Origin of the sequence: Streptomyces sp. NPDC002886 (assembly GCF_042888445.1) — a bacterium.
In the GTDB taxonomy this organism is placed as follows: domain Bacteria; phylum Actinomycetota; class Actinomycetes; order Streptomycetales; family Streptomycetaceae; genus Streptomyces.
This window is the reverse complement of record NZ_JBIAPV010000006.1, coordinates 169,362-226,749: the sequence shown is the minus strand read 5'-3', so window position 1 is coordinate 226,749 and position 57,388 is coordinate 169,362. Positions and strand designations below refer to the sequence as shown.

The window sequence follows — 57,388 nt, the reverse complement described above, 5'->3', positions numbered from 1 at the left end:
CGACGAGGACCCGGTCCCGCGAGGGATCCGCCGTGTCCGTGTGCGCCGGATCCCACCACGGGGTCTCCGGTCTGAACACGTCCTCTTCGTCGCGGAGTTCCGGGACCATGGACGGTTTGTCCGGGCCGGTGATCTCGCGCAGGGCGCGCACGGCGCCGTGCAGCCGCTCCAGTACCTCGGGGGGCATCGACTCGGCCAGCTCGATCACGGCGGCGGCCCTGGAGTCCGTGCCGCGCGCCTCCCGTTTCTCCTGGTCGGTGAGGGCGGCGGTGCGCAGCGCGAGGATCTCGTCGATCTCGGTGGCGTCGTACATCGTTCCGATGCTCTCGGGCGCGATGGCGGGATGGTCCTCCAGGATGATCGGCGAGGACAGCACCACGTCCGCGCGGCCCGGCTCCCCGGCGAGCACGGGCCAGGTGTGCCGGTTGACGCACGAGGCGACGGCGCTCCTGGCCCATTCCGGTGGATCGGTCATCGAAAGGAAGGAGCCGCCGCTCAGCCCCAGCAGGAGATGGGCGGCCACGAGCGAGTGCGGCAGCGCCGCCTCACGGTCCTCGCCGTCGGTGGCGGGGGACCAGGGGCTGGTGTTCTCCACCACCGCCGTCAGCTTCAGCACCCGGTAGGGGCCTTCGAGTTCGACGGCGCGCAGCCGTACGCTCCCCTCGATCCGCTCCGTACGCCGCACCAGGCGGCCGGCGCACTGCCCGTCGGCGCCGCTGACGGGCTCGGTGTCCTCCCGGGCTTCCCGCGAGAACGGGATCCGCGTTCCCTCGCCCGCGAGTTGGGCCAGGGTGACGCTCGCCTCGACCCGCTCCTCGGCCCCCTCGTCCCAGGGGACCAAGACCCGGTCGTCCAGGTGCAGCTCGGTGACCTCGGCGAAACCACCGCCGGGCAGGACCTGTTGGACGGTGCGCCGGCGCGCGTGCAGGAACCTCAGCTCGACGGTCAGCGCCGCGTCGCCCCTGGGCTCCATCAGGATTTCCGTCTGCTGGAAGGAGTGCTCCTCGTGCGCCGGGCCCCAGGCGGGCGGCACGAGCACGCCGAACTGCCAGCGCAGCCGGTTCTTGGCGGCCGAGGCCCGGTAGGGGTACAGCACGTACCCCTCGAAGAGCACCGCGTCGGCCACTTGCCGGGCGCTCGCGAACCGGGACTCCAGTGCGGTGGCCGTCGTCACGGCGCCGTCCTCTCGGTGACACGCGGCAGGGCGGTACCCAGCCGGAAGGGGAGTACGGGATCGGGCCGGCGGGCGGCCGCCGCGTCCAGAAGGGTCCGTACGGTCGCCTCCCAGGAGGCCAGGGCGTGCTGCGAACGGAAGGCGAGCAGCTCGTCCATGACGTCCCGGGGGAGTCTCAGCCAGCCGCAGCCGGGGAAGTGCTGCTCGACCATCTCGTGCCAGACCGCCACGGACATCCGGTACGAGGCCTCCCGGTCCCACGGCACCGGCTCGACGCGGAATCCGCCGGCCCCGGTGAAGGCGGTGCCCGAGAACAGCATCAGCAGCGGGGCCTCCCCGTCCTCCAGGGCGCTGAAGTAGCGGCTCGCGGCGATGTCCATGTCGTACGTGCACGGCACGGCCAGGTCGATCTCGGTCTCCCCGGTGAAACTGGGCACCATGAGGGCGACCTGCGCGAACTGCACGGGCTGCAGGGTGCTGCCCCAGCGGGCGCGCTCGCCGAACAGGTCGGCCAGGCCCGCCGCTTCGGCCGGTCCGTAGCCGCGCCGGGCGGGCTCGATGCGCAACTGGCAGCGCAGCGCCAGGGCGTGCACCCCGGCGGGCTCGGAGTCCTCGCCGGCCGTGACGCGCAGCCGGAACACCAGGGTGGGTCCGGCGGCGTACGGATCGGCGCGCACTCCGGTGCAGGTGAAGCCGAAGTCGGTCATGGCGCGGGTGCCTCCACCGGGGTCTTGGCCCGCCGCCCGACCTCGGCGAAGAACGCGTCCAGCGCGGCCCGGGCTTCGGCGCCGCCGTCGAACCCGGTCCACAGCAGCCGCATCCGGCCGACGAGCTCGTAGCACATGTCGATCGGCACCAGATAGCAGTCGGTCCGACCCTGCTCGCGGCGCACCAGCAGTGCCTCCACGTCGGGTTCGAGGAGCGGGGCGAGGCGTCCGGCGCCGAGCACGCTCTGCCAGGTCTCGGCGTCGAGTTCGCTCTCGGTGGCGCCGGCCGGGCTGGGGTAGAGGGCGACGAGCCGGTCGAGGGCGGCGTTGCGGAAGAAGAAGGCGACGCCGACGGGGATCTGGAGCATCTCCCAGGCAGCGTCGTCGAGTTGATGAGCGGGGTCGGCGAGGACGCGGCTCGGGACCGCGCGGAAACGGCCGGTGGCGACGCCGGGACGGTCGAACAGCAGGGCGCACGCGGTGCACGCGCAGACCAGCGCCCGCTTCTCGGTCTCCACGACGTGGCGGTGCGCGTTCTCGGCGACCACCACCCCGCACAGCCCGCAGACCTCCGGGCTGACCGGGCGGGCACCGGCGAACCGGCGCAGGCCGCGCGGGGCGCGCGACGGATCCGGCGCGGTCGAGGGGTCCGCCGCGCGCCGGCCCCGCCCGCCCTCCGGGTGGAGGGCGGGCGGCGACCACCTGGGCGTGCCGCTCACAGGGCCCGCGCCGGGTTCTGTGGGCGGGTGCCGATCTGGAGCAGGGCCGGGGCCGGGGCCTCGGCCGGCGCCATCTCCACCGCGATCACCTCGGGAGCGAAGCAGGCGAGGGCGTCCTCGACGGCCTGCGAGGGCCCCGCGTCGGCCTCGGCCGCCGAGCTCCCGCAACCGCAGCCTCCCGCAGGGGCCGGCCGCAGCCGCAGCGTGCCGGTGGCCTCGTCGAAGCCGAGGAGCTCCACGGGTTCCCGTACGCTCGCCAGGGCGCGGGCGATACGGGCGTCCACGTCCTCGGGATGCAGATCGTGCAGGGCCAGCAGGCTGGCCACCAGCTCGTCGTCGAGGAGCCTGGTGAGCGGAGCCTCGCCGAGTCCGGCGACGATCCGGGCGAGCCCGGCGCCGTAGAAATCCATGAGGACACGCACCAGTTCCTCGGCGGCCGCGCACACCTCCCGGTCTCCCGTCGCGGCCAGTCGGTCGAGGACCTCCTCGACGCGCACACCTGTCTGGCGGGCATCGGCCCTCACGGCCGCGTCCGCGGTCATCCGCCCAGTCCGCTCAGTCCGGTGGGCACGTGCATCTGCTTCACCGTCTGGCCCTTGCCCACGTACATGTGGACCCCGCACGGCAGACAGGGGTCGAAGCTGCGCACGGCCCGCATGATGTCGATGCCCTTGAAGTTCTCCGGGGTGTTCTCCTCGAAGATGGGCGTGTTCTGCACGGCGTCCTCGTACGGTCCGGGCGTGCCGAAGGTGTCGCGGGTGCTGGCGTTCCACGGGGTCGGCGGGTACGGGTGGTAGTTGGCGATCTTCCCGTCGCGGATGACCATGTGGTGCGACAGGACGCCCCGTACGGCCTCGGTGAAGCCGACGCCGATGGCCTGGTCGGGCACCTCGAACTTCTCCCAGGTCTGGGTGCGTCCGGCGCGGACCTCCGCCAGTCCCTTCTCGGCGCAGTGCAGGGCGATGGCGGCGGCGTACGCCTGGAAGTAGGTACGGGCCCGGTTGCGCTCCAGGGCGTTGCTCCACTTCGGGATCTTCCACTCGAAGCGGGTCTCCGGCTTGGTCATGGTGCGGGGCAGCGTGATGACGACGCTGTGCCCGGTGGCCTGGACGTAGTCGGTGTGTACGAGCCCCGACAGGGCGGTGGACCACAGGCGTGCGAGGGGGCCGCCGCCGGTGTCGAGGGCGAGGTGGTCCTTGCCGTCGAACCAGCGCGGGGACATCACCCAGCTGTACTTGTCGTCGAAGTCCCGCTTCTGCGGGGCGGGGATGGTGTGCTGGTTCCACGGGTGGCGGGCGTCGACCGGGTTGCCGAGCGGGTCGTGGGTGACGAACTTCTCCTGGCCCTGCCAGTCGTCGTAGTACGAACTGCCGAGCAGGATCCGGATGCCGAGGTTGATCTCGGTCAGGTCGTTGGTGACGAGCTTGCCGTCCACCACCACGCCCGGGGTGACGAACATCTTCCGTCCCCAGTCGGTCATGTTGGCGTACGTGAAGTCGCAGTGCTCGGGGTCGTTGAGCGCACCCCAGCACCCCAGCAGCACGCGCCGGCGGCCGACTTCCTCGTACCCGGGCAGGGCCTCGTAGAAGAAGTCGAACAGGTCGTCGTGGAGCGGCACGACACGCTTCATGAACTCGCAGTACCGCATGAGACGGCTCATGTAGTCCGTGAAGAGCTGGACGGAGGCGATGGTGCCGACGCCGCCGGGGTACAGGGTGGAGGGGTGCACGTGGCGCCCCTCCATCAGACAGAACATCTCCCGGGTGTAGCGGCTGACCTGGAGGGCCTCGCGGTAGAAATCGCCCTCGATCGGGTTGAGCGAGCGCATGATGTCGGCGATCGTCTTGAAGCCGTGCTCGCCCGCGTGCGGGGCGGGGGTGCGCTCGGCCAGCTCCAGGACGCCCGGGTTCGTCTCGCGGACCATCTTCTCGCAGTAGTCGACCCCGACCAGGTTCTCCTGGAAGATGTTGTGGTCGAACATGTACTCCGCGGACTCGCCGAGGTTGATGATCCACTCGGCGAGGTGCGGCGGCTTCACCCCGTAGGCCATGTTCTGCGCGTACACGGAACACGTGGCGTGGTTGTCCCCGCAGATCCCGCAGATGCGGCTGGTGATGAAGTGCGCGTCGCGGGGATCCTTGCCGCGCATGAACACGCTGTAGCCGCGGAAGACCGACGAGGTGCTGTAGCACTCCGCGACCCGCTTCTGCTTGAAGTCGATCTTCGTGTGGATGCCGAGACTGCCCACGATCCGGGTGATCGGATCCCAGGCCATCTCCACCAGGCCGCTGCCGTCGCCGGCAGCCTTCGTCTTGGGTGCCATCGTGTCTGCCGTGACCCTTCGGTGCTGGATCGGGGGTTCTCACAGGGGGGGGGGGCGGGTGCAGGGGGCGAATGTCGCCCTGTGTGGTGCGAGTTGGGGTCGGGGGACCCCGCCGGTCACCAGGGCGGGCGGTAGCCGGTGGTCAGCTTGTCCCCGCGGTGGCGCCACTTCGGCTCTTGGTCCACGGTGTGCGCCGTGATAGCCCGGAGCTTGCGGACCACCGCCCCGTACGCGCCGCTCGCGGCGCTGGACACCTTGCCGCCGGGCGGTTCGTCCATGAAGGGCATGAACTTGTCGGGGAAACCGGGCATGGTGCAGGCGATGCAGATGCCGCCCACGTTCGGACAGCCGCCGATGCCGTTCATCCAGCCGCGCTTGGGCACGTTGCACTTGACGACAGGGCCCCAACAGCCGAGCTTGACAAGGCACTTGGGGGAGTCGTAGGTGTGGGCGAACTGCCCCTGCTCGTAGTAGCCGGCCCGGTCGCAGCCCTCGTGCACGGTCGCGCCGAACAGCCAGGTGGGGCGCAGTTTGTCGTCGAGGGGGATCATCGGGGCCGAGCCCGCCGCCTGGTAGAGCAGGTAGGTGAGCGTCTCGGAGAAGTTGTCCGGCTGGATCGGGCAGCCGGGCACGCACACGATCGGGATCCCGGCCTTGGACTTCCAGTCCCAGCCGAGGTAGTCGGGCAGGCCCATGGCGCCGGTCGGGTTGCCTGCCATCGCGTGGATGCCGCCGTACGTGGCGCAGGTGCCGATGGCCACGACCGCCAAGGCCTTGGGCGCGAGCCGGTCGATCCACTCGCTGGTGGTGATGGGCTGGCCTGTCTCCGGATTGTCGCCGAAACCGCACCAGTAGCCCTCGGGCTTGATGCTCTCGTTGGGGATGGAACCCTCCACGACAAGCACGAAGGGGTCGATCTCGCCGCGCTCCCCCTTGAAGAACCATTCGATGAACGTGTCCGCCCCGCCCACGGGACCGCATTCAAAATCGATCAGCGGCCAGTGCACGGCGATCTTGGGGAGACCGGGCAGTACGCCCATGACGATCTCCTCGATGCTGGGCTGCATGGCCGCGGTCAGCGACACGGAGTCGCCGTCGCAGCTCAGCCCCGCATTGATCCAGAGGATGTGGATCGGAGGGTCTTCGGCCTCGGCCGGCGCTGATGTGTCCATCCGGATGTCTCCTAGGGGAGGAGAGGAGGGGGGAAGGTGAGGTCCGTGCATCGGCCTCACCCTTCTTGCTAACAGGTGACCGGTCCCGACGCCCGTTCATGTGCGCCAGTCCAGTGACCGTGCGCAGGGCCGCCACTGTCCGTGTGCCCGTGCCCGTGCCCGTATCTGTGCTCCTCCCCCGGCGTGACACCGTGCGCGCGGCCCAGGTGCGCAGGAGTGGCCGCCGGGGTCTCCTTGCGTACGAACGCCCTGCGCAGGGCGTGGTACGGGGCCTCGGGGTCGAAGAAGATGTCCCGCATCCGTGCCAGCTCTTCCTCCCGGTACGAGGCCAGGGGCCGGACCGACTCGTCGAGCTCGCGTCGCGCCTTCTTCCCGGCGATCCGGGCCTGCACGGCCGGGGAACCGGCCAGCCGGACGGCGAGCCGGGCCGTGACGTCGGCGAAGGCCTCCGGAGCGCAGGAGACCGTCCGGTCGGCCAGCCCCAACCGCACGGCGGTGGCGGCGCCGACGGGCAGCGCGTCGGAGGCGAGCCGCTCGGCGGCCCGCTCACCGACCCGTCGCGGCAGGCTGTACGTCCAGTACTCCGAGCCGTACAGCCCCATCAGGCGGTAGTGGGGATTGAGGACCACGCCCGAGCGGCACCAGACCTCGTCGGCGGCGAGGGCGAGCACGGCCCCGCCCGCGGCAGCGTTGCCACCGAGGGCCGCGACGACGAGGCGGTCGGTGGTGGTCAGGACGGCCTCCACGAGGTCGTCGATGGCGTTGATGTTCGCCCAGGACTCCTCGGCCGGGTCGGCGGCGTCCTCGATGACGCCCAGGTGGATGCCGTTGGAGAAGAAGTCGCGGCCGCCGCCGAGGACCAGTACCGAGGTGGGGCGGGAGCAGGCGGTCCGGTAGGCATCGAGCAGTCGTCGGCATCGTCCGGTGTCCATCGCCCCGCCAGGGAACGAGAAGGACAGGAACCCGGCCCCGCCGTCCTCCCGATAGCGGATCTCGGACCATCCGCGCCGGTTCCCGGAACCGGCGCCGAGCACCGGGGCGGGGTACTCCGGGAGGGGCCGCGGCAGGTGCGTCGGGTGCAGCCGGTTGCCAAGGGCAACGGTGGCGGGGAGTTTGAGGGGAAGCGGCTCCCCGGGAGCGCGCCGCGCCCGGAGCTCGGGGATCCAGACGGCGCCGTCGGTGGTGGCCCGGCAGACGGCCCCGGCTCTGGTGGCCAGCAGTTCGCCCGGGCGGCCGCGCAGCAGGAACTCGCGGTGGCCACCGTGCAGGTACCACTCGGTGTCGAGTAGCTCGTCCAGTACGCCGGGCTGGGAGTCGGCGGCGCGCAGGACGCGCAGCACCCGCTCCGTGGGGTCCGTCCGCCAGTCGATCCGGCGGTCTTCCTGGCGCAGGTACGGCAGGGCGTGGCCAGTGACCTGGGGCTGTGCCCGGTAGGCGCCGGTGGCGAAGCGGTCGACGGCGAGAAGGACCGCCTCGAGAGCGGCGTCGGCGATCTCACCGCGGTAGAGGTCGCTCTTCGAGGCCGGCGGGAGATCGCACTCGACGGTGGCCCAGACATCCCCCGCGTCCATCTCCTCGACGGCCTGCAGGACCGTGACGGCCCAGCGTGTCCGCCCCTCCTGGACGGCCCGGTCGAGAGAGGAGGGGCCCCGGTCGCCGACCGGCCCCGGGTGGACGATCAGGCAGGTGCGAGTGGACCACACCTCCCGGGGGATGGCCGTGCGCAGCATCGGCGCAATGACGAGGTCCGGCTCGTGTCGGTCTACGGCATCAGCCAAGTCCGCCCCCGGAAGGGCGAGTTCGACCGCGACGCAATGGCCACGCTCGCGCAGCTCGGCGTGGACGCGCTGAGTGAGGCTGTTGAAGGCGCTCGACACGAGCAGGACCTGCACCTGACTACCTCCGCTCCTGGGCGACCGATCATGACCAGAACATGACCGGCCGCCTGAGATCGTGGAGTACTGGGGGGACTCCCAGCACGACGACGAGCCGGGTTTTCGCTCGAAAGCGTGGTCTCACGGGTCCACTCAGCGGCGCCCTGAACGGCTCACCGATCAGGGCAGTACATTTCACCCTGCCGGAACTTGCCCCTCCGGCTGATTCGCCAGTTACTGAGGGCTGGCAAAACAGCGCCTCGCCACCGGCTCCGCGGACTTTGGCCCCGACCAGCGGTGGGCCTCTGGACACGCAGCTTCTGGATGTCGCTGGCTGGGCGGCGGAGGAGAAGGCTGGCGGAGCCCAACTGATCGCAGGGCGCGCCCCTTACGGTCCCTGTGGCCGGGCCCTCTTTGGCCCCGCCGAGTCTGAACCTGACAGTCCGTTCCTTTGGCACGGCGACACGCTCTGAGTCCGGCAATCTCGGAGGATCTTCGAGGTCTCCACGCGGGCGAAGACGTGCTCGACGCGGGCGCGGACCTGCTTGTGGGACTTGTTGCTTTCCTCAGGGAGTGGAGTCCCCACGGGCCGAGTTGACATGGGGGTCCTGACCGGCGCCCGTGTGTCGAGAGGAGTGCTTCGGCCGCCGGAGCGGGAACTGATCAAAAAAGACTGTCCGGCAGACATAGCCGAGGTGTGCAGTGGGAGCAGGACAGCAGTGATCGGCAGCACCGGGGCTTGGCGATCCGGAGGGGGAGCTCATGACGGTCAACGTGGTTCTGGTGTCGGGTGAACAAGCAGAGCTGATTGATGCTGCCGTGGCAGTCGGGGACCGCTACACCAAACGACTGGGGCTGCTGACCCCAACCGCATACCAGCAGGCCGCGGACGAGGGCGGCCTGCTGGTCGCCTTGGAGGGCGAGCGGGTCATCGGCTATGCGTTCTTCGGACTGCCGAAGCGGAGCCGGTGCGTGAGGCTGGCTCACCTATGTGTGGCTGAGGAGCATCGCGGTAAGCGCGCAGCGCGCCAACTGGTGCAGGCCATGCGGGAGGCCCAGTCCCACCGCCTCGCCATTAAGGTGAGGTGCCGGCGCGACTACGAGCTCAGCGGTATGTGGACCAGCCTGGGCTTCGTGCCCCGTGGTGAGGGGCTGGGGCGGGGCCTGAAACGGAAGACCCAGGATTCCTGGTGGCTGGACCTCGGGAAGCTGAGAGCGAAGCTCTGCTGGTGGTGACGGCGGATCATTCGGTGTTCGCCGGCCTGAGCGGACGCGGGTCCCAACGGGAGGTCGAGGAGGCCCGCGCTCTGGAGGTCGGCTGGCTCACCGATCTCGTCGAGCTGGCATTCACACCACAGCTCCTCCCCTGCTGGCACCCGTATCGCCTAGGGATCAGCAACTCCCACTAGTCACCTCCAACTGACTGCGCAGCGTCCTCGCTGCTACGGGTCACCCTAGCTGTGGAGTCCTGGCTCCCCGCTCTCATCAGCAAATATGCGTACGTCCGTCCGGCTGGGGACGAACCTGTGCGGTGGAGCGTTCGGTGTGGCCCCATCCGGACAGCCTTGTATGGGGCCGGACGGGGCCACAACCGAGACCGGGGTCCGGTGCGCGGGCCAGTTCAGGTGCCGGTGCTGTGACGAACCACGACATCAGCCGAGAAGCCCGCGTGCCTCAGCGGCGCGGCCGCCTCGATCATCCCCGCCAGCGCGGTGTGCACCACTCTGAGCTGTGGACTCTGTCGCCCCTCCTCCCCGAGCGGGGCTATGGCACTGCGGTGGAGTCGGACCGCGCGCCGGTAGAGGAGCTCGATCTCGCGGTTGAGGGCGAGGACGGACATCTGGGGGTCGCGGGTGATGAGGTACTGGCCGAGTACGTAGAGGAAGCACTCGCGTTCCTTCTCGCACATGTGGTCCCGGTCCCAGACCTTGGCGATCTCGAACTGGTTGGAGGTCATGTGGTCGAGGGCGGTTTCCCTCGGCATACCGTCTTCGCCGGCCTCCTTGACGAGGTCCCACAGTTCGAGGCCGAGGTCGGACGGCGACCTGCGTCGGGAGTTCACAGCTGGTCTCCTTCCCCGCCGCCGAGGAGCCGGGCGAGCTCGTCGTCCATGTCGGTCTGGCCGGTTGTGACGACGTGCTCGCACCAGTCGCAGACTGCCCGGACCTTCTTGACGCTGTCGAGGACGGCTTCCTCCTCCTCGGTGGTCAGCAACTCCTCTTGGGCCAGCACGACAGCGTTCTGCATCGAGACGCAGAACGTGGTGCACTGACCGAGGATCTTCAGTACCGAAGAGGGGCTCTCGCGATAGCTGACCGAGGGCTTGGTCTCGCTTTCGGTTCCGGCGGAACGAGAAGGAGGCGGACAGGAGGCGGGCGTTTCCCACTGCGCCTTGGCTTCCTCCTCCAAGCGCTGGGACCGATCGCGGTTGGCGTCTCTAATGGCTCGCCTGAACCCAGGGTCCTCGATGGCCCGTTTCAGGACTTCTGTGCGGTCGGCGAGTTGGGTTACGGCTTCCGCAGCCTCATGCGTATCGCGGAGGAGACGTTTCGCGGTATCGATCCGCTCCGTCGACGTGGCTGGAACTTCAGGCAAGCCGCGCCGGGCCCGCCGGACGGCGTCGTAATGCCAGACCCCGAGCTCTCGGGGGTCCAACTCGTCCGATGGTTCTTCCCGGATCAGCTGGAACCGGTTGGGAAGGCCCGCCAGACCCTCGTGCACGCTCCACGGGACATCCGAACGGCGATGCTCGACAGGCCAGGCGCGTGCCACGTAACGGTACTTCACCAGGGTCGATCCCTTCGACCGGATCTGCTTGGCGAAAAGCTCGGTGATCCGGGTGATCTCGCCACCGCCCCGTGGCTGGCCGTCCAGCATCTCGTTGAGCATGTCGCCCATCTCGAAATTGCTTGCGCTCTTGGCCCGCAAGATGCGCCGACCGCGCTGTACGTAGGTCAGCCAGTCCTCGCGGGTGTACCCAGATGGGATCTCAATAGCAGGCATGCATGGCTCCCGTGCTTGTAGTCGAAAGCCAGGTGCAGGAGGACGCCCCAGGCGGCCATAGCCGCGCCCACGAGACCTGACTGTGCCGTCGGCAGCGTCCTGCTCGACAGCACCCGCCGGGAGGCGCGCCCTCCGGCGCAGAGGGGTAGAGCTCGTTACGGCGGCGTGCACGGAGCGGCCAAGCGCTACCCGCGCACGCGGGAGCTATGGGTGTTTTCTGGGCATGTCCAGGAAGCGGATCAGGGCAGGTTGGCCTGCCCGACCGGGACGGGAAGGCCCACCGGTCATGGACCCCAAGTGGCAGCTCCGGGTCAACAGGGGAGCCTAGGCGTTGGAGCCGGTCGTGCGCCTCGATGATGAGGGACTGGATGGCATCGTGCTGTGGGCGGCGGGCAAGCCCGTTCGGCTGTCCGCCGGCTGGTGGGACCTAATTGAGCGCGTGCAGCACGTTGAGGTGTGGGGCCCGTTGGGAACTGGATCCGCAGGCGGTCGAGGCCAGGCTGCCGTCCATGGGCTCGCACAGCAAACGCTTCTTTCTCGGCAGGTGCGCCCTGTCGCCCGCGCTCATCCAGGAGTGCTTCGCCGAGGACACGGCGCATCCCCTGGCCTGGAACCCCCACACCCCGGCCCACGCCGTCGCCCGCCTCGCCCGCCACCCCGAAACCAAGGTCCGGGAGATGGTCGCCGCCCGGCCCGATCTGCAACCGGACCTGTCCGCCGCGCTGAGGGCGGATCCGGATGAGGGCGTGCGGATGCGCGCCCGCCTCCGCCCCTTCTCGCGCAGCTGGGCCGAGTACTGGGCGATCCATGCGGTCATCGGGCACGGCCCGGACTGCACCTGCCCGATCACCGAGCCGGCCGAGGAGCCGTCGCCCGAATGGTTCGCCGCCTGCGCGGCGGCCGCGGAGCCAGTGCTGCGGCGGGTTGCGGCGATGTGGCCCGGTCTGGCTGCCGATCTCGCCGAGACGCTCGCTCGAGACGAAGACGAGGAGGTACGGATCCGGTTGGCCTGCTACCACCCCCTGGCCCCACCACAACTCCTCCTGGACGTCTTCGTCACCCGCCCGGCCCACCGCCCGCACCTGCGGACCCTGCCAGCGTTCCCCCGTAGCGGCCTGGCCCATCTCATCGGCCACCCGGATCCCGAAGTACGCGCCCTGGCTGCAATCGATCCCGGCCTGCCCGAACCCCCGGTGGACGACCCCGATGAGTCGGTGCGCCGGGCCGCCGCCGCCAACCCGAGCCTGGCACCGGAGTTCCTGGAGGCCCTCCTCGCAGACCCCCGCACCGCAGAAGGCGCTGCCGCCAACCCATCGCTGCCCGTCCCCCGCATGCACGCGCTCCTCGACCACTGCCTCAACAGCGCCGCCACCCCAGCGGCGACAGCCGGAGACCGAGGGCAGACGTCCACGTAGCGATCACAGCTATGACAGCCTCCGGCGCCCTGCTACAGACGCCGCACTTGCTGCATGACGCTGATGCCGAGGGAGTGGCCGGGGCGCGCGGCAGAGGCGCCTGCCCGTGCTCATCTCAGTAGTCGGTGGAGGAGTAGCTGACGTGTGCGGTTCCATCGGGTGTGAAGCGGATGTCCAGTCCGATGTCGTAAGCGCCTTTCGTGGTTTCGGCCATCGGGTCACGGTGCACTGTCACGCAGAGGTCACCTGCGCATGCCGAAGGCATCCCCGTAGCCGACGGCGGCTCACGGTCAGGGAAGTAACGAGTTACCCAGGTCTCCACGTCAGCCTGCGGCATCAGCCAGGTTCCTCTGTACGAGCGGTCCATCACGCCGTGGCTTTCGCACTTGGCGTGGGATGCCCGATCCGGGAGCTCGGCCATCGCGAACTCGACGGCTTCTTTGCATGAAACGTCTGTGGACATGTCCCCCCGAAGACGGGAGGCGACGTTGACGACTGAGCATGCTGCGAACGTCACCAGGCCGGAGACGATGACGAGGATGAGCAATCCCCGTCTCCTGCTTGTGGACTGATGGTCTGCCGACGTCCTCAATGAGGGCCCCCTCATAGTTGATACGCGCCACTTCACATGCTGAACGCGTTCAAGTTACATCCCTGGTCCTGGACCTAGGACCTGTCCGGCGGATCATATGACTTTCATGTTGGCTGCTCGTTGCTTCGGGCATGGGCCGGGGGGATCTAACGAATCGCGAGTGGGCGCTCCTGGAGCCGCATCTGCCGCCGTCGGGCGGTCGGGGAAGCCAGTGGAGCGACCACCGCAGAGTGATCAACGGGATCCTGTTCCGGGTTCGGACCGATGTTCCGTGGCGCGCTCTGCCGGAACGCTACGGCTCCCGGAAGACCCTTTATGAAGGCTTTTTACCAGGCGCCAGTCGGGGCCTCATACGGGCCTCCGCGGCCAAGGCCACTTGATTGGCAGCGGCCTCGACGGCCGCCTCCTTCACCGTCATGTCCGCGATGAACTTCCAGCACGGCGTGAGCACGGCCAGCAGGGCCGGCAGTGAGCAGGACGGCCCAATGGCTGCAAGGAGGGCTTTGTCGAGGAAGGTAGAAGTCAGCAACGCGCGAGGCCCCTACCGGAACATGACGCGGCCTACGACAGCGACCTGCTCGGGCGCCTCTGGGGCGCCCTGTGCCCAAGGTTTTCCCGCGCCGCTTCGCGTACCGCGGGATCCGGGTCGTCGAGCAGGGCTTCCCGCTGCGCCGGGCTGAGCCACTGCCACTCCCAGGTAGCGCGCACGCGGAGGCCGGGGTGTTCGTGCCCGGCCATGGAGCGTTGGAACGACAGCGGGATCTGCCGGGAGAAGGTGAGCTCCTGGATGATCTCGTTCTCGGTGAGAATCCCGTCATCGCCCGCGTCCCGGGCGGTCAGGAGGGTGACGAGGATGTCCTCCGGCAGCGGCCGGACCCGTCGGGCCCGTGGGCGGGGGCCGCCGGCGAGCCAACCACGGACGATCCCGGACGGGTCCGTGGCCAAAGGAGCGAGTCGCGCGGGGCCGATGTAGCGGTTGAGGGCGAGCGCGCCGCGGATCTTGCGGTCCGGATGGCGGAGCGCCGCCTCGACAACGTCGCCGGGCAGATCGCGGCCCTCGCACATCAGCGGGCCCACCTCACCGGCGGCTCGATCCATCAGGCGTATCAGTACGTCGGAGGGCCCCGCCGGATTGAAAGCGACGCCGCGCAGCCACGGTTCACGCAGAGAGTCGGACACCGCGTCATCCTGCCACCCCAACGCGCCCGGAGGGATGGGCCACCACGAGCTCCGGGCCGCGACCGTCAACCTCGACGGTTGACCCGGCAACGTTGAGATGGCCACGGATGCCGCGACGGTACGAGCTGCTCTTCCCAGGAGTGTCGGATATGACTGAGTGTGGCGTGGGGGATTCAGTCCCTGGCCGCGAGGATCGTCTGCGCGGCTCGTGCCGCTTGGGCCGCTATGCCCGCGATGCTTAACGTGATGAACGGACCGTCTCCGGCGAGGTCTCCTACCACCTGTAGACGCGGGTCGGCAGGAACGAGGCCCCCGGTCGGGTGCAGCTCGGCCGAGCCGTCGGCCACCAGGGCCGTGATCAGCGGGCCGGCCGTCCGAGGGATCGCTCGCGGCGGCGGATTCACGGCGTTGACGACGGAGTCAAAGGTGCGTTCGCCGTCGTCGCAGCGCACCCGGAACATCCCGTCCGCTGCCTCGATCTTGCGGACGCCCGCGGCGGTGGTGAGTTGCCCGGATTTCAACAGTCGCATCATGGTGGCCGCGTTCACCGGGACCATCGGTGAGGCCACGCTCGTCGCCATACGGAAGTGACGCCGCAGCCGCATGCGGTCGGGCTCGGGCAGCAACCGCCAAGCGTACGGGCCGACGCTGTGCGCTGTCTCTTGGAGGACCCGGCGGCCAATCCTGACGTCGTCGACAGCGGCCAGTTGCGCCTGCAAGCGCCGGACCGGCTCTTCGGACTCGGTCGCCGCCAGTTCGGCCACGAAGGCTTCGAAGTCCTCTCCTGCCTCATCCAGTTCGGCGCGCAGCAGCCCGATGAGGTCGTCGAGGGTGACGACACCGTGCTGCCGGTGAAGCGCCGCCACTTGCTCGACGGTCACGTGCTGCGGCCGGTGGTCGACCGGGCGCTGCCAGACGTGGGGCAGCACACCGCTGCGGGACAGCAGCGTGATCGGCCCGGTGTGCCCGCGCGCGGCGAGCGACACGACGACGTCGACCGCGGTCAGGCCGCTCCCGATGACCGCGATGCTGCTGCCGTGCGGCACCCTGTCGAGTGTGCGTGCCAGCGGGTACGGATCGTTCACGAAACCGGAGGCGCCGCCGAGACCGTAGTGGTCGGGCAGCGTTCCCCCTCCCACGCACAGCGCCACGTGGTCGGCCTCGTGCCCACGCCCGTCCTCGGTGCGCAGGGACCAGTTGGCCCCGGATCGGGCTGCCCCGATGACGCGGGCGGTGACGATGCGAACCCGCCAGCCGTGTTCGCGCAGGGTGGCCAGCGCGGTCTCGGCGGTGTGCGTGAGGTATTCGCCGTAGAGGGCGCGCGGAACCAGCGGCTGGCCCAGCCGATTGTCGAGGTGGCTGGTGCCATGCGTGCCCAGCCAGGCCGCGTAGTGCCCCAAGTTCAGATGGCGGATCGACATGATGGCCGGTGGCGCGTTGACCAACACCGTGTCCAGGTCAGGGCCGTAGGGGCGGCCTCGCCAAAGATGCGGGGACGGCTCGAACACTGTGACGGCCCCAGGGCTGCCGGCGGTGGCCGCCAGTGTGTCCAGCAGGCCGACCGTGGCAGCACCCGCTCCGACGATTGCGATGTCCATGTTTTTCCCTTCATATTCCAGGCCACCGCCCAAGGAGCCGCGGCCTCTCCGAGCCTCGCCGCCGCCCGTGTCGAGCCCCATCCCCCACGAGCGGTGACCTGAAGGGAATGACCCCCTCAAACGGGGGGTTGGCGCAGGACAGGAGGGCGGGCAGGCTGGCCTGCATCCAATCCACGGGAGGGATTTCCATGCCTGATGCGCGCCGCCAGGCCGAGGTGCCGTCAGGTCACGCCAAGGTGCTGTCGGGGACGGAGCGGGCCACCGACACACGCGAACTCTTCAGCCGGACGTCCACCAACCTGCGACGGCTTATGCCGTTCGACTCGGCCGTATGGGCGGCCACCGACCCGGAGACCGGCCTCATCACCGCGCCGATGCTGGTGGAGAACCTCGGCTCCAGCGAGAGCTGCGCCGAATACTGGGAAAGTGAACTCCTGGAGGAGAACGTCCTCCCGTTTCGGGACCTCGCCCGCGCTGCTGTCCCGGCGGCGGGCCTGCGCGCGGCCACCGGCGATCTGCCTCAACGCAGCGCGCGCTTCCGCCGGCTACTCGGGAGCCAGGGCGTGGATGACGAGCTACGGGCCGTACTGCGGGTCGGCGACCGGCCATGGGCTGTGGTGAGCCTGTTCCGCATGCGCGGCGGCGCCCCGTTCGGCCCGGCCGAGATCACGCTGCTCGCCGGTCTGTCCGGTCCGCTGGCCTCTCGGGTACGCCGGTTGGCCCGCCCTTCCGCCTCCGGCGGCGCAGGCGACGCACGCGCGCCCGGACTGGTGCTCTTCGATCCTTCCGGCGAGCCGATGTCGATCAATGAGGAGGCGCGGCAGCATATCGCGCAGCTCCCTGACGGTCCTTCCATCCCCTCACAATTGGGCCTGCGGCTGCCGATCTGGGTGGTTGCCACTGCGCTACAGGCGCGCGCGATCGCCCGTGGCCGCGACAGGGCAGGCGGTGCGAGAGTGCGCATCCCAACCGTTGACGGCCGCTGGTTGACCTGCCACGCCTCCTGTCTGAGCGGCCCGGCTGGGCAACCCGGTCCCGTGGCACTAGTCATCGAGCCGGCGGCCGCCGCCGACCGGGCAGTCCTCATCGCCGAGGCGTACGGCCTGACGACGCGCGAGCTGGAAATCACCCAGCTCATCACGCGCGGGTTGCCCACCACCGAGATCGCCTCGACGCTGTTCATCTCCCCGCACACCGTGCGCGACCATCTCAAGGCCGTCTTCGGCAAGGCGGAGGTCTCCAGTCGAGGCGAACTCGTCGCGCGATTGTTCACCGAGCACTACCGGCCCGGGTAAGTACCTTCGCCTGCGGTCATCGGATAGCAGGAGATCCCTGACCTTGCCTCCGCCATCCGGATGGCGGCCGGTTGGCTGGCTGCCATGGGCCTGCCTGTTCACACCGCGAACTGCCGCGGGCCTGCCGGCGACCGAACTGCCCCGCGCACCGGGCTGCAGCTGCCCGCTCTAACGCGGTGGCGCCCCCGCCACTTCGACGTCGTCGAAGAGCTCCAGCATCCGGCTCAGCACCCGCACACAGGCGGCAACCTCGCCGTCGGTGAGGCCGCCGCCGGTCCGCCGCAGCAGGGCGTGCTCGCGGGCGGCCGCGGCGGTGATGGCGGCAAGGCCGGCATCGGTGAGCCGGATCAGCGAGGAGCGTTGGTGCGCCGGGTTGGGGACAGCCTCGGTGAATCCGTGCGCGGCGGCATCGTTGACCATGCGCTGCACGAACTGTCGGCTCAGGGACTGGGCCTGGCTCATCTGCGGGACGGTCATAGGCCCGTGCTCGCGCAGCAGGTCGAGTACGGCGCGCACCCCGACCGAGAGGTCCTGTCCAGGGGCGTCCTGCTCGATCTTGCGCTGGACGCGCCGGTAGAGCGGCCCGACGAGTCCGAACACCTCCATCAGTCGCTCGGGCAGTTCGTCGGGAGAAAGCGGTCGGCCGGTCTGGGTCTCGTTCACGCCACCATCATGACACCTTAGTTGTCATGATCCCAAGAATGTGACACCTTGGTTGTCATGACTGAGAATGCGACCGCCCCCCGCCCCCGGCCCTCCGAAGACTTGGACGCCGCCGGACCCCTGGATCCCCTGGATGCATTGGAGGCTCCCTCCACCTTCGACACCGCCGAGACGTTCGAGTCCGCGGATGGCCCGCTCGCCTACCGCGATGCCGGCCCCCGCGGCGCGCGCCCCCTGGTGCTGCTCCACACAGGCTTCACGGACCGCACCCAATTCGACGTCCTCGTCCCTGAACTAGCCCGGCGCCACCGGGTCATCGCCCCCGACGCCCGCGGCCACGGCGCCTCCGCCAACGGGACCCAGCCGTTCCGTCAGACCGATGACCTCGCCGCACTCCTGCGCCACCTCGACCTCGCCGGACCGGCGATCCTGGTCGGCATATCGATGGGCGCACTGATCGCCGTCGACACCGCGCTGGAGCACCCCGAACTGGTCCGCGCGCTGGTCGTCAGCGGCCGGGGCATCGGCGAACCAGACCTCACGGACCCGTGGGCCTCCGCGGTCGAAGAAGCACAGAAGAACGCCCTCGCCGCCGGCGACATCCCTGCCTGGCTCGACGCCTTCGCGCAGGGTGTGGCCGGCCCGAGCCGCACACTCGCCGATGTCGACCCTGAGATCGTGCGACACGTGCGGGAGATGGCGCTGCACACGCTGATGAAGCACAGCCCGAACGAGAGGGACCTCAGCATCCCGGTGGCCGACGTACCGGAGCGCGCGAAGAGCGAGATCACCGTCCCGGTCCTTGCCGTCAACGGCGCCCTAGACGCACCTGGCATGCTCGCAACCGCCGACGCCCTGATCCGCGCCGTCCCGAACGGCCGCACCGTCACCCTTGACGGCGTAGCCCACTACACGACCATGGAAGCCCCGGAAGCCTTCACCCGCGCCCTGGAGGAATTCCTGCACGAGCTCTGACAAATCAGTCGTGCTCACCGGGTGGAACGGGCTGCCGCCGCCCGGGTCTGGCGGGCCTTCGCCCAAATGCTGCGCTTCAGCGACCAGCACCACGTCCCCCAGCCCGTGCACCCCGATGCCGCGCTCGCCGAGAACTTCGCGGTGACCATGGAGCTACGCCCCTGGTGACCACTCACGGTGACGTCAGGATTGCCCTTACTCAGTCCAATTGTGGAAGCGCGCGCGCTTGGGACCGCATGCGCCGTCGGCGAGGGCCTTGTCGTAAGCCCGCTGCACGGCGGCGTCGGTTTCGCCCTTCGGTGCATTCATGGGGATGTAGGCCCCGGAGTAGACGACGCACGACGAGTTGTGGACCGGCCACAGCGCCCACGACCCGAATGCGACAACGGCGGCCATCACTGCGAGCACGGCTGTGACTCGGCGGCGCGGCGTGGAGAAAGAACGGGATATCACCAGCGGATGCTACGGAACGGCGCACAAACAGCGGACGACCGGGGTCTTGTGCCGGTAGATGATGGCACCTTCGGCGAACACACATGGTGACACCACGACTGACCTCACCGAGGAGTACGCGGCACCTCAACATGTGGGCCTACCAGCCCCAAGGCCGGTCCCCGTCGACCGAGCTGGTCCACGTGCCCTTTCGCCTGCCGGCGCACATCAATATGGCCAAGGTGTCGCACCTTCCGCGGGCGGAGCTGGACAAGCCGAGGCGGGCCGAGGTCGGCCGTCTCCGGGACAACGTCGCCTCTGTGACTCTGCTTTCCGGAGCCACTTCGCCCCCGACCGACAGCATGGTGGTGATGTCCGCTTGGGCGCATCGACAGCTGTTGAACTGGACGAGGCCTCTGGCGAGTGGACGCCGGTCGGCAGCGCCGAGAGTGCCGCCGGGGCCGTCGACTACCTCAACGTTCTGCTCAGCTGAAGCTCCAGCCGGTCGGCCGACGCGCGGAGTGCTGCAGGGTGTCGGCCGGGCCGGGGACGTGGGCGGAAACTGTCGGGTATGGATGTGCTGATCCTAGAGCTGTACGGGCTGAAGCCGATGGAGTTCACGGCGGCTCGGGAGGAGTACGTGGCTCATGCCTGCAAGGCCGGCGCCAAGCAGCCCGCTGCCGCGATCGGAGTATTGCGCAAGCCGGCCGACGCAGCGTGGACGGCTGGCCTGTTGGCACGCCAGCGCCCGAAGGAGGCGCAAGGCCTCGTCCAGCTCGGTGAGGCGCTGCGTGTCGCGCACCGGACGCTGGACGGAGACGAGTTGCTGAAACTGTCACATGATCAGCATGTGGTGATCGGCGAGCTCGCGGGTACGGCCCGCGCTTTGGCCGCCGAGGCCGGACCGATGGTGAGTGAGCCCGAATTGCATGAGGTCGAGCAGATCCTCCACCCGGTCCTCGCCGATGCCGATGCCGACGTCGCCGCGAAGCCGAAGGCAGAGCGGAAGCCACGCGCGCTGAGGCGGAGTCGAAGGCTGACGTGTCGGCGCTGGCTGCGCCTCTTCCGGAACAGCGCGGAGAGCAGCCAAGGGTCGCCAAGGAGAGCAGCCCGCGTCGACGACCTGAGGGGGTAGGCGAACCGGCTCCCTTCGCTCAGTCGCGTCTCGCTCGCGACGAGGTAGCAACCCCAGAGCGCCTAGTGGAAGGTCTACCGACGCTCACAGATGGCGTCTACCGCAAGCAACTGGCCGAGCTTCTGATGGAGCAGATGTAGCGACACCCCGGCACGCGTCTTCTAACCCGGTTTTGAAGACGCGTGCCGCAGCGTGCTCGGGGTCACGGCCCTGTGAGGATCTGCCCGTTCACAGCGAACTCAGTCGTCGTCTCAATCAATCCTGTTGCCCAGCTGCGAAAGACAAGTCGCAGGTGCGCCAGGAGCTGCGTCGTGGGTGTGCTGAAGCGGGGGGTCAGCCATGGGCAGCCCGGGGATCGTGGCCGTAGTGATGTTTCTTCGGAATAGAGCTCGCTCAGGGGCGGGTCCGCGTGGCCACGACGGTGTTCTGTAGGGTCGGCTGCCTCACTGATCATGGGGGTAGTCGATGTTCCTTTCCACGGTGCGTGGTGCGGCGGTGCTCGTCGGCATAGCGGCATTCACCGTCTCCTGCAGCGCGAACCCAGCGTCCGCGCCGGTCGCTGATGTGTCCGCCTCGTCTGCGGCGTCGGCGTCGCCTCAGGGGACCTCGAGTACGGCGCCCACTGCTTCCCGTAGCGGGTCCACCTCCAGCGCGCTGCCCGCAGAGAGGGTCTCAGATGCACTCGCGGGGCTCCAGGCCACGCTGAAGGACTCGTGCACGCCGGGCGACTGTGCCTATTTCCTCGGGCGGGTCTACGACGAACTTCATCGCTTGGACCGCGCGATGAAGGCGGACCCGAAGGGCCCAGGAAACTTCCCCGAGCCGATCTCTCTGATTGCCAAGCTCGACACGGCACTCGATGGCGACCATGCCTTCGACAACCTGAAAAGGCACCAGACCCTGTTGGTCGGCACCCGGGACAAGATCAACGTCTGGATGAAGGCCCACCCTGACGACTATCGCTGACGGCCGTGAGTAGGAGGCGCTCTAGCTCGAGCCAGGCTGCCAAGCCAATGTGCCTCCGGCCTTCGCACACCAGCCCCCGCCCGCTCCGAGCACAGCCCAGCCAGAATTTTCGTCCGCGCCTGTCTCAACGTAGTCAGTCCGCCCACGTCAGGGGCTTGCCGTCGAGACAGGACAGGTGCTTGAGGTGGTGAGGGTGACCGCTTCAGTTGGCGGGCGGGCGTGGCTGATCGAGGTTGATGGCAGCAATGGAGCTCGCAAGCAGGGGTCACCTTCGACATGAAGGACGGGCACGGCAAGGCCACCGTCTCCTTCACCCAGCTCGAACCCGGCACCTACGAGGTCCGGCTCAGCGGCCGCACCGCGAAGACCGGAGGCTACTGGTTCGGCACCACGGAAGACGTCGTCAACGAATCCGGCTACTGGTCCAAGGTCGAACTCCACCCCACCCGCGTAACCGTCACCATCCCCGGATAGCGACCGCCCCATGGGCTGAACACCTGAGTGGCGGGGTTGGCCACACTGGCCAACCCCGGCACTCAGTCACAGCTCCAGCACGCCGCCCCCTCCCGGAATCGACTTCGGGAGGGGCCTTGCTCGTGTAGGTGGTTAGGACGGCAGGAAGTTCTTCTGCCACTGGAGCGAGTTCATGCTGAGTGCGGCGTCGGCGAGGGCTTTCGCGGAGGGGGTCTTGAGGGAGGCGAGGCTGGTGTCGATCCAGTTCTGGGTGAGGCTGTAGCCCTGCTCCCGGTACTCGACGGCCTGGACCAGGCATTCGAGCTTGTCGGCGTCGCGGGCGACGATCGACTCCGGGGATTCGCCGGCTTCGTACTCGTCGACGGCGCCCTGCACCCCGGCGCGGACGGCCGGGTGGGCGTTGGCGACCTGGTCGGCGGTCACCTCGCCGTTCGGGGCAGCCCGGATGTACTTGCGGCCGATGTGGGGGATGTCCCCGATCCGGGTCTCCTGCGAGTCGTGAAAGAGGCACATCAGGGCGACCCGGGCCGGGTCGACGCCTTCCATCATCGCGAGTACCGAGCCGATCACCCCGACGCGGAAGGAGTGCTCCGCCACGGACTCCGGTTGCTTGTTGCCGGTGAACCACCAGCCGGTCCGTGCGACGCGCTTGAGCACGCCCATCTCGGAGATGAAGCTCGCGGTACCCCTGGTGATGTCGTCGGCCATGCGGTCCTCCGGTGTCAGCGGTTGTGATCGAAAACGTAGTGGACGTGGGCGAGCTCGCGCCGCGACCTCCCCGACAATGCCGCCCCGTCCAGGAGTTGGCCGGCCTGCTCGCGCAGCGGCCAGGCGAGCGGTCCGGCGGCCTGAGCCAGCCACGGGAACGCGGTCAGCAGCGCCCACAGCGAGTGCGCGTACAAGTCCACGTAGCCGGGCGCCAGGTGCGGGCCGCGGGCCAGGCCCCGCAGCAGGGTCACCGGGTCCCACCCGGACAAGTCCCGGTCCCGCATGAACGCGTCGTCCGGCTGCGGCAACGCCAACGCCCCAGCCACAGCGCCCAGTAGTTCGGGTTCGCGGCCTCCGCGGTGTCGTCGTCGGCCAGGGCGCGGTCGATGAAGTCCAGCAGCGGCTGCGGATCTCCGAGGCGGGCGAGCGCGGTGGCGGTGGAGCGGGCCTCCGCCCAGTGCGGCGACCAGCCCCGCTGGGCCAGCACGTCCCGGCGCCGGTGAAGGGTGTGCGCGGTCCACGCGGCTGCGTCCGGGCCCCGGTCATACGAGGCGAGGTAGAGCGCCTGACGGTGCAGCAGCACCCCGCCGTCGCCCTGCCGGGCAGCCGCCTCGGTCGTGCCGCGCAGGTGGTCGAAGAACACCGTCCGGTCCGCGGCCGCCAGCTGCGGTCCGGCGGCGACCGGACCGCGCCGGGGACGGGTCAGGCGTCTGGCAAGGGCCGGTGGGACGGTGCCGTTCAGCGCCCAGGCCAGCATGTGCGCGGTGTCCCGGGTGTGCACCCACCCGGCCAGCGGGTGTGGTTCGCCGGCCTCGCCGTCCAGCCCAGCCGCGATGATCCGGTCGGCGTCCATTGCCGCGTCCAGCCACGGAACCAGCGCCACGTTCCCACCGAGGGCCGGCAGCCTTCTGCGCAGCTCCAGCAGAGCCCCGGCCCGCATGTTCGCCAACGGGCGGCGCCCCGACTCCCAGCCCTGCAGCGTCTCCACGTCCACGCCCAGGGCCTCCGCCAAGGCCGTCTGCGTGCGCGGCATCGACTCGCGGACCAGGCGCAGCACGAACCCGCTCACCACACCTGCTGATGTTCGCTTGGGCCTGCCCATACCGGCCTGCTCCCCGGTCGCCCTGCGCGCCGAAACCCGTACTCACAGTCAGTCCTACCGCATCTTTCCCGCGCCTACGGTCGAGATGCGGCCAACGTCCGACGAACGAGACCGTGCCGCCCGAGACCCCCGACCCGGCGAGGCACCGATGAGCAGCACGCACCTGGTCCTCCACGACCCCGAAGGACCCCTCGAAGCGGAACTCCCCCTAGACCGGGAGCTCCACAAGGGTCTGGTCAAAGCTGTGCTGGGATGGACCGGCCAGCCCAACCTGCCACCCGCGGACCTCCACCAGATCGCGCTGCTCCTCACCGGCGCCGCCCGCGCCGTCGCCGCCGACGTCCGCCGCACCGCTCTCCTGTTGCCCGACGACCACGCCGCCCGCGCCCTCGCCGACCTCGTCCTCGAGAAAGCCGACCGGCACCTGTCCGCCCCACTCGTGGGCACCGCGCGCTGCGCCCAGGGCCACGCCCGGCTCGTACGCGCCCTGTACGAGCGTCTGGACCGCCTCGCAGGCGTCGAAGCCCAGGCCGTCCCGGCCCCCTGAAACCACCGCGCACCCGGATGGGACCGATCTCCCGGGTGCGCGGCGCACGGTGCACGGCACCACACCCGTCCCAATCCGGGCCGGGCGAGCACCACTCGACATCGAGAGCGGAGACCACCGTGAGTACCGCCACCATCGAACTGAGCCGCTTCCTCACCATCACCGGCCACCGCCTGGCCGCAGGCCAGAACACCCCGCAGACGTTCTCCCCGGCCGTGGACGCGGCCTGGCACGACCTGCTCGGCACCCCGCAGCTCGACACCCTGTGCCTGGAGACCGCCGGTCAGCCGATCCGGCACCTCGCGAACAACGGCTACGGCCCGATCGCCTGGGTCACGGACTACGAGCGCGCCTACGGCCCGCTGCCGGAGATCTGGTTCACCGATGCCGACGGCAACCTCGACCCGGGCCTTCTGGCCCGCTACCGGTCCACCGGCACCGTGGTCGCCGAGTGGGACTGCTCCCCGATAGGCGGCGGAGACGACAACGCACCGGACACCGACCTCACATGACCCGAGCCCGCACCACACCAGCGCCCCGGCGGCCGACCGCCGGGGCGCTGCGCCTCGTCGAAGCCGTCACCATCCGGCCGACGAGCGTCGACGTCAGCGCGTACGTGGAGCAGATGACCGCCCACTGCCCCTACCTGGAGCCCTCCCTCCAGCGGGGCCTGACCTACTGGACCGTCTACCAGGCCGCCGGCGACGCCGAGGCGGTGGAGGAGGAGCTTTTCCACACCGGGGTCCAGGCGGCGGAGTGGCTGCGGCCTTTGATGAACCGGCCGCACGGCCTCCTGCGGTGCGAGAACATCGTGCTGCTCGGCGAAGTCCCCGGCGCCCGGCACCGCGACCTGATGGCCTGGCCGCACTGGGTCCTCAAAACCATCTACGCCCCGGTAGGGATCATGATCGGCAAGTTCCACGCCAGCGAAGAGGAGCTCACCGGCTCGGGGGCCAGAATCCCGGACGCCCCTGCCTCGTTCCTCCCGGTGCGGGCCGCCGTAGACGCGGAAGGTGGCGGCTGATCAGGCATGATGACGGACGCAGAGTGGCTTCAACACTGGTTGCAATGGTCTCCAGCTCTCTCCGGGGAGACCCTGGAGCGGCTCATGGAGCACCTGACTGAGGGGGAGGTGGGGTGGCCACCGGGCCTGCGTCGAGATGGTCGATCATGGCTTCGACGCCTGGTCCGCTCTCCAACGACGGTGATGGTGGCGGCGGGGTGCGTGCCGCAGGGGTCGCGAGAGATTCCTGAGGGGTGCAGGGCGTCGGATGTGCGGATACCTGCTTCATGCGTAACTGTTGAAGTATGGCTACTTTTGTCGGAATCCATGGGATCGGGCAGCAGTACCGGGGCAAGTACTCCCTCTCGGAGGCGTGGCACAGTGCGCTGCGGGATGGGTTGGCAGCGGCAGGCTATGAGGACGAGGCCGAGAAAGTTTCGGCTGCCGACGTCCGGGTGATGTTCTTCGGGGGAGCGTTCCGGCCGGACGGCGCCATGGCGGACGATGATCCGCCTTATTCGCCCGAAGACATCAAGCCAGGTCCGGAGACTGATCTTCTCCGCACGTTGTACGAGGCGGCAATGGAGCAGGACGCAACCCTCGGGCCGGGAGCGGGAGCAATGTCAGCCGGCGGTGCTTCCGTCAAGGCGATGCTCCTGCAGCTGCTGCGCACGCCTATCTTCAGCGGCATCGTCCAACGGGCCTTCATTGGGAATCTGAAGCAAGTGACCCGCTTCCTGGCCGACGAGTCGTTCAAGGAGCAAGTATTCTCCTGCGTGGACACAGGTGTCGACGAGAACACGCGCGTCGTGATCGGTCACTCTCTGGGCTCGATCGTCGCCTACGAGTACATGTGCCGGTTCCAGCCGGCATCGGTGAGGCTGCTTCTGACCCTGGGGTCACCGCTCGGCATACCCCGGCTCGTCTTCGATCGCTTGACCCCTCAGCCGGTGAACGGCAAGGGGGCGTGGGCGGGAACGGTGCCGACGTGGGTGAATGTGGCTGCTCCCAATGACACTGTCGCGCTCTGCCAACAGCTGGCTGGGCTGTTCCCCGGACCGCAGTCCCAAACCGTCGACGATCGGTCGGTTGACAACGGGCGCGACGCTCACTCCATCGAGCGCTACCTCAACGCCCGCCAGACGGGAAGTGCTCTCCATGAGGCATTCACCTGAGACAGAACCTCCTCCTCCTTGTCTGGTGGCCATTGGCACGGCGACTTATAAGGACGATTTCGAGGATCTTCCGAAGGTGCCTTGGGCGCTGCGCACGGTCGTTGAGGCGTTGCGCCCCCTCGGGTACGTCACCGGCGACGGGCAGCTCGGGTACGACGTTGACCTGTTCCGCGGCGAACTGTGCGACAAACTGCGGCTCGCCGCAAAGGCGCACCAGGTCGTCATCATCTATTACACCGGGCACGGAACGGCACCGGACCGAGACGCCTACTACCTGGTCCTTCGCAACACCGAAGCCGGGGCTTTCGAGACTGCGGTGACTGCAACAGAGATTCCCAGGCTGGTCACCCGGCGCGAGGGGAAGGAGTTGCTTCCCGACCAGCCCAAGGTCCTACTGATTCTCGACTGCTGCTTCTCCGGAACGGGTGCCAAGGAGATCATGGCTCAGACCTTGCGGGGCGTCGGCAGCGAGAATCTCTGGGTGTTGGCCAGTGCCTCGGAGCTGGAGTTCGCCCAGCAGGGCCTATTCGCCCAATGGTTCGCCGAGGCGTTGAAAGAGCCTCCGCCGCTGGGCCCGTCCGCTCAATGGCTTCCCATCAACCTAGTCGCTGACGCGATCAATCGCGCGCACCCCCAGGCGTCCCAGGAGGTGCATTACCTGCCCCCGGCCACAGGCGACACGGTCACGCCGCCATTTCTACCGAATCCTGTCTACCAGGAGGGCGTTGCCGGCTTGACCACCGCTGAACAGCATTGGCTCTCTCGGCTGCGCGGTACTCCGGACGCGTCGATGACCGGGTTCTATTTGACCGGCAGAACCGGCCGGGTGCAGGCAGCCCTTGATCTTGTGACTTGGATTACGCGCAGCTCCGGAGGGCGAGGTCTGGCCGTCGTCACGGGCCGCGTGGGGACTGGTAAGTCAGCGCTCTTGTCGCTGCCGGTTCTTCTTTGTCGGCCGGGAGGTCGTTCACTCATCGAGGGTGCCAGCCCTGATCTCCTGATCACGCGAACCGCCGAGGTCCTCCCTGAGGGGACACCGCTTGTAGCGGTTCATGCGCGAGGGCTGAACGGTGATCAGGTCGCCCGTGCCGTTGCTGTCTCATTGGGGCGCAAGGTCGAAACGGTCAGCACCCTGCTCGAGGACCTGGACGCGCACCCCCAGCCCGCTGTCACCACGGTCATCGTGGACGCTGTCGACGAGGCGGCCCGCCCATCTGCCCTGAGCGAAAGCCTGCTGCGACCCCTTGCCCGCAGGTTGCAGATCGTCGTTGGCTGCCGGACCAACAAGCGGACCCTGGTGGGTTCCGCCGACCTGCACATCGACTTGGACTCTGCCCGATACGAGGACCCGGAAGCACTCACCGCCTACGTCCGCGAACTGCTCACGGCCTCTCGCGAGAGTGGCATCAGCACTCCATACCCGGATGACGACTCGACAACGTCCGTGGCGGAAGAGATTGCTAACCGCGCTACGGAGGCCACTGGTGACGGATCGGTGACGCAGTCCTTTCTGACTGCCCAATTGATGGCAAGGACGATCCGAAGCCGGCCCCACCGCGTGGAGACCGCCGACGCCGCGTGGAAACAGTTGTTGCCGACGGATCTGGGTCAGGCGTTCGACGAGGATTTGGAGAGCCTGGGGGCACGGGCATCGGGAGCTCGTCCTCTCCTGGAAGCGCTGGCATGGGCTCGTGGTCCAGGACTGCCGTGGGAAGGGGTATGGGCCCCTGTTGCGCAAGCCCTTGCCGATCGACAAGCCACAGGTCCTGAGGTAGAGCGCCCTGCGATCAGCGACGCCGGGGTGTCCTGGCTGCTCAAGAATGCGGGAGCCTACATCGTCGAAGACCTGATATCCGAGAACAAGTCGGTGTTCCGGCTCTTCCACCGCACGCTGGTTACCCATCTTCGAGACGAACCGGAGAGTACGCTTTCAGCACCTGCCTCACGGGCGCATGGCCACGACTCAGCGATCGAACAAGCCATCACGGCGGCCCTGGTGGGCACCGTCCCGCATAATCCCGATGGAAGAAGAGACTGGCTTTCGGCCCACGGTTATGTGCGTACCTACCTCGCCCAGCACGCGGCAGCGGCAGGGCCGGACACACTCGCCGAACTGGTGGCGGACCGCGACTTCCTAGCCATCGCGGACCCGGTCACGCTGACGCCGGTACTGACCGACCCGGCCGCACTCGCCAAGGTGCCCTCGCTGGCAAGCCGCGAACGAATCTATCGGCGGGCCCGCCCCCTGCTCACGCCCAATCCGGGCGCCAACGCCGCGTACCTGGAGGAAGCGGCCAGCGCTCTCGGGCTCGAGCGCAGCATTCCAGAAGACCGCGCGATTCAGCCCTGGTACAGCACGCTTCTGGCATCGATCCGCCACGACGAGAGCAAGTGGGCCTTGACTGGGCACACCGGCAAGGTCAATGCCGTGGCGTTCGGTACGAGGGCTACCGGCTATCTCCTCCTCGCCGCAGCAGGCGAAGACGGAACCGTCCGCCTGTGGAACCCGTTGACCAACGCGCGGTACAGGCCCAAGCATCCTTTCAGAAGACACAAGGGCAGCGTCGCCACCGTCGCCTTCGGCACAACGAAGAAAGGCACGCTCCTGGTGGCGTCCGCCGGTCTGAACTATATCCATGTGTGGAAGCCGAACGCTGTCACCCAGATCCAGCGCATACCAGCACACGCGGGATGGATCAACTCGGTAGCCTTCGGTACCACCCGCAGCGGCCGAATTGTGCTGGTCTCAGCCGGCGACGACGGCACCGTCCAACTCTGGAACCCGCTGACTGGGAAACCCCTTCACGATGCATTCATCGGTCACGCAGGACCAGTGAACGGCGTCGCAACCTGCATATTCCACGGGGAACTCATGCTGGCGTCGGCAGGAGCCGACGGCACGGTGCGTCTTTGGAACCCTAATACCGGAGAGGAACTCCGCAGCCAGGCTGCGAGTCATTCGGGTGCGGTGAACGCCTTGGCGTTCCTCGTCTACGACGATCGCCTTCTCCTTGCCGCAGGAGGCGATGAGGGAGCGGTCCACGTCGAGGACGCCATGACGGGTCAACAGTTTTGCGATCCGGTCAGTGACCACCATGGGGCCGTCCAGTCGCTTGCTCTCGACGCCTCCGGCGACGGTCAGCTCCGTCTCTACGTCGCGGACTCCCACCCATCAGGCAAGGTGCATGTGTGGCTTCTCCCCAGCGGTGTCCCCGCGCGCCCTGCGCTGTCGGGCCATAGTCAAGTTGTGCGTTCGGTAGCCGCAACGGTCGGATACGACGGACGGACGCTTCTAGCATCCGGGAGCGAGGACTCAACCGTACGGGTATGGGACCCATTGGAGGCCGAGCCTGCAGAGCCCGCTGCGCCGCACCACACGCACGCGCTCAGCATTGCGCTGGGACCAAACCGAGCGGGCGGCGGCTCGAGGATGGCGTTCGGCAGCGACGACGGAAGCGTGAGGCTGTGGGATGGGAGCGGTGAGCCCATACTGCTGAGCAGCCGTGACCGCGGCGTCCGGACCGTGGCATTCGACTCTGACCCCACCCGGCCGAATGTTCTGGCCGCAAGCGCCGCCGATGGCGAGGTCGAGTTGTGGCAGCCCGACCGGAAGGAATACATCGCCTCGGTGTCAACAGGAGCCGGCAGCCTCATCACTGCTGTCGCGTTCGGGCCCACGGTCGAGAATCAGGTCATGTTCGCCCTCGGGGACGACGAGGGGCGAGTATGGCTCTCTGACCTCGACAACGGCGCGACGCAGGAGCTGTATCGCCATCAGGGAGGCGTGCGAACCCTGACGTTTGCCGTAAATGCGGACGGACACCATCTGCTCGCCTCAGGAGGGCAAGAGGGTTCGATTCGACTGTGGGACTGTCATACACGGCTGCCTGTTGCGAGTCCCCTGAACAATCAGCCGCTGCCCGGGGTTGCTTTCTGCTTCGCAGCCTTCGGCAGCCAGACCCTCATCGCCGCAGGCGACGATCAGGGCTTCGTACGGGTTCTGGACCCTGTGACGGGCAACCAGCTCAGCGCACCTCAGAGAGGACGGCGCGGCCCGATTGATGCGCTTACTCTGTCCAAGACGGCGGACGGTCACCTGCTGGTTTTTGCATCATCCGCAGCCTGGGTGCATGTGTGGGACGCCACCGCAGAGACACCGCCCACGTCCCTGCGCCGTCGATCCAATATTCGAGCCCTCGCGGCCGACGGTAGGATATTGGCCCTCGCCGACGGAGAAGGCGTGTGCGTCCTCGCCTTGCACTGATGATCATCGACCAGCTGCGATAGGGTCGGCGACCTTCACACGGCGATCCGCCATGATGCCAGTACTGGCAAGTCGCTGCGGGCGCTAATGCGGAAGTGCGGCGTCGGCTTCGAGACCGTGCCCCGAGCCGCGGACGAGGTTGGGCCCGTGGGCCGCGACCAACGGCGCACTGCCCAATCACTGCAACCATCCGGAGCGACGAACTCCACAGGCCAGGTGACTGGATTCCCTCGGGCCGCGCGGTCGGTCAGGGGGTGCGGCTGGCCACTTCACGCGGACCTCGTCCGAGCCGCCGAACCAGGGGTAGGGGCGGCCGAAGGAGCGCTGGGCGAGCTCCTCGATCTGGTTGACGGCGCCGTCGGTCGAGGTGTTCACGACCTCGCCCCACACCTGGAGGGAGCGGGTCGGCGTCGCGGGGTCGGAGACAGTCACGGCGACCCGCGGATCGCGCCGGATGTCGCAGTCCTCAGGTGGGTTTCCACACTGTCGGTGATGGAGCGCGACCAGAGGCGCGACCTCGACCGGGAACTCGTAGGACACCATGTAGAGAGACCTGGCCGCGCGGAGCGGGGGCGGCCAAGCCTCCCGCCCTCGGTCCCCAGCCGAGGCGGGCAAGCCTGTCTGCTCCGGCATGAAGGGCGGTTGGCGCCGTCCGTAGTCTTGGCGGCCTGGGTACGCGTGGGGGAAGGATTGGAGGAGGGATCAGGGGACAGGTGGGGGGAAGTGTCCGGGGAACTATGGGGGAAGGTACATCGGCGGTACGTGCGCGTTGTGCCTGGTTAGACCCACTTTTCCGGCTGATGAGTGCTCGGACTTTCTTTATGGGGGTGTGGGTGGTTGAGGGTCGGGGCGTGCGGGGCTGGTGTGCTGGCGCTGGCTATTGAATGGATGCGCGATCTGGGGTAGGGCCGGTTTTGCTGGAGGAGCTGCGGTTCCTTGAATGGGCCTGGGGTTCGGGGTCTTGATGGGTGGGCCGTTGGGGGTTGCGCCGCTCGGTGCGTGGTCCAGCACGGTGCCGCCATGCGGAAATCCCGCAGCACTCCGGAAGGACACCACCGTCGTGACCACGCTCCCGAACGACTCCCAGCCGCAGCAGCCGTCCACACGGCGCCGGTTCGCCCCGCTGCTCCTGGTCCTGGGCTACCTCGCCTTGGCGCTGGCCGTCACGTACGCGGTGCCGGCCCTGGGCGACTCCATCCAGACCGGGCTTGCCGCCGTCACGGTTGCCGCGAGCCTGCGCCCCGTCCGCGTGGTCGTCGTCCAGGACGGTGGCCCGGCCGGTGTCGGCCCCGCCTAGGCGCGGGCGCCGCCGGTGCCTAGGACCCGAGGCTGCGGCGGCACGGCGGCTTCTGACGCCGTTTCCCCGGCCGCGGGTACCGCCGGGGCCGGGGCGGCGAGTTCGGCCGCCAGACGGCCACGGCGCACCGGCCCGTCCGGAACGGGGGCTTGGCGGGGTCCGGTGCCCAGAGGGCGGCGCTGATCATCCACCCGCAAAGGTTTCCGCAGGTCAGGCTGTAGGTACAGTGCGGCCACAGGAACGCAGAGTCCCACCGCTCTGCGTCGTTGGGTGGAGGGCCGCCGGCCAGCGCCTCGGGAGGCCCCCCGCTGCGTGAGCAGCTGCCGGGACGAGCTAGGTTCGTGCGCAGTCCGCGCCCACATGGGTGAGGGGGCCAGGGCCGGTGCCCAGAGCGCTCTGGGGCAGTACGACCGGGCCGCCCCCGGCCCCGGTATTCCGACGGAAAACCGGGGCCGACGGACTAGAAGATCCAGCCGCACCCGCGATGGCTGGACGTCCTCGCCGCACCGCCCTGACCTGCGATGGGGAGGAAACCGGTGAGGTCACCGACGCTGGGAAACGTAGGGAAGTACCCCGGCGGCAAGGCTTGTCCGTGGGCTGAACGAGGGGTGGGAAAGTGGAGAAGAAGACCTGGTACGCAGTGGAGCCCCGCAAGAAGCTCCATCCCGTGCTGCGCCTGCTGGGCAACCTGGCGCTCTGTGCGGCCCAGCTCTTCTTCATAGTCGCCGTGGTCACGCACTTCGATACCGCGTGGGGGTGGCTTGTTGTCCCGCTCGGGCTCTGGGCCTTGGTGGGCGATGGCCGGGGCGTGGCGTTGGCGGTGCAAGACCTTCGGCGGCGCGACGACGCCCCGGCCCTGGAGTGACGAAGTCCGCTGCCTGACCGCCTCGGCCGCCCCCGTAGAGGGAGGACCCGGCCCGGCCACCGCTGCTCCTGGCGCTCGGCGCCATCGCCGTGTTTGTTCTCACGCCGGGCCAGGCCGGTGACGCACCCGCATTCGTGCAGGTCATGACCTGCTTACGCGTGCCCCGGCGGACCGGCCGTCCCAGAATCACCCCGGACGTGGTCCTGGCGGACAAGACACCCCACGCGGATAAGCGTCAAGCCGCCGTCGCTCTGAGTCCGGCTGAGGCCAGCGGGAACGCGACTGCTTCGTCGTAGATGTGACCGTTCTGAAGGCAGTGGAACAACATGCCCATGAACCGATTGAAGAGGTTCCGCTGTGCTGCGACGTGGCGGTCGCCGGCCGCTCGTCGGCGGTCGTAGTGGGCTCTGGCGCCTGGTGACCTGGTCAGAGAGTTGAAGGCCCAGGCGTAGCCGACGGCGGCCAGTCTCTGGTTCTTGACCTTCCGGTTCATGACCTTGCAGCTCTTGCCGCTGGCTCTGGTGACGGGGGCACTGCCGGAGTAGGCCTTGAGGGATCCGGCAGTGGCAAACCGGGTGCGGTCGTCGCCGATCGCCGCCAGGACCCGGGCGCCGGTCAGTGCAGCGAGCCCCGGAAAGCTGCGGATGACCGCTGCGTCCGGATGCTCCTCGAAGGCCCGGGTGACGGCCTCTTCGAGCTGGGCGGCGTTGTCGCACGCGGTGTTCAGCTGCCTGAGCAGAGCGGAGTCTGATGGCCGAGAGCCGCTTCGACCTGCGGGAGTTGGTGGAGGTAGTCGCGCTTGAAGACCTCGTAAAGTCGTTCGGCTTCGGCCTGGATGCCGCGGACGCGGCCGGCCTGCTTGAGCAGCGATTGCAGGCGTCGCCGAGTCAGCTTCGCAGCCGATGTAGGGGTCGGCGCTGCGGCCAGGATGCTGCGGGCTTCCCTCGAGCACAGGCCTTGCTTGTGTTGGGCGAAGGCGTTGAGGATCGCCGGATAGAACTCTCTGAGCTGGGAGCGAAGCTTGTTGTGGGCCTGGCCACGGGCCCAGACGGCGTCCTGCTGGGCCCGGGCGAGCACGGCGATGGCCTGGACGAGCTCGGAGTCCGCCGGAAGCGACCGGTGGGCGGCCATGTCGGTTCGCAGGATGTTGGCCAGGGCCGCGGCGTCGACGGCGTCCGACTTCTTGCGAGCGACGGAATGTCGATCCCGGTAGCGGGCGACCGCCAACGGATTGATCGCGAAGACCGGTCGACCGGTGGCCCGCAGACACGCGACAAGCAATCCGCGTGATGTCTCGATCACCACCGGAATCGGGGTGTCCTCGTTGTCACCGTGCTCGGCTAGTACAGCCATGAGCTGGGCAAACCCTGCGGCATCGTCGCTGATCCGCACCTTGGCGAGCTGCTGCCCACCCGGATCGACCACCGCGATGTCGTGGTGATCTTCGGCCCAGTCCACCCCACAGAACACTGGCGTCGGTAACCCGGCGATCTCCATCCGCCCTCCTTCGTGACGAGTCTCTTCCCAGGTCAGAGCCTGTGCAGGGTGCGCGTGCTCCCTAATGGAAGTGCTCAAGGCACGTCATCCCACCAGCCGTTCGCAACCCCAGCGAGTCACGCGGCCCTCGGTCCGTGTCAGAGCTGAAAGCTCAAGGCAGAGCTGAGAGGTGATCCGCGCAACCGGCTCGGACTACGAACAACCAAGCGCCCGAGAACCGTCAGCGGGCTGCCCCGCAGAAACAGGACCTCTTCGAGGCTCATGCCGAACGAACCGCACCTGGTTCCGAACGCTCCTGCCCGGAGTGTTGGGCGCGAGCCGGCCTCGTCTTGTCAACAGAGCTCGAGGCCCGGGCATACTGAAAGGCTCGACTCGCGTCCACGAGGGCCAACACCCGCTGGCCTTCGCCTCCCATTAGGCCTACTCGTCTCGGGCGATCCGGCGTCATCTGCGGCGCCGCGGAATCCGGGCGGTGATCCCGCAGCCGGCCGACCAGGCCGCCAATCGCAAGCGGCTCGGTCGCCTCGGCGGCCGCCCGCCTGCCCTCGACCGCGAGGCCTACAAACAGCGGAACGCCGTCGAACGCTGCATCAACAAGCTCAAGCAATGGCGCGGCCTGGCCACTCGCTACGACAAGACCGCCACCGTCTACCTCGCAGCACTCCACCTCGCCGCCATCTTCATCTCGTCAGCCAGGTGATCCGAAGACACGGCCTAACTGCAATCCCACATGAACCGGCCTTCGAGATGGTCGGAGCTGAGGAAGAGGAAGCCGCTTCCGTAGCCGAAGTTGAGGAAGAACGGGTCCTCCTCCATCTCGCCCCGGTCCTCGAACTGGCAGAGGAACAGCCAGGAGTCGTCGATACCGGAAGCCTGGTGGTTGGGGTAGATGGCCTCGCCCCCCAGAAAGTCCTTCGGCCATTCCCTCTCGGGGAACTCGGCCCTTGGCCCCTCGTCCTGCCAAGGACGGAAGCAGGCGGCGGCTTGGTTCGCCGCCTCGTCGAGTTCTGGCGGCATCGGAGTCAGGTCTGTCAGCCATTCGACGGGAACCTCTTCGTAGTCTGGACCCCACCGCCACAGGGTCCGCCCCTGTGTGTTGGGGGAGCCGATCGACGCGAAGGTCGGTATCCGCCCACCCGGCTGCATCAGGACGACGGCCTCGCCGTCCTCGGGGGTGTCGCCGCCCATGACCTCGCCCTCCTCATGCAGAAACAGGTACGCGAGGCGCACCCCGTCTCCTGGCACCCGGAACTGGCCGATGAACACCAGGGGCTCGCCCGTACGCGGATGCACCGGCCAGGCCGGTGCATCCAGCCAGACTGGCTGCCCGCCGAACTTCGATACCGGTTCCATAACCGGCTCGGGCGCAGCCCGGAAGGACATCCGCAGCCGCGGCAAGAAGGCTGCATCGTAGGGGCCCGCGGCCCGGCCCGTCGGCTCGGAGATCATGCCTGCGACGCTACGGCACCCCTCCGACAGCACCCACCTGGGCCGACCTCTTCGGATCCTGCTCGACCAGCAAGATCCGAAAGAGACTGCCTAGGGCGTGTCCGCAATGTCAGTTGGGGAGCCAGAGTGGTAGGCAGGCGAGGGTGACCAGGGCTTAGGAGCTGTCCGGCCGATCATGGTCGGAGTCGACGTTTCCGAAGTCGATTGCCTGAGTTCCGTTGGCGCGCGACCATCACCGGATGGCTGAAGTTGGAGGTCTGATGCTGGTGCGGGTTGTTCAGACGTGTCCCGCCTACCCGTCCCAGTGGGATGCCTGGACGGCGGAAGGCCAGTACCTGTCCCTCCGATATCGGCACGGTGCAGGCTGCGTTGAGCGGCATCCTGGCCCTGACCTCGACACACCGGAATCCTGGAATGAGGGCCTCTCGGAACTCCTGACCGAATGGGACGACGGCACCGGCAGCGGCGTCATCAGTCTTGAAGCCTTCCTCGCGGCCTCCGGCTTGGCGTTGGCTGCAGGCGCATCGGTGAGCTGACGCCGAAGAGCGCGGTTACGTCCGGAGCCAGATCACGAGGGCTGCCGCGGTGGCCGTGCCGAGGTAGACGTAGCCGCGCTTGTCGTATCGAGTGGCGACGGCTCGCGCGTGCTTGAGCTTGTTGATGGCCCGTTCGACGGTGTTGCGCTTCTTGTACCGCTCCTCGTCGAAGCCCGGTGGCCGGCCGCCGCGCGAACCTTTGCGCAGGCGGGCGGCCTGGCTGTCGGTCTTCTCCGGGATGGTGTGCCGGATGCCGCGTCGTCGCAGGTAATCGCGGCAGGGCCCGTTGCTGTAGGCCTTGTCCGCTGCGAGACTGTCCGGCTTCTTGCGAGGCCTGCCCGTCCCGAGCCGAGGTACACGGATCTTCTCCAGCACCGGTTTGAACTGAGTACAGTCCGCTCTCTGCCCTGGCGTGACGACCAGGGACAGCGGCCGGCAGCGGCCATCCGCACTCAGGTGGAGCTTGGTCGTGAACCCGCCGCGCGAACGGCCCAGTCCCTCACCTCCAGCACCACCTCCACCAGGCGGGCGAGGAGACTCTGCCACGGCGTCTCGTCCTGGTGTTCTGTCGGCACGTCCCCCTTTGAGGCGGGAGTCGACGGCGGATCCGTGCGGGCGCCAGCGGCATGCTGATGCGCTCTCACGATGGTGGAGTCGACGGAAATATCCCAGTCGATCTCACCCGCCGCGTCGGCCTCGGCCTGGACCTGCCGGAGCAGGCGTTCCCAGGTTCCGTCAGCCGACCATTGCCGGTGTCGTTCATAGGTCGTCTTCCACGGCCCGAACCGTTCGGGCAGGTCACGCCACTAAACCCCGGTCCGCACCCGGTGAAGGATCCCGTCAATCACCTGCCGATGATCCCGCCACCTGCCACAACGCCCGTTGCTGACCGGCAGGAACGGCCGCAGCCGTTCCCACTCGGCATCACTCAGATCACCCCGCCCCATGCCCCCGTCAACGAGTCCAGGACCGAGTAGTCACATGATCGGCCGGACAGCTCCTAGTAGTGGCGGGCCGTTGGTCGTAGCGGGTGGCGAGGGCCTTGTTCTGCTTGAGGCGGTTGAAGCAGCGTTCGACGACGTTGCGCCGCCGGTAGACGGTGCGGTCTAGCCGGCAGAGGCTCTCGCCGCGTCGCAGACGGCCGCTGATCTGGTCGATGCGTTCGGGAATGGTGCAGGCGATACCACGTTTCCGCAGGTAGGAGCGGATCCTGCGGGAACTGTAGCCCTTGTCTGCGACCACCCACTCGGGCCGGGTGCGGGGGCGGCCCGGCCCGCACCTGTGATGCGGATGCGGGCCATCACCGGCTCGAACTGCGTGCAGTCGTTCACGTTCCCGCCGGTGATCGTGAACGCGAGCGGCCGGCCCTGCCCGTCGCAGGCGAGGTGGATTTTCGTACTCAGTCCGCCTCGGGACCGGCCGAGTGCCTCGCCGGTCCAGGGCCCCCTTTTCGGGCCCCGGCCGCGTGCTGGTGTGCTCGCACGATCGTCGAGTCGACGCAGACGATCGACCAGCCGACCTCGCCGTCGCGGGAGTTCGGGCGGCCCCCCGCCTGGAGGTCGTTGCCAAGCGCGTCGGTACTGGGCGGCCCGGCACGCCGTGGCGGACTTGGACACCGCACAGGCCAACGTGCACCTGGGCCTCAGCGAGGACGCGGCACGCAAGCTGATGGCGCGCGTAGGCCGTTGGAGCCCTTACCGCTGACGTGAACGGCCTGGTTGTACCGGTACAGGCTGGTGGCCTGCCCGGGCCGACATGCGAAGGAAGAGCTGGGCAGACTCCACCGGTCAGCCTGCCCGGACAAGGTGCTCGGTCGCGGCGCCTATGCCGGGCCGCGGGGCCGCGGGAGATCTCGTTCGCGCGGTTGCCCAGACCTGCAGCAGCTTGTTACGGCCGTAGGCCGGCCTTCCCGCACGTGGGGGAGGGCCGGCCTACGGATGCGTCATGGACGCCGAACGGGGTTGAGTTACACGTACCAGCTCTGACCCGCGTAGGAGGGGTCGGTGTGGTGCGCCCATTGCTGGGCGGGTGCTCCGTCGTCCGGGCTGGAGTTGTTGATCTCCAGGGTCTTGCCGCTGTTCACGTTGGTGATGTCCAGGCTGATGGTGCTACCGGCCTGCTTGATCTTCCACTGCATGGTGGGAATGTTGGCGCAGGTGTACTGCTGCGCACGGGCCCCGTTGTCCGTGCTGGAGTTGACGATCTCCAGGCACTTGCCGCTGTTCACGTTGACGATCTGATAGATCCCCGTGGTGGTGGTGGGGCGGAACTCCCACTGCGCGCCTGCCTGCGTTCCGCAGGTCCACTGCTGGGCGAGGCCCCCGTTGTCCTTGCTGGAGTTGTTGATCTCCAGGCACTTGCCGCTGCTCGCGTTGCGGATCTGGCCGCTGCTGGGCAGGGGGAGGGGGGAGGGCCATGCGGAGGTGCCAGCAGCGAGGGCGCCCTGACCGTTACCGCGGTAGAGGTTGAAGCGCAGCTGGTTGTTCCACAGTGCGCCGAGGTCGGCCTTGCCGTCACCGTTGAAGTCTCCGGCCAGCACGATCGGCATGTTGTTCCACGACTTGTCGCCCCACATGGAAGCGGCGCTGTCGAGAAGGCCGGCGGCGTTGCCGCTGTAGCGGAGCAGGGATCCATCGCCGGCTAGCGCAGCGACGTCGTCGCGGCCGTCCTTGTTGAAGTCGCCGGTGGCAACCTTCTGCATGGACTGCCAGGAGCTGTCCGGCCACATCTTGCGTGTCTGACCGCTCAGCACTCCGTCCGGGCCCGTGGAGTAGGCGTACAGGTCACCCTTGTTGCCCGCGCCCCAGGTCGCGAGAAGCCCGTCACGGCCGGAGCCGTCGCTCTTGAACCGGGCCAGCTGGAGCATGCCGTTCCAGTTGGTACCGTCCGGCCACATCGCCTTGGCTCCAGCCAGGCTTCCGTCAGACTTCCCCGCGTACAGACGCAAGGACCCGGTGGAGGACCACACAGCGGCGATGTCGGTGAGCCCGTCACCGTTGAAGTCACCACCGATGATCTTCGTAGCGCTGCTCCAGGCGCCGGTGGCCGGCCACAGGAGGCGTCCGTACTCGAAGGTGCCATCCGCACGCCCCGCGAAGGCATGCAAGTTCCCGTCGGCGGTAACGGCGGCGACATCGCTGCGCCCGTCGCGGTTGAAGTCGCCTGAGGTCATCACGTTGGTGACGTTCGGAACGAGGGACGCAAGCCGCAGGTCGGGGAAGCTGTCACGAACTTGGTCAATCCAAGGGGACACGTTGTCCACGCGCGACGCGATGGCGCCGGTACGGGTCTCCGTCGCAGGGGTTCCCAGGCAGCCGCCCTGCCATGACCGGCTGTTGACGCCGACCAGTTCACCCTTGCTGTTGATCAGCGGGCCGCCGGTGTCACCCTGGCAGATGGCGTCGGTGCCCTTGCCCGTGAGCGTCAGCGTCGTGGCATCAGCGGAGGCGACATCGAACGCGGCGGTGTGGACCTTCGACGGCAACCATTCGGTCTTGGTCCGCCCAAGGCCGGCCGCCGTCACGTCGGCTCCGGCGGAAGGCTGTGTGATGGCGAGCTTGATGGGGATGATGGTGCTGGCGACCGGCTTGGACAGCTTGGCGAGTACGACGTCGCGGTCACCGTGCGGCACGACGTAGGTCACGCCGAATGTCGCCGTACCGGCGCCGATCTTCATCGTGGTCGGTAGAGCAGGCCTGCCAGCCAAGACCGTCGCGCCGGGGGTCTTCGCGAAACAGCTCGTCGCGGTGAGGACCCAGCTCGCGTCGACGAGGACGCCGGAGCAGGCACGGCTGTTGTCCCCGTCCCCGATGGTCAGCCTTGCGGTGTAGGTGTACTCGCCGGCGGCGGCTGGGGTTCCGGCATCGGCCAGGGCCGCGCTGGCGGGTGCGAGCGCGGTGGCGCTTGCGATGGTCAGGGCCGCAGCCATCCACCTGGTGCGCGGGCGTATGTGGGACATGGTCTTCCTAAGGTCTGTCATCGGGGAGTGTGGTCGGCTGATACCAGAGCGTGCTGCCACAGAGTGTCCCGACTTGGTTGGTGACGCGGAGTCGACACGACTGACCTCAGAGGGTGCCGGTGATGGTGATGTTGCCGGTGTTGCCCTTGATGCCGGTCAGGGGGACCGGGGTGGTGGGGGCCCAGGTCCTGTCGGCGTGGCGGACGGTGTGCAGGGGCTGGTTGGCGGTGGTGACGACAGCCACCTGCAGTTCACCGTTGACGTGTGTGGCGCTGACGGAGCGGGTGGTGATCGAGCCCAGGACGCCGGTCAGGTCGGCGAAGGGGTCCCAGGTACCGTTGGCCTTGCGCATCGCGTGGTGCTGGTGGGCGCCGCTGTCGGTGGAGATGACGATGTGGGCATCGTCGCCGACGCCGGCCATCGCGATGTAGTTGATGGGGCCGGTCGGGCCGGCAGCCTCCGTCACGTTGCCCCAAACACTCCAGTTTCCGGTGGTGTTGCGGATGGTGTGGAAGGCCTTGCCGCCGCTGACGGCTGCGACCTGGAGCTGGCCGGCGACGCTGGCGGTGGCGATAGCGGTCACGGTGCCGATCGGGCCGGCGACCGCGGAGACGTCACCGAAGGATGCCCAGGTGCCGTCGGCCTTGCGGACGGTGTGGAACACCTTGCCGCCGGCGACGGCCATGACGTGGAGGTCGTTGCCGATCGAGACGGCGGAGACGTCCGTGATGTCGGTGAGGGTTCCGACGGCCTTGTTGATGTCGACGAACTTCGACCAGGTGCCTTCGAGGGAGCGGACGGCGTGGTAAAGGTGACCTGCGTTCTCGCCGATGCCGCCGACCGCGAGGACGTGGGTGTCGCTGCCGACCCCGGCGGCGGTCACGGCGCCGTTCTTGATGGTCCCGATGTCAGAGGCCCTGGACTCGATGTCGGTGAAGGCGGTCCACGATCCGTCTGCGAGCCGCATTGCCTGGTAGGCGCCCACGCCGGTCTGGATGACAGCACCGGTCTTCCAGCCCTGGGTCTGGGCAAAGATCTCCTTCTCCACCCAGCTCTGGAGCCCGTCTGCGCGCGCGGCGATCGCGCCGGTGCGGGTCTCCGTCACGGGGGTGCCCAGGCATCCGCCCTGCCAGGAGCGGCTGCTGATCCCTGCCAGCTCGCCCTTGCTGTTGACCAGAGGTCCGCCGGCGTCGCCCTGGCAGATGGCGTCGGTGCCCTTGCCCGTGAGCGTCAGCGTGGTGGCGTCCGTGGCAGCGACACCGAACGCGGCGGTGTGGATCTTGCCCTGCACCCAGACGGTCTTGGTACGGCCGAATCCGGCAGCAGTCACCGGAGCGTTCACGGCGGGCTGTGCGGCGGCGAGCTTGATGGGGGTGACGGCGGTGACCGGCTTCGACAGCTTTGCGAGCGTCACGTCACGATCAGCATGGTGCACGATGCTGACGACATCGAGAGTGACCGCGCCGATCTTGGCCGTGGTCTTCGCCGGCTTACCCACGGAGGCGCCGGGTGCCGCCGCGAAGCAGCTCGTGGTGGTCAGCACATAGCTTGCGTCGATGAGGACACCGGAGCAGGCACGGCTGCTGTTGGCCTCGTCACCGATGGTGAGCTTGGCGGTGTAGGTGTACTGCCCGGCCGCGGCCGGGGTACCGACGGTGGCCAGGGCCGCGCCGGCGGGTACGAGCGTAGCGGTGCCTGCGATGGTCAGGGCCGCGGCTGTCCACCTGGTGCGCGAACGTATGTGGGGCATGGGTTTCCTCAAGTGATTCTTCGGAAGGCGGACGGCAGGCGCTTGGTGCGGCCTACTGCAGTTGGCCCGATGTCAGGAGCAGCCATCAGGCGGGCTACGGTGCGGGAGCGAAGGACGGTGTTTCCTGTCCTTGATCCGCTGAGCGCCCGGTGGCAGCGGGAGAGCGAGTGCGGTGACTTGACCTGCCGTCACCGTGATGTTCGGTGCCGCACACGGTGGGCGGAGAAGGCCGGATCGGGCAGTCGAGCGGTGAGGCCGAAGCTTGGGCAGATGCTTCCCGAAGGGGTCGGCTCAGAGTGGGCAGGATGCTCCCGGCCGGGCCGTCGATGGGAGCGGCCTGGTCACCAGCTCGTTCACAGCCGTTACTTGGCGGTCCTGATTTCGACGAGCGTGTGGTCGCGGCCCTCGTTCTCCGTGACCTCGCCCACGGGAGTGAAGACGTCCTTTGCCACGTCGAAGGACTTCGCCTCCGTCCCTACGGTCATGTCCACCTGGGCCGTCTGTGTGGCGCTTCCCCGGATGCCGTAGACGGCAGGCATCTCCAGCGTCAGCCAGCCGCTGCTGCCGGTGACCTTGAAGCAGATCTCGTCCCTCTTACGGGCGAAAACCACCAACAGGCCGGTCTCGCTGGCGCAGTCGGCCAGGGTGATGTTGCCGTCACCGCGCTTGAGCCGGATGTTCTTCTCGGCCAAGATCTTGTCGGCCAGCGGGTACTCGAAGGTCTCTATCGCATACCCCGGTCCCTCATCGGCGATGGGCTTTGTGGAAATCGTCGTTTCCTTGCCGGTGGTGGCCAGCAATGCGGCGGCGACCAATGCGGTGCAGCCGACTGATAGTACGCGCAGGGAATGCTTCACTGAAACTCCAAGGAATGGTTTTATAGCCGTTTGGATGCATGGCTCATCCCGGGGATTACCCCTAGCAGGATGATCCGATGCGGTGCAACGACATGCGGAAATCGCACATGCAGGAAGCCGGGGTGCGCCTGTGAATAGGGGCTTGAATGTTGTGTGGCAACACTGATGGTCAAGATCACCCCCATCTCGATTACAGCTCTGACCTGGGCAAATGTCCATCCGGTTAAATCAGGCGTATGACTTAATTGTGCCCAAATGGGGCGACCGTTGATCCCCTGTGAGGCGTTTGGGCAAATAAATCTGGCGGGCTTTGGTTGAGGCGTCGAATGGTTGTAAGGGCATGGGTAACGGATCGATCACGATCGTATCTCTGGGTGATATCGCTGTGGCTTGCTGCGACTCGGGCGCGGTAATGCGGACGTCAGTCTTCTTGCTTTACTCTGACGCGGCATCATGTGAGGATGGCGCTGACCGGGGGGTGCGTCGCTGTTAGGGATTTCCAGGCGGCAAGCGGTGGCTGCCGGATGGATCCGAGCCCCTAATACGCCATGCGTTCTGTGTAATTGCCCCTGTTTGGTGCCGGGTGCCGCTGTACCCACCAGCCGGTGGAACTTGCGTGTCAGCACGACCGACCTTGAGCCCTAGGCACCCGCCGCGCTAGTCCCGGCGACTTGTCGTCCGCCCCATCAACTTGCCCTATCAACCTGCACCTTGAGGAACCCCAATGCAGACGACCTTTATGAGCAGGCGCCGCCTTCTGGGGGTGCTCGCCGCCGCCACCGTCGCCGCCGCCGCACCGATCACCCTCCGGCCGGCCCGAGCGGCCGGAAGTACCACGCCTACTCTGCCCGACACCGACCGGGCCAAGGCCCTGAACGCCTGGCTCGCCGGAGGCAGAGCGACTCGTGCCCTCGCCGCCCAGGCCCTCACCGGCACGGACGCCGAGGTGACCACGTTTCTGACCGAGCAATTGGTGAAGGTCACAGCGGAAGACAACCGGGTCGCGGTCTTCGCGCACATGGCCAGCGCAGGCAAGGGCATGAGCCGCGAAGGATCGGCGGCCATCGCCGGTGGTGATGCGGCCATCGCCGCGTTCCTGAAGAGCGGGTACAAGCCGGCGGTGACCGAGGACCTGAAGGTGGCCACCGCCGCGGTCATCAATGTCGGCGGCCGGGCTGTGAAGCGAGAAGGCACGGCTGCTCTGGACGCGGGTACCGACAAGGCCTTGGAGCGCTTCATCATCGAGGGCCGGTGGAAGGCGGACTTCGAGGACCTGCGCGTCGAGAGCGCGAAGATCATGTACGGGGCGGGACCGGAGGTGAGCAAGTACGCCGACCGTGCGCTGAAGGGCACGGACGCGGACCTGGACTGGTTCCTGGAGGTCGGGCAGCACCTTGCTCGGGCTCGCGACCAGGAGAAGGCCACCATCAAGGAACTCGTCGCGGTGGTCGAGCGAGAGGGCAGGCGCGCCCGGGCGAGCACCAACCTTGCGGTCGAGACCTCCCGGCGAGCGCAGGTCGCCGCCGCGGAAGCGAAGAAGGCGGCCCAGAAGGCCGCAGCGGAAGCAGAGGAGGCCAAGAACGACGTGGCGAAGTCCGGCGCCGCGGCCCGAAAGGCAGCCACCGCCGCACGCGGAGCGGCCGACGCGGCCAACATCGCCATCCGCGCCTCCAGTACAGCAGTGGAGGCCTCCCGCCGCGCCGCGCGCGCGGCCACCGGAGCATCGCAGGCAGCGGCAGTGGCTGGGTCCGCGGCCTCCACCGCCTACAAGGCAGCCATCGCTGCGTCCAAGGACGCCTCGAAGGCCAAGGAGGCGAAGGACGCCGCGGTCGCCGCGCGTGATGCCGCGGCGAAGGCCCGCAGCGCGGCCAAGGCTGCCGACGACGCTGCTACCGCTTCCACCGAGGCCGCGGCGGCCGGAGACTCCGCGGCTTCTGCCGCGCGCGAAGCGGCCACCGCAGCAAAGGCCTCGGCCCAGGCGGCCACGTCCGCCGGCATCGCCGAATCAGAGGCAGCCGAAGCGAAGCGTCAGGCAGCCATCGCATCCACGGCGGCCAATCAGGCCACCAACGCGGCCTCTACCGCCCAGGCCCTGGCCAACGCATCCGCGATCGCCGCCAAGGCTTCCCGCGATGCGGCGAACTCCGCCGCGGGCCATGCCGACAAGGCCGCCGCTGCGGCCGAAGACGCTGTCAAGTACGCCGGCCAGGCCATCGACTACGCGAACAAGTCGACCGCGTACGCCGCCGAGGCCGTCAAGGCCGCAGACGTGGCCACCAAGACGGTGGGCGAAGCCGTCAAGGTAGCCGCTGATGCACGGGCGGCGGAGTGGGCCTCGCTGGAGGAAGACCGCAAGCAGGCCATGGAGGAGGCCAGGGAAGCGGCCTCCTTCAACACCGCCCAGCGCGCTGCCGCACTGAACAAGCGCACCCAGGCGCAGCAGACCAGCCAGGCCACGAAGGACCTGATCACCAAGGCCGAACAGGCACTGACCGCACAGAATTTCGACCTCGCCGTCTCCCTCGGACGCAAGGCAGCCGTCGCCCTCCTGTCCTCCAAGGGCAGCTGGACCCGGCAAGCGGCCCAGTTCGCGCTCGCGGGCACCGACTACGACATGCTCTCCTGGATCGACCTCGACCGTTCCCTCGCCCAGGCGCAGGACGACCGCGAGACCCTCCTGTACATCGCACAGATCTCCAGCCCGGCAGTAGCAGAAGGCGCCGCCCAGGCCCTGGCGAGCGGAAGCAACCAGGCCATAGGCGACTTCATCACTGGTGGAGTCATCCAGCGCAGTTCCGAAGAAAACCGGGTCCTCATCTTCAAGATCCTGGACGACAACCCCGGCAAGCGGGTGAAGGAGGCCGCGGACAAGGCGCTGAAGGACAACACAGCGCCGGCCCTGCAGAACTTCTTCGACAAGGACCTCGGCCCCGCCATCGAGGAAGACACCAAGGTCAAGATCTCGGCACTCATCTACAGCGGCGGCCCCTATACCAAGGCCTTCGGCGAAGTGGCCCTCGTCGGCCCGATCTGGATGATGCTGTACTTCGTCGAGGTCCTGTGCTTCAAGACCGCACAGCTCGACCTCGACTCCGCCAGCCACGCAGCCGCCATCCAGGCAACGATCGCCGCTGCCGCCAAGATCGCCCAGGAAGCGCAGCGCGACGCCGCCCACGCTTCCAAGGCTGCCGCCGACGCACGCAACGCGGCCACCGAAGCCCAGAAGTGGGCAGACAAAGCCATCGATGCCCAGAAGCTGGCCGACGGGTACGCCGCAGAGGCCAACGACTTCGCCAACGCTGCCGAAAAGTCCTCCAAGGACGCGCAAGCACAGGCAGACAAGGCCAAGAACGCGGCGAACGTCGCACAGGGAGCAGCCCGGGCCGCGAACTACTCGGCGAACAAGGCCGTCGACGCGGCCCGCCGTGCCGTGACCTCGGCACGCTCGGCACGGGAATCGGCCGCCGCCGCACACAAATCGGCGCTTGACGCCGGGAAGAGCTCAGAGGACGCAGCCAAGGCAGCCTCCGATGCCCGCCAGATTGTCTTGGACAAGGAGAAGAAGGAGCTGGCCGAGCAGGCACGCGTGGCTGCGGACCAGGCAAAGAGGGACAAGGACAACCAGCACTACCCCGCCGACACGCCGCAGCACGACCAGGTCAACCCCAACGGTACGGGTGCCGATGCCGAGGAGGACTGGTGGAGTGACGCCGGCTGGTATGCCGACGGCTACGAGGTCGCCGCAGGACTTGCGGCCATGGGCGCACTCGGCCTCTCTATAGCCTCCGCCGTCCCCACGCCAGCAACCCCGGCCCTGAGAATCGCGGCCACCGCACTCAGCGCAACGTCCATTGTCTACTCCGGAATCAGCACGATCTTCAATGGCGCCGAATACGGCTGGACCAGCAAGGAGTTCAATACCTCCGCCGGTCGCTTCGCTCTCAGCCTGGTGTCGGGCGGGCGCGGCGGTTTCCGCGTGCCGCCAAAGATGGGGAAGGTCATTGCACCCGTGAGCAAGACCGCGGACAGCTTCTCCAGGATCGGCAGTCGGTTTGCGGAAGCCCTCGGCCGCTTCTGATCCGCACATAGTCGCCGAAACCAGCCGCGCCACAGGTACTCAACGCGTCAACGCCGAGGCCTCAGGTACGCGCACGGCCGCACCGCCTGAACCCCGCACCGGCGCCAGTGCGCGTCGGTGCGGTCGGTGCTGGATCACGCCTTCAACTCCCTGCACGCACCCTGCCGCAGGTTACCGAGCCCAACACGTACAAGGATGGCCATGGCAATACCCATACGAATCGGACGCGTTCGCAGAACGATTCTCCCACTGCTGCTAGCCGCAGCCGTGGGGTTTTCCACGACCGGCATGAGCCCGGCAGCCGCCCCCAGGTCCGCCGACGCGCCCCGACAGGCCACCGGGCTGAACCCCACCATCGCGCCCAGGTCGCAGGTGACCAGTCCCCTGCTAGCCACCCCGGGCGAGCTCTGCGAGCCCACGGCAGCAGGCTCGAAGGCCCGCAAGTCCGGCGCCACCCAAGCCTGCGTCAGCGTCCGCCCCTCGACAGCCGATCAGGGCCGGGCCGGTGCAACGAACAAGACCGCACCTTCGAACCAGACACGGGCCGCAGGCACAGGCAGCTGCACCCTCACAGCCCCCGGCAAATACACCTATGACCGGTTCCAGTACTGCGTTCGCGGAGTGGAAGTCCTCTACATCCTGCGCGACGCCAACGGGAAGGAAATCGGTTCGGGCACAGTAGAGGTTGCGACCAGCGCGACACTCCCCGCTCAGGGCACGACGTGGAACGAACACGTCACGGCGACGATGACCCGAGCCTCCCAGGACGTCACCACGCTCAGCGTCAAGTTCAGGGCCGCCTGCTCAGCCGGCTGCACCGCCACCAAGTACGCGCCCTTCTTCGGCACCAACCTGACCGTAGGAGGCCAGCCCGCCAGCGGCGACGTCACCTACACCTCCACCCCGGCCGCCGGCCAGCGATTCGACTTCAGCACCTCCTACCAGCTCTACGTCACCATGCCCGGTGCCACGCCCACCGATCCGAACGCGTCGTGGAGCAACCCCCAGAAGATCCGCTGCGACGACGCGGTCGGCGGTACCTCTACCGCGGGCTGTGCCGTCCCCTCCGTGATGCCCGTCGTGGCGATGAAGGCGACGAGCTCGGAACCGGGCGGCGCCATCGCTGCTTATGGCTGGGCGCAGAAGAACCTCAACGATGGCTGGGGGAAGAGCAAGCCGCTGACCCGGCAGGTGAGCGGAGTGGCAGACCGGACGAGCCGTACCTGCGGAAGCGCGGGAACGGAGCCCTTCATAGCCAACACGGACCTCATTGCGACCGACACCTGCGGAGAATTCCCGTTCGCGGAGGTCAAGGAGGGCGGAGTCGACGGCGCCCGGTGCGTCGAGGTGATTCCCAATGCCAGCAGCGGTGGCTGGGACACCTACGTCCTTGGCAACAGTTTGGAACTGAATCGCGCCGCGCCGTGTGTGCGGGCCCATGTCTCGGTAGCCGACAAGCAGTTCGCGGATGGCAAGCTCGCTGCGGGATTCCAGAGCCAGCGTGTCATCGACGCCGACCAGTTCAAGCTGGAGGTCACGACACCGGCCGGGGCCCCGCAGGCCTCCTGCCTGGCGAACCATCCGATTGGAGCGATCCCTTCGGGCACAGGCTGGCGCATGAACACCACCGAACCCGTCCCCAGCGTCAACAAGACCATCCCGGTGATAGGCCCGGCCGGCACCCGGCCGACCAAGGCGACAGCCTGCCTGGGTAAGACCCCCGGGACGGGCAAGGAGGCCAGTGGCAGCCCCACCGGCTGGAAGGACGCGGGCAAGTTCCGCGACGACTTCTCTCCCGGTACGAAGCAGGCCCGCTGTCACCTGATCGCCAACATCCTCGGCGGGCCGGGTGCGGTCAAAGACGGCGGCCAGAACAACCTGGTCCCCTGCTGGCAGGTGGGAATGAACACCGGCACGCCCAGCATGAGGACATTCGAGTATGAGGCTCAGGAAGAAGTGAAGAAATCCTCCTTTGGGCCGAATGATGCGATCCTCTATCAGGTAACACCCGTCTTTCGGGACGCCACGAGCACGATTCCGACGGGCGTTACCATGACCGCTAATATCGAACGGGCGAACGGGGCGACAGAGGAGCTGTTCCCCAACGTCTACGTCCCCAACACCCTGAAGGGCACCGGGACCCTCAACCTCGGAAACTAATTCCAGCCAGCTAACGCCCAAGGGGGCCAACATGAGTCAAACCACGCCACGGCGACCCTTCGACGTCGCAGATCTCGTCCCTCAACTGGCCCCCTTGGCGCGCACAGCAACGCGCCTGCACCCCCGCCCCGGATTTCCCAAATGGCACGACAGCTCTGTCGGCGGGCCGCTACTTTGGCCCGCCGACGAGCCCTGGCCGCACTGCGAGGAGCCGCACAAGTGGGCGGGAAACCGCATCCTCTCGCCCGAGGACGTCCGCCTGTGGCGCCGCAGTCGGGCAGCATCGGAGGATCGCCGGCGCCGGGATCCGCAAGGTCCCTGGGCCACGCCTGAAGAACTGGAGGCCGAGGAGCAGATCCTGGCTGGCCGGCCGTGGCCCGAGGGTCCGATCGCCATGTTGCCAGTTGCCCAGGTGTACGCACGTGACGTACCGCTGTTTCCGCGACCTGCGCACTCCGAAGCGGATCTGCTCCAAGTCCTCTGGTGCCCCTTCGACCACCCGGAACACCCCAGGACCGCTCTCTTCTGGCGCGTGGCAGCCACCGTTACCGACGTCCTCGCCACGCCGCCTGAACCGCCGGCGGTGCAGTTCGAGACTTACCTGCCGGAACCATGCCTGCTTTCACCGGAACAGGTCGTGGAGTACCCCAACAATCTGGAGCTGGACGAGGAGATCCAAGAGAAATTGGGAGACTGGAGCACTTGGCAGGTGGCTGAAGCAGCGGCGCAGAACGGCGACTATGAAGTCGCACCGGAAGAGCTCTACATGGACATGCTGTCGGTGTCTCCCGGCTGGAAGATCGGAGGCTGGAGCCGCTGGGGTCTCACCGACCCCGTTCCCCGCCTCTGCCCGGAATGCGGCACAGAAGCCGAGCCCCTGCTGACAATCGCCACTACCGAATGGAACGGCGGCGACGACAGCTGGGCGCCCGAGGAGGAGCAGGAGAACCCCACACCGCTCCTCCCTGGCAACCCTCCGGCGAACTTCACCATGATCGACATCGCCAGCGGCTACAACCTGCAACTGCACACCTGTCCGGTATCCCCGAACCATCCCCACATCGAGCTCATCCAGTGAGGCAGAGAGAATCAACACACTGACTCGATCCTCGTGAGGTTGCTGTTCGCGAGGAATGCAGTGGCCTCGGTTGCGGTGAGGAACCTGACTGTCGAGGGCCGGCCGAACGGATTCTGGTCGGCTGCCGTCCGAGGCTGGCCAGGCCTGGCGGTCCGGCGCCCGACGACGACTCGGCAGCAAGCGCGACGAATATTACTGGTCAGGGCCAAGTCGGCGCCCGTGAGTGGGACTCGTATGCTCCGATCATGAAACTCTTTCGCTGGCGTGGCAGGAGCGAGCCCGATATGACGGGGGCCCTGTTGGCCCCAATCGCAGCCCTGTACACGGCGGGGCGCTTTGCCGAGGCGGAGGCGGAGGCGCGCTCCGTGGCCGCGGGCCCGTTCCGGCCGCGCGACGAGGGGTACGGGCCGTTGGCGCTGCGCATTGCTGCGCTAGCGGCGGAGGCCCAGGGGCACCATGATCGTGCCGCCGCCGCATATGGCGAGCTGCTGCCGGTCTTCGGCAGGACTTTCGGAGCCGAGCACCCGCACTCCCTGCATCTGCGCTCGAACCGCGCCCGGGTGCTGAGTATTCTGGGCCGGCACGGTGAATGCGTGGCGGAGTGCGTGGACGTCGCCCAACTCGCGAACCGCAGTACTGGGCCGGACATGCTGTACGTAGCGGCGGCCGCCCGGAGCGAACAGGTCTACGCCCTGACCGAGTTGGGCCGCCACACCGAGGCCGAGGCACTGGCGCGTCAAGCGTTGGCCGGTTACCGAGAACCAGACCGGCTCAGGCTGGTCCTGCGTCTCAGCCTGGCCCACAGCCTGAGCGGCCAGGGCCGTTATGTGGAGGCGCTCGCCGAAGTGGAGCGCGCCGACGTGCTGCGCCGCAGCTTGTCCCGGGAGGACCCCCATGTGGCGATCGGAAGCGTCGAGCTGGTTGCGGCCGCGGCCCTCCTCGGGCTGGGCCGCGGCGCCGAGGCCCAGCTGCGTGCCGTAGCCGCGTACGACGCCTGCATGACCGCCTTGGGTCCGGATCACTTCCGCACCGGCAAGGCTCGTGAGCTGCTCGACCGCATTGATGGTGATTGAGTTTGTAGCTAAGCCCCCGCACACAGCCCGGTGCGTCTTATCGGTCAGTGCCACCTGGGCCGGCGAGCGGGGTACGGGTACTGGCGCCGTGCTGATGTTCGTCCATAGTGTCCACCGTGCGCGAGCCAGCCCGCTGCTTCGTCATGGTGTTTACACCGCGCTCTCGTAGACGACGGTCGTATTCGGGCAGTCCTCGGCGAGTCCGAGGAACGCCTGGACCTCGTTCTCGTCGGCGGCCAGGTCCCAGCGGAGTTTGGTTCCGACCCAGGTAGGGGCGTAGGTGCACTGGTAGGAGCCGTCGGAGGGCAGCAATTCGGCCTGGTCCTTGTCACTCTTGCTGCGGTTGGAGGCGGCGGAGACCGCGATCAGCGTGTCCGGGCTCGCCTGGTCGTTGGCGTACGCCTCCCGCCGGGCCGCTGACCAGGGGGTTTGTTCGCTGTCGTAGACCTCGGCCAACGGAACGAAATGGTCTACATCAAGGCGGCCGGCGTCGGTGACGACGAGGTTGTCGTACGGGCTGCGCCAGGATCCGCCCGCCAGCTTGCAGCCGGCCGCGACCTGAGGCGCCGTTACGGCTTCGGCCAGGATGACTTCCCGCCTCGTGTCGCAGCCATCGCCTGAGTTCAGGCCCTTGTTCCAGTGCTTGTACAGGTCCCGCTTGTAGCCCTCGCGGTGCTCGGCGGCCACCGGGAGCCGGTTGATCGCCTCAAACAGGGGCACAGGCGCTCGCACCGCGGCCGCGCCCGGCGCCGCGGCCGCCGCACCGGAGATGAAGCCGTGCTTGACGGAGGCGTTCGCTACCGCGGGCGCCGTGTTGGCGGCGGCCGGGGGAATGGTGGCGAGGAGGGGGAGGGAAGCGAGTGCGAGGGCGGGAAGCCGTAGCGAGCCAGGTTTTTGATCATGGTTCGGGTTGTAGCCGGGTACATGGCCGGTACGGAAGCGGGGATCGGGGCAACTCACTCGTGAGGATGGCCTGATTCACCGAGGAAACGGATCTGCCCCTCGCCGCAGAGGCTGGCCTCCCACTGGACACAGGCCGCACGCCCACGCTGCCCAGAGGCATCCGACGTCGATCAAGCGGGCAAGGGTGGTGCCCCACCAGGCGCGAGGCACCAACCCGTTGGATGTCCGACAGAAGCATGCGACGGGAGCGCGTCTATGACTTCAGGGTGGCCAGGGCGGCGCGCGGTCCGTTGAGTTCCAGGGTCCCTTCACCAAGGTGAACCAGACCGACGTCACCCGGGATGTACGGCGGGGTGAACCGGGCTTCAGGGATTTTGAGGGGGCCTTCGGTGAGAAGGCGTCCGATCTCGGCAGTGGACCTGCCCGACTTCCAGTGCAGGCAGCGCTCGGCGTTGCTGCGCCGAGCGGGAACCAGGTGGGCCCGGTGCTTGTAGACCGACCACCAGAGGTTGGCACGCGCCAGGAGGGCGCTGCGCAGGGCGGTGGTGGCGTCCGGGGCCCAGTGATGTGCCACGGCCTGCTCGCCTTGGGTCAGCTGCTCCTGTGTCCAGGCCGGCTGACGGCGGTCCTGCCTGTTCTCGTCCTGGCGTGAGACGCGGACTTCGTCCTCCAGGAGCGCCTGCATGTCGCGCAGAGCCACCTCCCCGATCTGCTCCCGGATTTCGAGACGGCCGCCGGTCGGCATGTGGCGCAGTACCAGTGCTTTGCGGGTGATGCGTTCGAGCCGTAGCCCGGGGATCCCTGAGACCTCGCAGGAGCCGTCGGTGAACGTCCGCACGTAGGGGACGAGGTAGCTGGTGACCCGGGCGGCGGTGGTGGCCTGGAGGACGAGCCGGTCGTTCTGCGGCGCTACCCAGCTGAGGTAGGCGAGCAGATCGGGGAAGCTCCGGCCGCCGTTGAGATCGAAGGGATGCTCCAGACCGCGGCTGAAGAAGCAGTCGAACAGGAGCGCTTGCAGTCGCTGCTGCTGTGGATCGGGGGTGTCGAGGGTGATCCTGCCGTTGGGCTGGCGCATCCGGCGCAAGTAGTTGTCCGGAATGCTGAGGGTCTGCCTGCACAGGGCAAGGGCGGCTTTGTCACGGCTGTAGGGCACGGGGGCTCCGTTCAGGCGCGGCACCGGACCGCAGCTAGACGAAGACGATCGACATAGAGGTTTCGGGTCAGCGGACGTGCGGGGAGGAGACTGGGTATCACACCCTTGGGCGCAGTTGCGGTTCTGTCCGGGCAGATCCGCAGGCCTCCAGCCGGTCACACTCCACGGCTGTACCCGCAGAGTATCCCTCGGTGGCCCAACGCCTGTCAGACACGCCGACCGAGGCCGCCCGTCAGTACCGGGAGGGACCCGCCGCCGTTTCCTGGACCGTGTCGAGGTAGCCGCCATCACCCGGTCCCCTCGTCACGTCCCCGTACACCAGCACGCTGACCTCGTCCTGCCCCGGAGTGTGCCGCAGCCGGCATGGACCGCTGGACAGGAACAGGTCTGAGATGCGGCGGGAGGCTTCCAGCCCGGCCTCTTCGTGGCCCCGGATCTCGATCGTGATCATGCTCTCGTCGCTCATGAACGAGGAACTGCGCGCAGGGTGCCAGCTCCGCGCATACGACAGGTCCACCCCATCGAGTGCCGCCGTAGGCGCTCTGGAAGTTCGCGGCGAGGCTGTCGAGGTGTGTCCACGGACAAGTGCCCCGTCCGGCCCTCACTCTTTCCGCGAGCAGCCCCGCAGTCAGCCGATTCGACCTCCCAAGGATTTCCCCGCGGGTTGGGGGTTCAGGAACAGGTCGTCAGGACGATCGGGCCGGCTCCTCACGGGACTCCCTGTGCTGGGTGCCGGGGTGGTCTTGGCGGGGTAGGCGCGCTGGGTAAGGTCGCGGTGGTGCTTTTCGAGAGGTTTTGGGGTGGTTATGCATCGTCAGATGCGTTTGAGTGTCCGTACGGTGACGGCTGTTTTGCTGGCGGCAGGTCTCGCGGCGTGTAATCCGGGGGTTTCCTCTGGAGGTGACGGCAAGGCGTCCCCGCCCAGTCAGGGCAAGGGCGGAGGACAGGGTGCTCAGGGCGCACCGGCGCTTCCGGGCCTTTCGACGACGGCGGTTGCCCGCAGCCAGCTCTCCGGGTTGAAGGTGGCGGGGCAGAAGGCGATGACGGGCTACTCCCGGGAGAAGTTCACGCACTGGACCGGGCAGGGCGACAGCTGCGACACCCGCGAGATCGTCCTGGAGCGCTCGGGCAAGGGCGTGAAGCGCGACGCCGCGTGCAAGGCCGTCTCCGGTACCTGGGTTTCTGTCTACGACGGGATCGCCGTCACCGATGCGGGGAAGCTCGACATCGACCACATGGTCCCCCTCGCCAATGCCTGGCGGTCGGGGGCCGGAGCGTGGACGGCGGAGCGGCGCAAGGAGTTCGCGAACGACCTGACCCGCCCCCAGCTCCTGGCGGTGTCCGCGGCGACGAACCGGTCGAAGGGTGACCAGGGCCCCGATGAGTGGCAGCCCCCGGCCAAGGGCTACTGGTGCACGTACGCGACGGCGTGGACGAACGTGAAGTCCACCTACCAGCTCACGGTGACCGAGGGCGAGAAGAAGAAGCTGACCGAGATGCTGGAGACCTGCTCATGACCGACCAGCCGACCGCCAGCACTCCGCAGCCCGACCACGGTGCCGTCCCCGACGGGCCGGTCCCGTTGACCGACCACCTGAGGGCAGGGCCGGGCGGAGCGATGACCGATGAGGTCGGCGTCATTACCGGTGACGTCACCGTGACGACCGAGCCCGGCCCGGATGACACCGCCAGGGTGCGGATTCAGTACACGGGCGCGGAGGAGTGGTACACCCTCACCGGCAGCCCCGCGCCGCTCCCGTCCGGCGATCTCGCGGCGCTCCACGAGCTGGTCGTTGAGGCCGTGAAGGCCGGGGCCGGCGCCGAAGTCCCCGACGCCAGCACGTGAGTGCCCGGCCGCGGCATCGTCCGGTCCCGGCTCCGCCTGTAGAGCGACCGTGTGACGACCAGCCCAGAGCGCCTGGATTCTGCCGGAGACGTCCTTACCTGAGGATCGGAGGCTGCAGCTGATGAGACGAGACCGCCTGGCACGGGTGGGAATGATCGGTCTTGGGCTCGGGGTGCTCGGTATGGCCCTCTCCCTGCTTGATCGCGTCCTCACCTGAGACGTTCAGGTCAGTAGTCAGGCTGGGGTGGGGCGCGCCCTCGACCGGCGCAGTGCCCCGATCCTGACGGGCGGATGGGCTGCCGTGCGGCGCGCCCGCCGCCAGCTGGCGGCGGGCGGCGGGCGCCGCTGATCGGAGGTCAGCGGTGCCCACCGCGAAAGCCACCGGACCTTGCATACCGCGGCCCGGGAAATGTCCTGATATCCCTCCGCCCTCCGGGTCACCTCGTACGTGAACTCCGGAGAGGCCGCCGAGGCGCCCGACGCGAACGTCAGCGAACCCCCGGTCCCTACAGCAAGGGCCGCCACCAACAGCGGTCCCGTACGCGTCAACCCCACAACATCTTCTTGTCGGTGATCTTCAAAGGCACGTGAATCCCTCGGGCTTCGGACACCCCTCCCGATGGCGATCGCGCCCGGATTGGGCGGCCACTTCAGGGTGTCAGCGCCGGAAAGGCGGGTCAACAGCCGTCTGCGCAGGCCGTCGATTACCTTTCGCTTATCGATCCGGGCGCCGAGCGTGGATCGGGTCCGGTGTCTGTCCAGGCGGCGGGCGCAGGAAGCACCGGGGTGGGGACGCATGGAGCTGCGAGACATCGAGATCTTCTTAGCCCTGGCTGAAGAGTTGCATTTCGGGCGGTCCGCCGAGCGCCTTCATGTGACCCAGGCCCGGGTGAGTCAGTCGATCGCCAAGCAGGAGCGGCGAATCGGCGGTTCGCTATTTCTACGGACAAGCCGCCGGGTGGAGTTGACCCCCATCGGAGCGCGGCTGTATGCGGAGCTCAAACCCGCCACCAGCAGATCCTGGACGGCACCCGATCCGCGGCGGCCGAGGCGGCACGCGGCGTTCACGGCACACTCAAGATCGGCACGATGGGGGCGCTGGCCCAGATCCTCACCTCCACGAACGCTCTGTTCCGCGGCAACCATCCGGGCGCGGAAATCGACTTCGTCGAGGTCCAGCCCACGACGCCCTTCGCCGGGCTGCGCTCCGGGGAGGTCGACCTGGCCCTGCTCTGGCTCCCCGTCCGCGAAAGCGACCTCACCGTGGGCCCGGTCCTGAGTGAGCGCCCGCTGGTCTGCCTCGTCGGATCCGAGCATCCGTTGGCGAAGCGGGACTCGGTACGCATGGAAGATTTCGGCGACTACGAGGTCCCCTTGTCCCAGCATCCCATTCCGGCGTACTGGGAAGAGGCGCTGATCCCCTTCTGTACGCCCAGCGGACGCCCCATCAGACGAGGCGCCAAGGTCGCCACCTGGCAGGAGACACTGAACGCCGTCAGTGCCGGACGAGTAATCCAAGCGATCCAGGCCGAGGCTGCCGACTACTACCCGTGGCCCGGCGTCAAGTATCTCCCCATCGACGACGCGCCGATGGGCCGCTGGGGCCTCGTCTGGCGCGCCAATGCCGAGAGCCCTCTCGTGCGCGCCTACGTCGAAACCGCGGGGGCCGCGTGTAGTCCCGAGGCGTGACGCAGCTCGAGCCGCTGCCCTTCGACCGCCAGAGGAGCCTCGTGTGGGTGCCCCAAGGCGGCGTCCTCGATGTACACGGTGCCCTTGCGCCACCTTCACGAGGTCGCGTGCTGTCGGCCGCGGCGGCCGAGAGGCTTACCCCGGACGATGGTCGGCAAGTCCGCTATGCGCGCGCGGTGGCAGGACTGGTCTTCGATCGTGGGACTGGCACGCGGGCGCGACCCCTGGACGATCAACGACTTCGACACCTTGATCATCAGAGGCCCTGGCCGCCGCCCTGGCCTGCTGCCCCGTTACGGATTTCGGGACCGTGTAACCGGTGAATCGATTCGGGTTGCCCCACCTGTCGGATCACCGTGCACGCCTGCGATCCGGTCGCCCTCAGTCCGGCCTGTCGGCGAGCGGTGCGGCATCGGTCTCGAAGCCCTTGAAGGCGACGACGCACGAGGACAGTTGTGTCGGTGTGCTGCCAGATGTGGAGCGGGGCGGTGGGGGCGGGCCAGATCTGGATGAGGTGGTTTTCGACAGGGGTGTCGTCCTCGATGGTGAGGATCTGCTGGCCGAGGTCTCGGCCGCAGGCGTGGACACGGATTCTGGACGGCTGGTTGGTGTACGCGGCGAGGGATGGCAGGGGGTCGCTGTCGTGGCCGTCGGTGATCCAGACGTCCGCGCCGGGCAGGAGGAGTCGCGGCGGTACGGGCGGC

The 57,388-nt window shown here is 68.1% G+C and carries 47 protein-coding genes and 8 pseudogenes (1 of these 55 running past the window's edge); 27 read left to right on the top strand and 28 right to left on the bottom strand.

The genetic code is table 11. The features are described from left to right. The 8 genes and pseudogenes from ACFYYB_RS27070 to ACFYYB_RS27035 form a co-directional block, all read right to left on the bottom strand. A protein-coding gene (locus ACFYYB_RS27070) for a hypothetical protein (protein WP_389438192.1) crosses the window boundary here: on the bottom strand, positions 1-1,174 show its 5' portion. Its footprint begins 242 nt before the window's first position; the window shows 1,174 of its 1,416 coding nt (coding positions 1-1,174); the start codon lies at positions 1,172-1,174; the stop codon falls past the left edge of the window. After that, on the bottom strand, positions 1,171-1,881 hold the full coding sequence (locus ACFYYB_RS27065) for a DUF6084 family protein (protein WP_389438191.1): 711 nt from the start codon (positions 1,879-1,881) through the stop codon (positions 1,171-1,173). Before ACFYYB_RS27065 ends, ACFYYB_RS27070 begins: the two co-directional genes overlap by 4 nt. Then, positions 1,878-2,489 carry a DUF5947 family protein gene (locus tag ACFYYB_RS27060; RefSeq protein WP_389438459.1) on the bottom strand — a complete coding sequence of 204 codons (612 nt, stop codon included), beginning with the start codon at positions 2,487-2,489 and terminating at the stop codon, positions 1,878-1,880. The genes ACFYYB_RS27065 and ACFYYB_RS27060 overlap by 4 nt, the downstream gene beginning before the upstream one ends. A gap of 107 nt (positions 2,490-2,596) precedes the next feature. Continuing rightward, positions 2,597-3,142 (bottom strand): hypothetical protein, encoded by a 546-nt coding sequence (locus ACFYYB_RS27055; protein ID WP_389438190.1) that lies wholly within the window; start codon positions 3,140-3,142, stop codon positions 2,597-2,599. Then, the gene (locus ACFYYB_RS27050) at positions 3,139-4,923 is read right to left on the bottom strand and encodes a nickel-dependent hydrogenase large subunit (protein WP_389438189.1); all 1,785 of its coding nucleotides are present in this window, start codon (positions 4,921-4,923) and stop codon (positions 3,139-3,141) included. The genes ACFYYB_RS27055 and ACFYYB_RS27050 overlap by 4 nt, the downstream gene beginning before the upstream one ends. A 116-nt stretch (positions 4,924-5,039) precedes the next feature. After that, a complete protein-coding gene (locus ACFYYB_RS27045; RefSeq protein ID WP_389438188.1) occupies positions 5,040-6,095 on the bottom strand; it encodes a hydrogenase expression protein HypE in 1,056 nt (351 codons plus the stop codon). A 68-nt stretch (positions 6,096-6,163) separates the two neighbouring features. After that, a complete protein-coding gene (locus ACFYYB_RS27040) occupies positions 6,164-7,987 on the bottom strand; it encodes a hydrogenase maturation protein (RefSeq protein ID WP_389438187.1) in 1,824 nt (607 codons plus the stop codon). A gap of 457 nt (positions 7,988-8,444) precedes the next feature. Then, positions 8,445-8,549 (bottom strand): annotated as a pseudogene (locus tag ACFYYB_RS27035) (IS5/IS1182 family transposase); the annotation flags it as partial. A gap of 182 nt (positions 8,550-8,731) precedes the next feature. Here ACFYYB_RS27035 and ACFYYB_RS27030 point away from each other — a divergent pair. Further along, complete coding sequence (locus ACFYYB_RS27030; RefSeq protein ID WP_389438185.1) at positions 8,732-9,205, top strand: GNAT family N-acetyltransferase; 474 nt, start codon at positions 8,732-8,734, stop codon at positions 9,203-9,205. Positions 9,206-9,590: 385 nt separating this feature from the next. On the opposite strand, the gene ACFYYB_RS27025 is transcribed toward ACFYYB_RS27030, so the two are convergent. Further along, positions 9,591-10,031 (bottom strand): hypothetical protein, encoded by a 441-nt coding sequence (locus tag ACFYYB_RS27025; protein ID WP_389438184.1) that lies wholly within the window; start codon positions 10,029-10,031, stop codon positions 9,591-9,593. Continuing rightward, positions 10,028-10,972, bottom strand: coding sequence for a DUF6192 family protein (locus ACFYYB_RS27020; RefSeq protein WP_389438182.1), 945 nt, complete (start codon positions 10,970-10,972; stop codon positions 10,028-10,030). The genes ACFYYB_RS27025 and ACFYYB_RS27020 overlap by 4 nt, the downstream gene beginning before the upstream one ends. Positions 10,973-11,481: 509 nt before the next feature. Here ACFYYB_RS27020 and ACFYYB_RS27015 point away from each other — a divergent pair. Next, positions 11,482-12,387 carry a hypothetical protein gene (locus tag ACFYYB_RS27015; protein ID WP_389438181.1) on the top strand — a complete coding sequence of 302 codons (906 nt, stop codon included), beginning with the start codon at positions 11,482-11,484 and terminating at the stop codon, positions 12,385-12,387. A gap of 115 nt (positions 12,388-12,502) precedes the next feature. Here ACFYYB_RS27015 and ACFYYB_RS27010 read toward each other — a convergent pair whose 3' ends face one another. Then, the gene (locus ACFYYB_RS27010) at positions 12,503-12,934 is read right to left on the bottom strand and encodes a hypothetical protein (RefSeq protein ID WP_389438179.1); all 432 of its coding nucleotides are present in this window, start codon (positions 12,932-12,934) and stop codon (positions 12,503-12,505) included. 176 nt (positions 12,935-13,110) lie between these two features. On the opposite strand from ACFYYB_RS27010, the pseudogene ACFYYB_RS27005 reads away from it, so the two are divergent. Beyond that, a pseudogene (locus tag ACFYYB_RS27005) lies at positions 13,111-13,299 on the top strand (transposase); the annotation flags it as partial. A 241-nt stretch (positions 13,300-13,540) separates the two neighbouring features. Here ACFYYB_RS27005 and ACFYYB_RS27000 read toward each other — a convergent pair. After that, a complete protein-coding gene (locus ACFYYB_RS27000) occupies positions 13,541-14,158 on the bottom strand; it encodes a hypothetical protein (protein ID WP_389438178.1) in 618 nt (205 codons plus the stop codon). A 173-nt stretch (positions 14,159-14,331) separates the two neighbouring features. Next, a complete protein-coding gene (locus ACFYYB_RS26995; RefSeq protein ID WP_389438177.1) occupies positions 14,332-15,756 on the bottom strand; it encodes an FAD/NAD(P)-binding protein in 1,425 nt (474 codons plus the stop codon). A gap of 188 nt (positions 15,757-15,944) precedes the next feature. On the opposite strand from ACFYYB_RS26995, the gene ACFYYB_RS26990 reads away from it, so the two are divergent. Then, positions 15,945-17,051: a LuxR C-terminal-related transcriptional regulator gene (locus tag ACFYYB_RS26990; RefSeq protein WP_389438175.1), complete on the top strand. Its 1,107-nt coding sequence runs from the start codon at positions 15,945-15,947 to the stop codon at positions 17,049-17,051. Between the two features lie 168 nt (positions 17,052-17,219). Here ACFYYB_RS26990 and ACFYYB_RS26985 read toward each other — a convergent pair whose 3' ends face one another. Next, on the bottom strand, positions 17,220-17,657 hold the full coding sequence (locus ACFYYB_RS26985) for a MarR family winged helix-turn-helix transcriptional regulator (RefSeq protein ID WP_389438458.1): 438 nt from the start codon (positions 17,655-17,657) through the stop codon (positions 17,220-17,222). A 114-nt stretch (positions 17,658-17,771) separates the two neighbouring features. Here ACFYYB_RS26985 and ACFYYB_RS26980 point away from each other — a divergent pair, with 114 nt between their 5' ends. From ACFYYB_RS26980 to ACFYYB_RS26960, 5 genes are all read left to right on the top strand, one after another. Then, positions 17,772-18,689 carry an alpha/beta fold hydrolase gene (locus tag ACFYYB_RS26980; protein WP_389438174.1) on the top strand — a complete coding sequence of 306 codons (918 nt, stop codon included), beginning with the start codon at positions 17,772-17,774 and terminating at the stop codon, positions 18,687-18,689. Between the two features lie 21 nt (positions 18,690-18,710). Then, positions 18,711-18,857, top strand: a complete 147-nt coding sequence (locus tag ACFYYB_RS26975; RefSeq protein ID WP_389438172.1) for a hypothetical protein — start codon at positions 18,711-18,713, stop codon at positions 18,855-18,857. A gap of 835 nt (positions 18,858-19,692) precedes the next feature. Further along, positions 19,693-20,256 (top strand): hypothetical protein, encoded by a 564-nt coding sequence (locus ACFYYB_RS26970; protein ID WP_389438170.1) that lies wholly within the window; start codon positions 19,693-19,695, stop codon positions 20,254-20,256. A 465-nt stretch (positions 20,257-20,721) separates the two neighbouring features. Further along, complete coding sequence (locus ACFYYB_RS26965; protein WP_389438168.1) at positions 20,722-21,222, top strand: hypothetical protein; 501 nt, start codon at positions 20,722-20,724, stop codon at positions 21,220-21,222. Positions 21,223-21,498: 276 nt separating this feature from the next. Continuing rightward, on the top strand, positions 21,499-21,696 hold the full coding sequence (locus tag ACFYYB_RS26960; protein ID WP_389438167.1) for a hypothetical protein: 198 nt from the start codon (positions 21,499-21,501) through the stop codon (positions 21,694-21,696). 132 nt (positions 21,697-21,828) lie between these two features. Here the strand turns inward: ACFYYB_RS26960 and ACFYYB_RS26955 are convergent, their stop codons facing one another. Genes ACFYYB_RS26955 through ACFYYB_RS26945 form a run of 3 tightly spaced genes read right to left on the bottom strand, consistent with a single transcriptional unit; the run spans position 21,829 to position 23,473 of the window. After that, a complete protein-coding gene (locus tag ACFYYB_RS26955; protein WP_389438165.1) occupies positions 21,829-22,404 on the bottom strand; it encodes an HD family hydrolase in 576 nt (191 codons plus the stop codon). A gap of 14 nt (positions 22,405-22,418) precedes the next feature. Then, on the bottom strand, positions 22,419-22,655 hold the full coding sequence (locus ACFYYB_RS26950) for a hypothetical protein (protein ID WP_389438163.1): 237 nt from the start codon (positions 22,653-22,655) through the stop codon (positions 22,419-22,421). Then, positions 22,652-23,473, bottom strand: coding sequence for a helix-turn-helix domain-containing protein (locus ACFYYB_RS26945; protein WP_389438162.1), 822 nt, complete (start codon positions 23,471-23,473; stop codon positions 22,652-22,654). Before ACFYYB_RS26945 ends, ACFYYB_RS26950 begins: the two co-directional genes overlap by 4 nt. A 181-nt stretch (positions 23,474-23,654) precedes the next feature. Here ACFYYB_RS26945 and ACFYYB_RS26940 point away from each other — a divergent pair, with 181 nt between their 5' ends. From ACFYYB_RS26940 to ACFYYB_RS26920, 5 genes are all read left to right on the top strand, one after another. Next, on the top strand, positions 23,655-24,053 hold the full coding sequence (locus ACFYYB_RS26940) for a restriction endonuclease (RefSeq protein WP_389438160.1): 399 nt from the start codon (positions 23,655-23,657) through the stop codon (positions 24,051-24,053). Between the two features lie 119 nt (positions 24,054-24,172). Next, a complete protein-coding gene (locus ACFYYB_RS26935; RefSeq protein WP_389438158.1) occupies positions 24,173-24,565 on the top strand; it encodes a hypothetical protein in 393 nt (130 codons plus the stop codon). Then, positions 24,562-25,077 carry a DUF6875 domain-containing protein gene (locus ACFYYB_RS26930; RefSeq protein ID WP_389438157.1) on the top strand — a complete coding sequence of 172 codons (516 nt, stop codon included), beginning with the start codon at positions 24,562-24,564 and terminating at the stop codon, positions 25,075-25,077. Before ACFYYB_RS26935 ends, ACFYYB_RS26930 begins: the two co-directional genes overlap by 4 nt. A 284-nt stretch (positions 25,078-25,361) precedes the next feature. After that, positions 25,362-26,231, top strand: coding sequence for a hypothetical protein (locus ACFYYB_RS26925; RefSeq protein ID WP_389438155.1), 870 nt, complete (start codon positions 25,362-25,364; stop codon positions 26,229-26,231). A gap of 25 nt (positions 26,232-26,256) precedes the next feature. Beyond that, positions 26,257-30,495, top strand: coding sequence for a hypothetical protein (locus ACFYYB_RS26920; RefSeq protein WP_389438154.1), 4,239 nt, complete (start codon positions 26,257-26,259; stop codon positions 30,493-30,495). Between the two features lie 177 nt (positions 30,496-30,672). Here the strand turns inward: ACFYYB_RS26920 and ACFYYB_RS26915 are convergent, their stop codons facing one another. Further along, on the bottom strand, positions 30,673-30,927 hold the full coding sequence (locus tag ACFYYB_RS26915) for a hypothetical protein (RefSeq protein WP_389438152.1): 255 nt from the start codon (positions 30,925-30,927) through the stop codon (positions 30,673-30,675). A gap of 628 nt (positions 30,928-31,555) precedes the next feature. Between ACFYYB_RS26915 and ACFYYB_RS26910 the strand changes: the two genes are divergently transcribed. From ACFYYB_RS26910 to ACFYYB_RS26900, 3 genes and pseudogenes are all read left to right on the top strand, one after another. Next, the gene (locus tag ACFYYB_RS26910) at positions 31,556-31,792 is read left to right on the top strand and encodes a hypothetical protein (RefSeq protein WP_389438150.1); all 237 of its coding nucleotides are present in this window, start codon (positions 31,556-31,558) and stop codon (positions 31,790-31,792) included. 616 nt (positions 31,793-32,408) lie between these two features. Further along, complete coding sequence (locus tag ACFYYB_RS26905) at positions 32,409-32,657, top strand: hypothetical protein (RefSeq protein WP_389438149.1); 249 nt, start codon at positions 32,409-32,411, stop codon at positions 32,655-32,657. Positions 32,658-32,755: 98 nt separating this feature from the next. Next, a pseudogene (locus ACFYYB_RS26900) lies at positions 32,756-32,872 on the top strand (IS5/IS1182 family transposase); the annotation flags it as partial. A 20-nt stretch (positions 32,873-32,892) separates the two neighbouring features. On the opposite strand, the pseudogene ACFYYB_RS26895 reads toward ACFYYB_RS26900, so the two are convergent. Continuing rightward, a pseudogene (locus ACFYYB_RS26895) lies at positions 32,893-34,154 on the bottom strand (IS110 family transposase). Between the two features lie 418 nt (positions 34,155-34,572). Between ACFYYB_RS26895 and ACFYYB_RS26890 the strand changes: the two are divergent. Then, positions 34,573-34,854 (top strand): annotated as a pseudogene (locus ACFYYB_RS26890) (transposase); the annotation flags it as partial. Positions 34,855-34,868: 14 nt separating this feature from the next. On the opposite strand, the gene ACFYYB_RS26885 reads toward ACFYYB_RS26890, so the two are convergent. Next, positions 34,869-35,603, bottom strand: coding sequence for a hypothetical protein (locus tag ACFYYB_RS26885; protein WP_389438147.1), 735 nt, complete (start codon positions 35,601-35,603; stop codon positions 34,869-34,871). A 239-nt stretch (positions 35,604-35,842) separates the two neighbouring features. Between ACFYYB_RS26885 and ACFYYB_RS26880 the strand changes: the two genes are divergently transcribed. Continuing rightward, a complete protein-coding gene (locus tag ACFYYB_RS26880; RefSeq protein ID WP_389438146.1) occupies positions 35,843-36,139 on the top strand; it encodes a hypothetical protein in 297 nt (98 codons plus the stop codon). Positions 36,140-36,154: 15 nt separating this feature from the next. Here the strand turns inward: ACFYYB_RS26880 and ACFYYB_RS26875 are convergent. The 5 genes and pseudogenes from ACFYYB_RS26875 to ACFYYB_RS26855 all read right to left on the bottom strand — a co-directional run bounded on the left by ACFYYB_RS26875 (position 36,155) and on the right by ACFYYB_RS26855 (position 42,704). Then, positions 36,155-37,086 (bottom strand): annotated as a pseudogene (locus ACFYYB_RS26875) (IS5 family transposase). Between the two features lie 7 nt (positions 37,087-37,093). After that, positions 37,094-37,755, bottom strand: a pseudogene (locus tag ACFYYB_RS26870) (IS5 family transposase). Positions 37,756-38,105: 350 nt separating this feature from the next. Further along, positions 38,106-40,097, bottom strand: a complete 1,992-nt coding sequence (locus ACFYYB_RS26865) for an RICIN domain-containing protein (protein WP_389438144.1) — start codon at positions 40,095-40,097, stop codon at positions 38,106-38,108. 106 nt (positions 40,098-40,203) lie between these two features. Beyond that, entirely contained in the window at positions 40,204-41,847 is a 1,644-nt protein-coding gene (locus tag ACFYYB_RS26860; protein ID WP_389438142.1) for a S1 family peptidase, read from the bottom strand. Positions 41,848-42,209: 362 nt separating this feature from the next. Further along, positions 42,210-42,704, bottom strand: coding sequence for a hypothetical protein (locus tag ACFYYB_RS26855; protein ID WP_389438141.1), 495 nt, complete (start codon positions 42,702-42,704; stop codon positions 42,210-42,212). A gap of 724 nt (positions 42,705-43,428) precedes the next feature. Between ACFYYB_RS26855 and ACFYYB_RS26850 the strand changes: the two genes are divergently transcribed. The 4 genes from ACFYYB_RS26850 (at position 43,429) to ACFYYB_RS26835 (ending at position 51,093) form a co-directional block, all read left to right on the top strand. Then, complete coding sequence (locus ACFYYB_RS26850) at positions 43,429-46,782, top strand: hypothetical protein (protein ID WP_389438139.1); 3,354 nt, start codon at positions 43,429-43,431, stop codon at positions 46,780-46,782. Positions 46,783-47,403: 621 nt separating this feature from the next. Continuing rightward, positions 47,404-48,942 (top strand): DNA/RNA non-specific endonuclease, encoded by a 1,539-nt coding sequence (locus ACFYYB_RS26845; protein ID WP_389438137.1) that lies wholly within the window; start codon positions 47,404-47,406, stop codon positions 48,940-48,942. 31 nt (positions 48,943-48,973) lie between these two features. After that, positions 48,974-50,020: a hypothetical protein gene (locus ACFYYB_RS26840; RefSeq protein ID WP_389438136.1), complete on the top strand. Its 1,047-nt coding sequence runs from the start codon at positions 48,974-48,976 to the stop codon at positions 50,018-50,020. 245 nt (positions 50,021-50,265) lie between these two features. Beyond that, positions 50,266-51,093, top strand: coding sequence for a tetratricopeptide repeat protein (locus ACFYYB_RS26835; protein WP_389438134.1), 828 nt, complete (start codon positions 50,266-50,268; stop codon positions 51,091-51,093). 150 nt (positions 51,094-51,243) lie between these two features. Here the strand turns inward: ACFYYB_RS26835 and ACFYYB_RS26830 are convergent, their stop codons facing one another. From ACFYYB_RS26830 to ACFYYB_RS26820, 3 genes are all read right to left on the bottom strand, one after another. Beyond that, positions 51,244-51,813: a DUF1524 domain-containing protein gene (locus tag ACFYYB_RS26830; protein WP_389438132.1), complete on the bottom strand. Its 570-nt coding sequence runs from the start codon at positions 51,811-51,813 to the stop codon at positions 51,244-51,246. A gap of 436 nt (positions 51,814-52,249) precedes the next feature. Then, positions 52,250-53,149, bottom strand: coding sequence for a hypothetical protein (locus ACFYYB_RS26825; RefSeq protein WP_389438131.1), 900 nt, complete (start codon positions 53,147-53,149; stop codon positions 52,250-52,252). A gap of 232 nt (positions 53,150-53,381) precedes the next feature. Continuing rightward, positions 53,382-53,615, bottom strand: coding sequence for a hypothetical protein (locus ACFYYB_RS26820; protein WP_389438129.1), 234 nt, complete (start codon positions 53,613-53,615; stop codon positions 53,382-53,384). A 574-nt stretch (positions 53,616-54,189) separates the two neighbouring features. Here ACFYYB_RS26820 and ACFYYB_RS26815 point away from each other — a divergent pair. The 4 genes and pseudogenes from ACFYYB_RS26815 (at position 54,190) to ACFYYB_RS26800 (ending at position 56,684) form a co-directional block, all read left to right on the top strand. Next, the gene (locus ACFYYB_RS26815) at positions 54,190-54,666 is read left to right on the top strand and encodes an HNH endonuclease family protein (RefSeq protein ID WP_389438128.1); all 477 of its coding nucleotides are present in this window, start codon (positions 54,190-54,192) and stop codon (positions 54,664-54,666) included. Continuing rightward, positions 54,663-54,995, top strand: coding sequence for a hypothetical protein (locus ACFYYB_RS26810; protein WP_389438127.1), 333 nt, complete (start codon positions 54,663-54,665; stop codon positions 54,993-54,995). Before ACFYYB_RS26815 ends, ACFYYB_RS26810 begins: the two co-directional genes overlap by 4 nt. Positions 54,996-55,614: 619 nt before the next feature. Continuing rightward, positions 55,615-55,914: pseudogene (locus tag ACFYYB_RS26805) on the top strand (LysR family transcriptional regulator); the annotation flags it as partial. Positions 55,915-56,084: 170 nt separating this feature from the next. Beyond that, on the top strand, positions 56,085-56,684 hold the full coding sequence (locus tag ACFYYB_RS26800; RefSeq protein WP_389438126.1) for a LysR family substrate-binding domain-containing protein: 600 nt from the start codon (positions 56,085-56,087) through the stop codon (positions 56,682-56,684). Positions 56,685-57,388: the final 704 nt, after the last annotated feature.

Bases quoted from the DNA above. Each gene is read 5' to 3' on its own strand.
- ACFYYB_RS27065 (WP_389438191.1), bottom strand. From the start codon at position 1,881: ATGACCGACTTCGGCTTCACCTGCACCGGAGTGCGCGCCGATCCGTAC.
- ACFYYB_RS27055 (WP_389438190.1), bottom strand. From the start codon at position 3,142: ATGACCGCGGACGCGGCCGTGAGGGCCGATGCCCGCCAGACAGGTGTG.
- ACFYYB_RS27050 (WP_389438189.1), bottom strand. From the start codon at position 4,923: ATGGCACCCAAGACGAAGGCTGCCGGCGACGGCAGCGGCCTGGTGGAG.
- ACFYYB_RS27045 (WP_389438188.1), bottom strand. From the start codon at position 6,095: ATGGACACATCAGCGCCGGCCGAGGCCGAAGACCCTCCGATCCACATC.
- ACFYYB_RS27030 (WP_389438185.1), top strand. From the start codon at position 8,732: ATGACGGTCAACGTGGTTCTGGTGTCGGGTGAACAAGCAGAGCTGATT.
- ACFYYB_RS27020 (WP_389438182.1), bottom strand. From the start codon at position 10,972: ATGCCTGCTATTGAGATCCCATCTGGGTACACCCGCGAGGACTGGCTG.
- ACFYYB_RS27015 (WP_389438181.1), top strand. From the start codon at position 11,482: ATGGGCTCGCACAGCAAACGCTTCTTTCTCGGCAGGTGCGCCCTGTCG.
- ACFYYB_RS26995 (WP_389438177.1), bottom strand. From the start codon at position 15,756: ATGGACATCGCAATCGTCGGAGCGGGTGCTGCCACGGTCGGCCTGCTG.
- ACFYYB_RS26990 (WP_389438175.1), top strand. From the start codon at position 15,945: ATGCCTGATGCGCGCCGCCAGGCCGAGGTGCCGTCAGGTCACGCCAAG.
- ACFYYB_RS26985 (WP_389438458.1), bottom strand. From the start codon at position 17,657: ATGGAGGTGTTCGGACTCGTCGGGCCGCTCTACCGGCGCGTCCAGCGC.
- ACFYYB_RS26980 (WP_389438174.1), top strand. From the start codon at position 17,772: ATGACTGAGAATGCGACCGCCCCCCGCCCCCGGCCCTCCGAAGACTTG.
- ACFYYB_RS26970 (WP_389438170.1), top strand. From the start codon at position 19,693: ATGGATGTGCTGATCCTAGAGCTGTACGGGCTGAAGCCGATGGAGTTC.
- ACFYYB_RS26965 (WP_389438168.1), top strand. From the start codon at position 20,722: ATGTTCCTTTCCACGGTGCGTGGTGCGGCGGTGCTCGTCGGCATAGCG.
- ACFYYB_RS26960 (WP_389438167.1), top strand. From the start codon at position 21,499: ATGAAGGACGGGCACGGCAAGGCCACCGTCTCCTTCACCCAGCTCGAA.
- ACFYYB_RS26955 (WP_389438165.1), bottom strand. From the start codon at position 22,404: ATGGCCGACGACATCACCAGGGGTACCGCGAGCTTCATCTCCGAGATG.
- ACFYYB_RS26940 (WP_389438160.1), top strand. From the start codon at position 23,655: ATGAGCAGCACGCACCTGGTCCTCCACGACCCCGAAGGACCCCTCGAA.
- ACFYYB_RS26930 (WP_389438157.1), top strand. From the start codon at position 24,562: ATGACCCGAGCCCGCACCACACCAGCGCCCCGGCGGCCGACCGCCGGG.
- ACFYYB_RS26925 (WP_389438155.1), top strand. From the start codon at position 25,362: ATGGCTACTTTTGTCGGAATCCATGGGATCGGGCAGCAGTACCGGGGC.
- ACFYYB_RS26885 (WP_389438147.1), bottom strand. From the start codon at position 35,603: ATGATCTCCGAGCCGACGGGCCGGGCCGCGGGCCCCTACGATGCAGCC.
- ACFYYB_RS26880 (WP_389438146.1), top strand. From the start codon at position 35,843: ATGGCTGAAGTTGGAGGTCTGATGCTGGTGCGGGTTGTTCAGACGTGT.
- ACFYYB_RS26865 (WP_389438144.1), bottom strand. From the start codon at position 40,097: ATGTCCCACATACGCCCGCGCACCAGGTGGATGGCTGCGGCCCTGACC.
- ACFYYB_RS26860 (WP_389438142.1), bottom strand. From the start codon at position 41,847: ATGCCCCACATACGTTCGCGCACCAGGTGGACAGCCGCGGCCCTGACC.
- ACFYYB_RS26850 (WP_389438139.1), top strand. From the start codon at position 43,429: ATGCAGACGACCTTTATGAGCAGGCGCCGCCTTCTGGGGGTGCTCGCC.
- ACFYYB_RS26840 (WP_389438136.1), top strand. From the start codon at position 48,974: ATGAGTCAAACCACGCCACGGCGACCCTTCGACGTCGCAGATCTCGTC.
- ACFYYB_RS26835 (WP_389438134.1), top strand. From the start codon at position 50,266: ATGAAACTCTTTCGCTGGCGTGGCAGGAGCGAGCCCGATATGACGGGG.
- ACFYYB_RS26820 (WP_389438129.1), bottom strand. From the start codon at position 53,615: ATGAGCGACGAGAGCATGATCACGATCGAGATCCGGGGCCACGAAGAG.
- ACFYYB_RS26815 (WP_389438128.1), top strand. From the start codon at position 54,190: ATGACGGGCTACTCCCGGGAGAAGTTCACGCACTGGACCGGGCAGGGC.
- ACFYYB_RS26810 (WP_389438127.1), top strand. From the start codon at position 54,663: ATGACCGACCAGCCGACCGCCAGCACTCCGCAGCCCGACCACGGTGCC.
- ACFYYB_RS26800 (WP_389438126.1), top strand. From the start codon at position 56,085: ATGGGGGCGCTGGCCCAGATCCTCACCTCCACGAACGCTCTGTTCCGC.